Annotated in this window: 46 protein-coding genes and 3 pseudogenes (2 of these 49 cut by a window edge); 26 read left to right on the plus strand and 23 right to left on the minus strand. The window is 68.8% G+C overall.

Annotation, left to right across the window (positions count from 1 at the left end; genetic code table 11):
* The 4 genes from PHLH3_RS29100 to PHLH3_RS29115 form a co-directional block, all read right to left on the minus strand.
* On the minus strand, window positions 1–675 hold the 5' end (the start) of the coding sequence (locus PHLH3_RS29100) for an ABC transporter substrate-binding protein (protein ID WP_213627122.1). 735 nt of this gene lie to the left of the window's left edge; the window shows 675 of its 1,410 coding nt (coding positions 1–675); the start codon lies at window positions 673–675; its stop codon lies beyond the left edge, outside the window.
* Between the two features lie 131 nt (window positions 676–806).
* On the minus strand, window positions 807–1,052 hold the full coding sequence (locus PHLH3_RS29105; RefSeq protein WP_173176824.1) for a ferredoxin family protein: 246 nt from the start codon (window positions 1,050–1,052) through the stop codon (window positions 807–809).
* Between the two features lie 126 nt (window positions 1,053–1,178).
* Window positions 1,179–2,903 carry a fumarate reductase/succinate dehydrogenase flavoprotein subunit gene (locus tag PHLH3_RS29110; protein ID WP_173176826.1) on the minus strand — a complete coding sequence of 575 codons (1,725 nt, stop codon included), beginning with the start codon at window positions 2,901–2,903 and terminating at the stop codon, window positions 1,179–1,181.
* Complete coding sequence (locus PHLH3_RS29115) at window positions 2,900–3,649, minus strand: GntR family transcriptional regulator (RefSeq protein WP_173176828.1); 750 nt, start codon at window positions 3,647–3,649, stop codon at window positions 2,900–2,902. The genes PHLH3_RS29110 and PHLH3_RS29115 overlap by 4 nt, the downstream gene beginning before the upstream one ends.
* A gap of 331 nt (window positions 3,650–3,980) precedes the next feature.
* On the opposite strand from PHLH3_RS29115, the gene PHLH3_RS29120 reads away from it, so the two are divergent.
* Window positions 3,981–6,299, plus strand: a complete 2,319-nt coding sequence (locus tag PHLH3_RS29120; RefSeq protein WP_244863104.1) for a TonB-dependent receptor — start codon at window positions 3,981–3,983, stop codon at window positions 6,297–6,299.
* A 254-nt stretch (window positions 6,300–6,553) separates the two neighbouring features.
* Here PHLH3_RS29120 and PHLH3_RS29125 read toward each other — a convergent pair.
* Window positions 6,554–7,505, minus strand: a pseudogene (locus PHLH3_RS29125) (LysR family transcriptional regulator).
* Between the two features lie 192 nt (window positions 7,506–7,697).
* On the opposite strand from PHLH3_RS29125, the gene PHLH3_RS29130 reads away from it, so the two are divergent.
* The 13 genes and pseudogenes from PHLH3_RS29130 to PHLH3_RS29190 all read left to right on the plus strand — a co-directional run bounded on the left by PHLH3_RS29130 (window position 7,698) and on the right by PHLH3_RS29190 (window position 22,420).
* Entirely contained in the window at window positions 7,698–10,070 is a 2,373-nt protein-coding gene (locus PHLH3_RS29130; RefSeq protein ID WP_244862955.1) for a TonB-dependent receptor, read from the plus strand.
* Window positions 10,071–10,113: 43 nt separating this feature from the next.
* Window positions 10,114–11,448: an aryl-sulfate sulfotransferase gene (locus PHLH3_RS29135; RefSeq protein WP_213627126.1), complete on the plus strand. Its 1,335-nt coding sequence runs from the start codon at window positions 10,114–10,116 to the stop codon at window positions 11,446–11,448.
* 68 nt (window positions 11,449–11,516) lie between these two features.
* Window positions 11,517–13,232 (plus strand): aryl-sulfate sulfotransferase, encoded by a 1,716-nt coding sequence (locus tag PHLH3_RS29140; protein WP_213627129.1) that lies wholly within the window; start codon window positions 11,517–11,519, stop codon window positions 13,230–13,232.
* Window positions 13,233–13,545: 313 nt separating this feature from the next.
* Window positions 13,546–15,209 (plus strand): annotated as a pseudogene (gene mdcA / locus PHLH3_RS29145) (malonate decarboxylase subunit alpha).
* Window positions 15,209–16,057 (plus strand): triphosphoribosyl-dephospho-CoA synthase, encoded by an 849-nt coding sequence (locus PHLH3_RS29150; protein ID WP_213627131.1) that lies wholly within the window; start codon window positions 15,209–15,211, stop codon window positions 16,055–16,057. Before mdcA ends, PHLH3_RS29150 begins: the two are co-directional and overlap by 1 nt.
* A gap of 2 nt (window positions 16,058–16,059) precedes the next feature.
* Window positions 16,060–16,359 (plus strand): malonate decarboxylase subunit delta, encoded by a 300-nt coding sequence (locus PHLH3_RS29155; RefSeq protein ID WP_213627133.1) that lies wholly within the window; start codon window positions 16,060–16,062, stop codon window positions 16,357–16,359.
* The gene (locus PHLH3_RS29160; protein WP_213627135.1) at window positions 16,352–17,206 is read left to right on the plus strand and encodes a biotin-independent malonate decarboxylase subunit beta; all 855 of its coding nucleotides are present in this window, start codon (window positions 16,352–16,354) and stop codon (window positions 17,204–17,206) included. Before PHLH3_RS29155 ends, PHLH3_RS29160 begins: the two co-directional genes overlap by 8 nt.
* Entirely contained in the window at window positions 17,203–17,988 is a 786-nt protein-coding gene (gene mdcE, locus PHLH3_RS29165) for a biotin-independent malonate decarboxylase subunit gamma (protein ID WP_213627137.1), read from the plus strand. Before PHLH3_RS29160 ends, mdcE begins: the two co-directional genes overlap by 4 nt.
* An 81-nt stretch (window positions 17,989–18,069) precedes the next feature.
* The gene (locus tag PHLH3_RS29170) at window positions 18,070–18,687 is read left to right on the plus strand and encodes a malonate decarboxylase holo-ACP synthase (RefSeq protein WP_213627140.1); all 618 of its coding nucleotides are present in this window, start codon (window positions 18,070–18,072) and stop codon (window positions 18,685–18,687) included.
* On the plus strand, window positions 18,684–19,604 hold the full coding sequence (gene mdcH / locus PHLH3_RS29175; RefSeq protein ID WP_213627142.1) for a malonate decarboxylase subunit epsilon: 921 nt from the start codon (window positions 18,684–18,686) through the stop codon (window positions 19,602–19,604). Before PHLH3_RS29170 ends, mdcH begins: the two co-directional genes overlap by 4 nt.
* A 60-nt stretch (window positions 19,605–19,664) precedes the next feature.
* The gene (gene madL, locus PHLH3_RS29180; protein ID WP_213627144.1) at window positions 19,665–20,069 is read left to right on the plus strand and encodes a malonate transporter subunit MadL; all 405 of its coding nucleotides are present in this window, start codon (window positions 19,665–19,667) and stop codon (window positions 20,067–20,069) included.
* 5 nt (window positions 20,070–20,074) lie between these two features.
* On the plus strand, window positions 20,075–20,839 hold the full coding sequence (gene madM, locus PHLH3_RS29185) for a malonate transporter subunit MadM (protein ID WP_213627149.1): 765 nt from the start codon (window positions 20,075–20,077) through the stop codon (window positions 20,837–20,839).
* 177 nt (window positions 20,840–21,016) lie between these two features.
* Window positions 21,017–22,420 carry a sodium:proton antiporter gene (locus PHLH3_RS29190; RefSeq protein WP_213627150.1) on the plus strand — a complete coding sequence of 468 codons (1,404 nt, stop codon included), beginning with the start codon at window positions 21,017–21,019 and terminating at the stop codon, window positions 22,418–22,420.
* 51 nt (window positions 22,421–22,471) lie between these two features.
* On the opposite strand, the gene PHLH3_RS29195 is transcribed toward PHLH3_RS29190, so the two are convergent.
* Entirely contained in the window at window positions 22,472–23,389 is a 918-nt protein-coding gene (locus PHLH3_RS29195) for a LysR substrate-binding domain-containing protein (RefSeq protein WP_213627152.1), read from the minus strand.
* 179 nt (window positions 23,390–23,568) lie between these two features.
* Between PHLH3_RS29195 and PHLH3_RS29200 the strand changes: the two genes are divergently transcribed.
* The gene (locus PHLH3_RS29200) at window positions 23,569–24,150 is read left to right on the plus strand and encodes an alpha/beta hydrolase (RefSeq protein WP_213627154.1); all 582 of its coding nucleotides are present in this window, start codon (window positions 23,569–23,571) and stop codon (window positions 24,148–24,150) included.
* A 202-nt stretch (window positions 24,151–24,352) separates the two neighbouring features.
* Window positions 24,353–25,267: a sigma-54-dependent transcriptional regulator gene (locus PHLH3_RS29205; RefSeq protein WP_213627156.1), complete on the plus strand. Its 915-nt coding sequence runs from the start codon at window positions 24,353–24,355 to the stop codon at window positions 25,265–25,267.
* A gap of 56 nt (window positions 25,268–25,323) precedes the next feature.
* On the opposite strand, the gene PHLH3_RS29210 is transcribed toward PHLH3_RS29205, so the two are convergent.
* From PHLH3_RS29210 to PHLH3_RS29220, 3 genes are all read right to left on the minus strand, one after another.
* Window positions 25,324–25,689 carry a nuclear transport factor 2 family protein gene (locus PHLH3_RS29210; RefSeq protein ID WP_213627158.1) on the minus strand — a complete coding sequence of 122 codons (366 nt, stop codon included), beginning with the start codon at window positions 25,687–25,689 and terminating at the stop codon, window positions 25,324–25,326.
* 245 nt (window positions 25,690–25,934) lie between these two features.
* Complete coding sequence (locus tag PHLH3_RS29215; protein ID WP_213627160.1) at window positions 25,935–27,125, minus strand: MFS transporter; 1,191 nt, start codon at window positions 27,123–27,125, stop codon at window positions 25,935–25,937.
* A gap of 37 nt (window positions 27,126–27,162) precedes the next feature.
* On the minus strand, window positions 27,163–28,197 hold the full coding sequence (locus PHLH3_RS29220) for a LacI family DNA-binding transcriptional regulator (RefSeq protein WP_044407171.1): 1,035 nt from the start codon (window positions 28,195–28,197) through the stop codon (window positions 27,163–27,165).
* 211 nt (window positions 28,198–28,408) lie between these two features.
* On the opposite strand from PHLH3_RS29220, the gene PHLH3_RS29225 reads away from it, so the two are divergent.
* From PHLH3_RS29225 to PHLH3_RS29240, 4 genes are all read left to right on the plus strand, one after another.
* Window positions 28,409–30,670: a TonB-dependent receptor gene (locus PHLH3_RS29225; RefSeq protein WP_213627162.1), complete on the plus strand. Its 2,262-nt coding sequence runs from the start codon at window positions 28,409–28,411 to the stop codon at window positions 30,668–30,670.
* Window positions 30,671–30,749: 79 nt separating this feature from the next.
* Window positions 30,750–32,081 (plus strand): LLM class flavin-dependent oxidoreductase, encoded by a 1,332-nt coding sequence (locus tag PHLH3_RS29230; RefSeq protein ID WP_213627170.1) that lies wholly within the window; start codon window positions 30,750–30,752, stop codon window positions 32,079–32,081.
* Window positions 32,082–32,137: 56 nt separating this feature from the next.
* The gene (gene mgrA, locus PHLH3_RS29235) at window positions 32,138–33,181 is read left to right on the plus strand and encodes an L-glyceraldehyde 3-phosphate reductase (RefSeq protein ID WP_213627172.1); all 1,044 of its coding nucleotides are present in this window, start codon (window positions 32,138–32,140) and stop codon (window positions 33,179–33,181) included.
* Window positions 33,182–33,183: 2 nt separating this feature from the next.
* Entirely contained in the window at window positions 33,184–34,113 is a 930-nt protein-coding gene (locus PHLH3_RS29240) for a sulfonate ABC transporter substrate-binding protein (RefSeq protein WP_213627174.1), read from the plus strand.
* 287 nt (window positions 34,114–34,400) lie between these two features.
* Here PHLH3_RS29240 and tcyN read toward each other — a convergent pair whose 3' ends face one another.
* The 4 genes from tcyN to PHLH3_RS29260 all read right to left on the minus strand — a co-directional run bounded on the left by tcyN (window position 34,401) and on the right by PHLH3_RS29260 (window position 37,728).
* Window positions 34,401–35,147 (minus strand): L-cystine ABC transporter ATP-binding protein TcyN, encoded by a 747-nt coding sequence (tcyN, locus tag PHLH3_RS29245; protein WP_173176879.1) that lies wholly within the window; start codon window positions 35,145–35,147, stop codon window positions 34,401–34,403.
* Window positions 35,147–35,815, minus strand: coding sequence for a cystine ABC transporter permease (gene tcyL, locus PHLH3_RS29250; protein WP_173176881.1), 669 nt, complete (start codon window positions 35,813–35,815; stop codon window positions 35,147–35,149). The genes tcyN and tcyL overlap by 1 nt, the downstream gene beginning before the upstream one ends.
* Window positions 35,812–36,612 carry a cystine ABC transporter substrate-binding protein gene (gene tcyJ / locus PHLH3_RS29255; RefSeq protein ID WP_213627176.1) on the minus strand — a complete coding sequence of 267 codons (801 nt, stop codon included), beginning with the start codon at window positions 36,610–36,612 and terminating at the stop codon, window positions 35,812–35,814. Before tcyJ ends, tcyL begins: the two co-directional genes overlap by 4 nt.
* 108 nt (window positions 36,613–36,720) lie before the next feature.
* Window positions 36,721–37,728: a D-cysteine desulfhydrase gene (locus PHLH3_RS29260; protein WP_213627178.1), complete on the minus strand. Its 1,008-nt coding sequence runs from the start codon at window positions 37,726–37,728 to the stop codon at window positions 36,721–36,723.
* A gap of 275 nt (window positions 37,729–38,003) precedes the next feature.
* Here PHLH3_RS29260 and PHLH3_RS29265 point away from each other — a divergent pair, with 275 nt between their 5' ends.
* Together PHLH3_RS29265 and PHLH3_RS29270 are read left to right on the plus strand one after the other, a co-directional pair.
* On the plus strand, window positions 38,004–38,786 hold the full coding sequence (locus tag PHLH3_RS29265; RefSeq protein WP_173176888.1) for a MetQ/NlpA family ABC transporter substrate-binding protein: 783 nt from the start codon (window positions 38,004–38,006) through the stop codon (window positions 38,784–38,786).
* Window positions 38,787–38,925: 139 nt separating this feature from the next.
* Window positions 38,926–40,116, plus strand: coding sequence for a PLP-dependent aspartate aminotransferase family protein (locus PHLH3_RS29270; RefSeq protein WP_213627180.1), 1,191 nt, complete (start codon window positions 38,926–38,928; stop codon window positions 40,114–40,116).
* Window positions 40,117–40,379: 263 nt separating this feature from the next.
* Here the strand turns inward: PHLH3_RS29270 and PHLH3_RS29275 are convergent, their stop codons facing one another.
* From PHLH3_RS29275 to PHLH3_RS29315, 9 genes and pseudogenes are all read right to left on the minus strand, one after another.
* Window positions 40,380–41,378 (minus strand): FecR family protein, encoded by a 999-nt coding sequence (locus PHLH3_RS29275; protein ID WP_213627182.1) that lies wholly within the window; start codon window positions 41,376–41,378, stop codon window positions 40,380–40,382.
* Complete coding sequence (locus PHLH3_RS29280; RefSeq protein ID WP_213627184.1) at window positions 41,375–41,950, minus strand: RNA polymerase sigma factor; 576 nt, start codon at window positions 41,948–41,950, stop codon at window positions 41,375–41,377. Before PHLH3_RS29280 ends, PHLH3_RS29275 begins: the two co-directional genes overlap by 4 nt.
* A 122-nt stretch (window positions 41,951–42,072) precedes the next feature.
* Window positions 42,073–42,693 carry a glutathione binding-like protein gene (locus PHLH3_RS29285; protein ID WP_213627186.1) on the minus strand — a complete coding sequence of 207 codons (621 nt, stop codon included), beginning with the start codon at window positions 42,691–42,693 and terminating at the stop codon, window positions 42,073–42,075.
* 60 nt (window positions 42,694–42,753) lie between these two features.
* Window positions 42,754–43,155 carry a biopolymer transporter ExbD gene (locus tag PHLH3_RS29290; RefSeq protein ID WP_111264621.1) on the minus strand — a complete coding sequence of 134 codons (402 nt, stop codon included), beginning with the start codon at window positions 43,153–43,155 and terminating at the stop codon, window positions 42,754–42,756.
* Window position 43,156: 1 nt separating this feature from the next.
* Entirely contained in the window at window positions 43,157–43,870 is a 714-nt protein-coding gene (locus PHLH3_RS29295) for a MotA/TolQ/ExbB proton channel family protein (protein ID WP_111264622.1), read from the minus strand.
* Between the two features lie 37 nt (window positions 43,871–43,907).
* Window positions 43,908–44,716, minus strand: a pseudogene (locus PHLH3_RS29300) (energy transducer TonB).
* A 423-nt stretch (window positions 44,717–45,139) separates the two neighbouring features.
* Window positions 45,140–46,045 carry a TauD/TfdA family dioxygenase gene (locus tag PHLH3_RS29305; RefSeq protein ID WP_213627188.1) on the minus strand — a complete coding sequence of 302 codons (906 nt, stop codon included), beginning with the start codon at window positions 46,043–46,045 and terminating at the stop codon, window positions 45,140–45,142.
* Between the two features lie 74 nt (window positions 46,046–46,119).
* The gene (locus tag PHLH3_RS29310; protein ID WP_213627190.1) at window positions 46,120–47,025 is read right to left on the minus strand and encodes a TauD/TfdA family dioxygenase; all 906 of its coding nucleotides are present in this window, start codon (window positions 47,023–47,025) and stop codon (window positions 46,120–46,122) included.
* Between the two features lie 36 nt (window positions 47,026–47,061).
* Window positions 47,062–49,422 carry a TonB-dependent receptor gene (locus PHLH3_RS29315; RefSeq protein ID WP_213627191.1) on the minus strand — a complete coding sequence of 787 codons (2,361 nt, stop codon included), beginning with the start codon at window positions 49,420–49,422 and terminating at the stop codon, window positions 47,062–47,064.
* A 367-nt stretch (window positions 49,423–49,789) separates the two neighbouring features.
* Between PHLH3_RS29315 and PHLH3_RS29320 the strand changes: the two genes are divergently transcribed.
* Window positions 49,790–50,719, plus strand: coding sequence for a LysR family transcriptional regulator (locus tag PHLH3_RS29320; RefSeq protein WP_173176962.1), 930 nt, complete (start codon window positions 49,790–49,792; stop codon window positions 50,717–50,719).
* 339 nt (window positions 50,720–51,058) lie between these two features.
* Here the strand turns inward: PHLH3_RS29320 and PHLH3_RS29325 are convergent, their stop codons facing one another.
* The gene (locus PHLH3_RS29325; protein WP_213627193.1) at window positions 51,059–52,108 is read right to left on the minus strand and encodes an ABC transporter substrate-binding protein; all 1,050 of its coding nucleotides are present in this window, start codon (window positions 52,106–52,108) and stop codon (window positions 51,059–51,061) included.
* Window positions 52,109–52,349: 241 nt separating this feature from the next.
* Between PHLH3_RS29325 and PHLH3_RS29330 the strand changes: the two genes are divergently transcribed.
* The 3 genes in view from PHLH3_RS29330 to PHLH3_RS29340 are tightly spaced (at most 13 nt apart) and all read left to right on the plus strand, a layout consistent with a single transcriptional unit that may run on beyond the window.
* On the plus strand, window positions 52,350–53,996 hold the full coding sequence (locus PHLH3_RS29330; protein WP_244863105.1) for an ABC transporter permease subunit: 1,647 nt from the start codon (window positions 52,350–52,352) through the stop codon (window positions 53,994–53,996).
* Window positions 53,993–54,856 carry an ABC transporter ATP-binding protein gene (locus PHLH3_RS29335; protein ID WP_173176969.1) on the plus strand — a complete coding sequence of 288 codons (864 nt, stop codon included), beginning with the start codon at window positions 53,993–53,995 and terminating at the stop codon, window positions 54,854–54,856. Before PHLH3_RS29330 ends, PHLH3_RS29335 begins: the two co-directional genes overlap by 4 nt.
* Before the next feature lie 13 nt (window positions 54,857–54,869).
* Window positions 54,870–56,193 carry the 5' portion of an arylsulfatase gene (locus tag PHLH3_RS29340; protein ID WP_213627197.1) on the plus strand. Its footprint extends 284 nt past the window's final position, so the window shows 1,324 of its 1,608 coding nt (coding positions 1–1,324); the start codon lies at window positions 54,870–54,872; its stop codon lies beyond the right edge, outside the window.

Consider the following 56,193-nt stretch of genomic DNA (forward strand, 5'->3'; position numbering starts at 1 on the left):
GGTCGGTGCCCCGGCCTGGGAGCCGTCGTAGATCTTCCGTGCGAAGCCACGGTTGGGGAACAGCTCGGCGAAGGGCACGAAATCGGCGTGGGCCTCGATGCGGTTGCTGCGCAGGGCGGAACCGGCGATCTCCGGCGGCTGGGCGATGATGCGCACGTCCTTCTCCGGGTCCCAGCCCTGGGCGGCGATGGCGCGCAGCAGCATGCCGTGGGCGGTGGAGGCGAAGGGCACGGAGATGGTCCTGCCCTTGAGTTCGGCGATGGACTGCACGCTCGAGGCAGCCGGCACCACGATGCCGTTGCCGCTGCCCCGGGTGCTGCCCGAGAGCACGCTGATGAACAGGCTGCGCTTGCCGGCATCGAGGTGGGCGACGCCGTTGAAGGAGCCGGGGAAATCGGCCATGGCGCCGAAATCCAGCTTGCCGGCGACCATCTCGTTGGTCAGCGGCGCGCCGCTGGTGAAGTTCTTCCACTCCACCTCGTAGTGGGCGTCCTGGTACTTGCCGTCATGGGGCAGGTACTTCTCCAGCAGGCCCAGCTCGCGGATCAGCAGGCCGCCGGTGGCGCAGTTGATGGTGGTGTCCTGGGTGCCGATGGCGATGCGGATGGTCTCGGCGGAGGCGGACGCGGTGGTGACGGCCAGCGCGAGGCCGGCGATGGTTGCACGTAGGCTCATGGTTCCCCTCGAATCATTGGTCGGGTCGTCGTCTCCGCCACATCGTCGGTGGTGGGAAACGAGGGGTCTTGCAGGCAAGGCGTCCGGCGGCGGGCCGGATGGCGGTCGTTGTTCTTCGATGGTGGAACCGGTCAACGCAGCAGGTAGGGAATCTCCACCTTCACCGCGCCGGTCGGGCAATCCTTCTCGCAGGGCATGCAGTACCAGCATTCGTCGAAGGCCATGTAGGCCTTCTGGGTCGCCGGGTTGATGGCCAGCAGGTCCATCGGGCAGACCTCGACGCACACGGTGCAGCCCTTGTGGGCGATGCACTTGTCCTCGTCGATCGTCACCGGCGCGCTGCTGCGGAAGAAGATTTCCTGGGGTTGAAAGGCCATGTCACGGGTCCTTGGAGCCTTGGGGCTCTCTGTGTTCTTGGGATGTAGGGTGGGCTTCAGCCCACCGGGAAAGCCCTGCATGGCGCCATTGGTGGGCTGAAGCCCACCCTACGGTTCAGTGCCGGGTCAGGCGGCCTCGGTCTTCACCCGCAGGCGGTCGTAGGCGCTCTGTTCTTCCGCATCCAGGGCGATCAGGTAGGGCTCCACCGGCTTCTTGAAGCTGGTCATGGCGCCGTCATCGCCCTTCTTCAGGTGGCAGTGGCAGAACCACTCGGCGTCGTTGCGCTCGGGGTGGTCGACACGATGGTGGTACAGGCCCCAGCGGCTTTCCTCGCGGAACAGCGAGGCGCGGGCGGCCATCTCGGCGCAGTCGCGGATCACCGCCACTTCCATGGCGCGCATCAGCTCATGGGGGTTGTTGGCCTTCATCTGCCCGAGGTCGCGCTCGATCTCGGCGAAGCGGGTCAGGCCGATCTCCATCTTCCTGGTCACCTTGGGCGGCTGCAGGTAGTCGTTGACCATGCGCCGCAGCTTGTACTCCACCTGGGCCGGCGGCAGCCCGTGCTCGCGGTGCAGCGGCGCGTAGACCCGCTCGCGCTCGCGCTCCACCTGGGCCGGGTCGACGGCGGCGAAGTCACGCCCGGCCACGTAGTCGGCCGCGTTGATGCCGGCGAACCAGCCGTAGGTGAAGGCGCCGAGCATGTAGTTGTGCGGCACGGCGGCCATGTCGCCGGCGGCGTAGAGGCCCTTCACCGAGGTCTCGGCCTTCTCGTTGACCCACACGCCCGAGGCGGAGTGGCCGGAGCAGAAGCCGATCTCGGAGATGTGCATCTCCACCATCTGCTGGCGGTAGTCGGTGCCCCGGCCGGCGTGGAACTGGCCACGGCTGGGGCGCTCGTTGCTGTGGAGGATCTCCTCGATGGTCTGGATGGTTTCCTCGGCCAGGTGGTCCAGCTTGAGGAACACCGGGCCGTTGCCGCCTTCGAGTTCCTGGTGGAACTCCCACATCATCTGCCCGCTCCAGTAGTCGCACTCGATGAAGCGCTCGCCCTTGTTGTTGGCGGTGTAGCCGCCCAGCGGGCCGGTGACGTAGGCACAGGCGGGGCCGTTGTAGTCCTTGATCAGCGGGTTGATCTGGAAGCACTCCAGGTTCGCCAGCTCCGCCCCGGCGTGGTAGGCCATGGCGTAGCCGTCGCCGGCGTTGGTGGGGTTCTCGTAGGTGCCCATCAGGTAGCCCGAGGACGGCAGGCCGAGGCGCCCGGCGGCGCCGCAGGCGAGGATCACCGCCTTGGCGCGGATCACCTGGAAGTCGCCGCTGCGGCAGTCGAAGCCGAGCACGCCGCAGGCGGCGCCCTCCTCGTCGAGCAGCACGCGGGTGGTGACCAGGCGGTTGGTGATGTTCACCCGCGCGCGCTTGAGCTGGCGGTAGAGCACCTTCTTGATGTCGTGGCCCTCGGGCATCGGCAGCACGTAGGCGCCCATGTGGTGGACCTTCTTCACCGCGTAGTCGCCGGTCTCGTCCTTCTCGAACTTCACGCCCCAGCGGTCCAGCTGCTCGATGGTCGCGAAGCTGTGGGTGGCATAGGCGTAGACGGCGGCCTGGTTGACGATGCCGTCGTTGGCCACGGTGATTTCCTTGGTGTACTGCTCGGGCGTCGCGTGGCCGGGGATGATGGCGTTGTTCAGCCCGTCCATGCCCATGCTGATGGCGCCGCTGCGCTTGACGTTGGCCTTGTCCACCAGCAGCACGCGCAGCTCGCGGTTCTTCTCCTTGGCCTTGATCGCGGCCATGGGCCCGGCGGTGCCGCCGCCGATGACGACGATGTCGTATTCCTGCTCCAGGGTGTTCATGCCGGTGCTCCCTTCTGGCGGTCGATGCGCAGGCGGTACTGGAAGGCATCGCCACGGTAGTAGAGGTGCTCGAAGTCCAGCGGCGCGCCGTCGGCGGTGTGGGTCAGGCGCTCGATACGCATGATCGGCGAGCCCTCTTCCACCTCCAGCGCCTGGGTCAGGTCGCTGTCGGCGAGCACGGCGTCGATGGCGAGGTCGGCGTGGCCCAGGGGGATGCCGCAGTCGTTCTCGAGGATGAGGAAGATGTCGCGGGTGACGAGGTCGGCCTTCTCCAGCTTCTCGCCGACCGCCAGGGGCAGCCAGGTGAGTTCCAGGGACACCGGCTCGCGGTTGATCAGGCGCACGCGCTTGATCTCGATCACCGGGCTGCCCTCCTCCACCTGCAGTCGCTCGGCCACCAGTGCGCTGGCCGGCACCTGCTTGAAGCTGCGCAGGCGGTTGAGCACCTCGTAGCCCATCTGCGTCATGGACTCGGCCAGGCCCTGCAGGGTGGAGACGTTCTGGAAGGCCTTGGGCTTGGCGACGAAGGTGCCCTTGCCGTGGATCTTGAAGATCAGCCCTTCCTTCTGCAGGTCGCCCAGCGCCTGGCGCACGGTGATGCGGCTGACGTCGAAGGCCTTGCCCAGCTCCGCCTCCGAGGGCATGCGGCTGTGGGGCGGGTAGGTGCCATCGAGAATGCGCCCGCGCAGCAGCTCCTTGAGCTGGCTGTAGAGGGGCACCGGGGAGAGGGGAAGCAGTTCGGCCATGTCGTCGCTCGCTCGTGATCCTTACTTGTTATAACAAGTTATGGCGCGAGAATAGCGAGCATAACCAGCGCGGCGGAAATACCGATATCGAATAAGGTTAGAAGCCGACCCACACCGTTTTGAAAATATTTTTCATTTCCAGGTGAGGTATCGGTCCACGACGTCCGTGTAGGAGGTGGAATGCGATTTATTCGCAAAGAAATCCATCAGCCAGGGGCAGGTCACACCCATGAAGTACAGGACATTGCGGTTGCAGGGTGGCGCGTTCAAGCGCCTCGGTCTGGTTTCGGCGCTGCTCGACCTCGGCCCTGCCGGCGTGCTGCCTCAGGCCATGGCCGCCGATGCCGAGGCCCCCGCCACCGCGCTGGCCAGCGTGCACGAGTTCGCCATCGCCGCGCAGCCACTGCCCCAGGCCCTGGCCGCCTTCACCCGGGCCACCGGACTGGCGCTGGTCTACACCGAGGACGCCGCCTACCAGGTCCAGGCCCCGGCGGTGAACGGCCGCATGAGTGCCGAGCAGGCCCTGGCACGACTGCTGGCGGGCAGCGGGCTGAGTTATGCACAGGTCAACGCCGGCACCCTGACCCTGGTACCCCGCAGCGATGACGGCGCACTGAACCTCGACGCGGTGAACATCAACTCCCGCCAACTGGCCGACGGCAGCTACCAGCCTCCGCCCACCACGCGCCTGATGCGCTCGGAAACCCCGCTGCTGGACATTCCCCAGGCGGTGGCCGTGGTGCCCCAGCAGGCGCTGCTCGACCAGCAGCCGCAGAACCTCGACGACGCCCTGGCCAACGTCAGCGGCATCACCCAGGCCAACACCCTCGGCAGCACCCTGGACGCGGTGATGAAGCGCGGCTTCGGCGACAACCGCGACGGCTCGATCCTGCGCGACGGCATGCGCACCATCCAGGGCCGCAACCTCACCGCCAGCGCCGAGCGCGTGGAAGTGCTCAAGGGCCCGTCCTCGATGCTCTACGGCATCCTCGACCCGGGCGGGGTGATCAACGTCATCAGCAAGAAGCCGCAACTGCAGGCCTACCGCGCCATCACCGCGCGCGCCTCCACCTACGGCGACGGCAAGGACGGCAGCGGCGGCACCCTCGACGTCACCGGCCCGCTGGGGGATTCCGGCCTGGCCTACCGGGTGATCGCCGACTACGACGACGCCGACTACTGGCGCAACTTCGGCCACAGCCGCGACAAGACCTTCGCCCCTTCCTTCGCCTGGTACGGCGAAGACACCACGGTGAACCTCAGCTTCGAGCACCGCGAGTACAGCACCCCCTTCGACCGCGGCACCCTCTTCCTCAACGGCAAGCCCCTGGCGGTGCCCGCCACCCGCCGCCTGGACGAGCCCTACAACGTCACCGAGGGCCGGTCGGACCTGATGATCCTTGACCTCGAACACCAGCTGAACGAGGCCTGGAAGGCCCACTTCGCCTACAGCTACAACCGCGACACCTACGACGACTACCAGGCGCGGGTGCAGAGCCAGAACCCCAACGGCACACTGCGGCGCCGCCTGGACGGCACCCGGGGCGCGGTGAGCACCGAGCACTTCGCCACCTTCGACCTGGACGGCCAGGTGCAGCTGGGCGGCATGCAGCACGACCTGCTGATGGGCGTGGACCACGAGTACCGCAAGTTCTTCCGCGAGGACCTGATCCGCCAGACCACCACCGTCAGCTTCAACCCCTGGAACCCGGTCTATGGCCAGGTGCCGGTGCCCACCACGGTGGCCGCCAGCGACAGCGACCAGACCGACCGCGTGGTCAGCCAGTCCGCCTTCTTCCAGGACTCGGTGCACCTCAACGAGCAGTGGATCTTCATCGCCGGGGCCCGCTACCAGCTCTACGACCAGCTCGCCGGCCGGGGCCGCCCGTTCAAGAAAAACACCGACATCGACGGCCAGGTATGGGTGCCCCGGGTCGGCCTGGTCTACAAGATGACCGACGAGCTGTCCCTCTACGGCGGCTACACCGAGTCGTTCAAGCCCAACTCCACCATTGCGCCGCTGACCGGCACCGGGTCGGTGAACGAGATGGCGCCGGAGGAAGGCAAAAGCTGGGAGATTGGCGCCAAGCTGGACATGCCCGGCCGCATCACCGGCACCCTGGCGCTGTTCGACATCGTCAAGGAAAACGTCGCCGTGACCGAGCTCGATGGCTCCAATCGCGCGGTTGGCGAAGTCCGGTCACGGGGCATCGAGCTGGATGTGACCGGCCAGGTCACCGACAACCTCAGCCTGATCGGCACCTTCGCGTGGCTGGATGCGGAGCTGACCAAGGACCCGCTCTACAAGGGCAATGAGTTGCAGAACGTCGCCCGGCGTACCGCTTCGCTCTCGGCCGTCTACGACTTCGGCCCGCTGTTCGACGGCGACCGCCTGCGTGCCGGCCTGGGTGGTCGCTATGTGGGCTCCCGCGAGGGTGATGTCGCCAACAGCTTCGAGCTGCCCCACTACACCGTCGCCGACGCCTTCGCCAGCTACGAAACACCACTGGGCGACGACAAGCGCCTCAAGCTCCAGCTCAACGTGAAGAACCTCTTCGACAAGACCTACTACAGCTCCTCGGTGAACCAGTGGAACGTCTCCATCGGCGACCCGCGCCTGGTGCAGCTCTCCAGCACCCTGGAGTTCTGAGTACCGGTCCACTCCGCATGGTGGACCGGTGAAGCGGGGTCCACCCTACATCCGGCATTGCTCCGTGCTCGGGGCATGGCCTGCGTAAGGTGCACGTCGCTCTTCACGTCCACCCGCAGAGCCCCGGTTGGCACCGCGTGGTGGACCGATGGAGCGAGGCCCAACGGATCGGTGCCGATCCCTTCGCGAATGAATTCGCTCCCACGGAAAAGCCGGAGCCGTGCGTAGGGTGGCGGCTTCGGGCGCGACTGCGGTCAGACGCCGAAACGATCGGTCTCCAGGCCCGCGAGCCCGGCGGGCGTGGCCTCGTCCGCCTCGGTGATGTGGCGGACCATGGCCTGGGCCAGGGGCGAGAGGCTGTAGCCGACGCGGCTGACCACGCCGTAGCGGGTGTAGCACTCCTCCAGGTCGGCCGGCAGGTCCACCGGCTGCAACGCCACCAGGGCGCCGTCGCGGAGGAAGGGCGCGAGGTTGCTCTGGCCGGCGATGCCGATGGCGTCGGAGTTGAGCACCACGTTGAGCAGCGCGTAGCCGTGTTCGCATTCGACGTTGGGGTGAAGTCCTGGCGGCCGCTGTAGTCCACCAGCACCTTGCGGATGTTCGGGGGCGGAAGGTGGTGGCCAGCGGGTAGGTGAAGATGTCCGCCGTGCGCACCGCCTCCCGCTGCGCCAGCGGATGGCCGGCGCGGCAGCAGAAGTGCCACTTCTGCGGCTTGAGCTTGTGAACCCGGTAGTCGGGGTCCGCCTCGAAGCGGCGGGTGTCGGCGACGAAGAACTCGATCTCCTCGCTGACCAGGCGCCGGTTCAGCTCCTGCCAGGCGTCTACCTGGAATTGCACCCGCACCTGCGGGAATTCGCCGATGAAGCTTCCCACCGCGCGCGGGATCAGCTGCGCCGCCGGCGCCGGCCCGCTGCCGAAGCGCACCGTCCCCGACTGCAGGCCGTTGAACTGGCCGATCTCGTTGGCCAGGTTGTGCGCGCCATGCACCAGGCGCCGCGCATGCTCCAGCACCAACAGGCCCTGCCGGGTGGGGTGCAGCTCCTTGCTCGCGCGGTCCACCAGGCGGCAGCCGGCACTGTGTTCCAGGGCCTGGATGCTGCGGCTGAAGGCCGACTGCGAAAGGTTCACCGCCGCCGCCGCGGCGACGAAGCTGCGGTGTTCGGCGAGGGCCACGAAGTGGCGGAGCTGGCGCAGGTCGATATGCATTTTCTACATGAAAAGATTCGGTGGATTGCAATTGCCGCAGGCAGCTCCTGCTCCTTATAAAGGCAATCTCTTATTCCTCAAAAAACGAAATAAAACTATTGATATGCAATTGATGAATAAGTGATTCGCCACCGCGATTCGGTTCCGCCATACGGAAGTGCTCGCTCGGCTGACCCCCACAGGAGCATGTGCATGAATCGCGTCATCCCGCGCCGCCTCGCCATCGCGAGCGGCCCTTCACCGTCCTTCAAACCGCTGGCGCTCGCCGTGCTGCTGGCCGCCGCTGGCCTGGCCCAGGCCGAAACCGCCGGCAACGACGCCCCTGCGGCGACCGGCGCGCAGAAGCCTGCCGCCAGCGAGGAAAAGCGCCTCGGCACCGTCACCGTCAATGCCCGCCGCCGCGAGGAAAGCGCCCAGAGCGTGCCCACGCCCATCAGCGTGCTCGGCGCCGAGACCCTGGAGACCCAGCGCATCTACCGCGTGCAGGACCTGCAGCAACTGGTGCCCAGCACCAACGTCGCCTACGTCCACGCTCGCCAGTCGAGCATCTCCATCCGTGGCCTGGGCAACAACCCGGCCAGCGATGGCCTGGAAGGCAGCGTCGGCGTCTACCTGGACAACGTCTACCTGGGCCGCCCGGGGATGGCGGTGTTCGACCTGCTGGACGTGGAGCAGCTGGAGGTCCTGCGCGGTCCCCAGGGCACCCTGTTCGGCAAGAACACCACCGCCGGCGTGCTCAACATCACCTCGCGCAAACCCACCTTCACCACCGAGCGCAGCCTCCAGAGCTCGGTGGGCGAGGACGGCTACTGGCAGACCCAGGGCAGCGTCTCCGGCGGCCTCACCGAGACCCTCGCCGGGCGCCTGTCGGCCTACCGCACCGAAGACGACGGCTACGTGAAGAACCTCTACAACGGCGACGACCTCAACGGCGGCAAGCGCCAGGGCTTCCGTGGCCAGTTGCTGTTCGAGCCGAGCGAAACCTTCAACCTGCGCTGGATCGGCGAATACAACGAGGAGGATTCCAACAACGGCATCCTCAGCCTGTACAGCACCGGCCCCACCATCAACGGCGTCAACCGCTACGAGCAGCGCGCCGCCGCAGCCGGCGCCACACTCGTCTCGGGCAAGGACCGCAAGGTCAACTTCGACTCCGACCAGCAGGTGACGGTGTTCCAGGGCGGCACCTCGGTGGAGGCCAACTGGACCCTGCCCAACGACTTCACCCTCACCTCCATCAGCGCCTACCGCTGGTGGGACTTCACCCCGCGCAACGACGACGGCCTCAACGTCTCGGCAGCGATCAACGCCGGCGTCTCGGTGCGCGACAAGCAGTACTCCCAGGAAATCCGCCTGGCCTCGCCCAAGGGCGACGCCTTCGACTACGTGCTGGGCGCCTACTACTTCAAGCAGGACCTGGATAACCACGCCTTCACCTACTACGGGCCCCAGGCCGACATCTGGAACGGCACGCCCGCCGGCGCCCTGGCCAATGTCACCACCCTGGGCGACGGCCACATCGACACCGACAGCTACGCGCTGTTCGCCCAGGCCACCTGGCACCTCACCGAGCGCCTGGACTTCACCGCCGGCATCCGGGGCACCTACGAGGAGAAGGACGCCTGGGTCGAGCGCTTCGCCCCCACCGGCGGCGCGGCGGTCAGCGGTGCGGCGGCTACCGCGCGCCGGGGCCGGGTCGGGGCCTACGACTCGGGCGATCTCAGCCAGCACAGCTTCAGCCCCTCCGGCCTGCTCGCCCTGAGCTACCAGATCAACCCCGACCTGCTCGGCTATGCCTCGCTGTCCCACGGCGAGAAATCCGGCGGCATCAACCTCACCGTGGCCAGCGCCCCCACTGCCGGCGCCGACTCCCTGCTGGTGGGCACCGAGCGCGCCAACAACGCCGAGATCGGCTTCAAGAGCACGCTGCTGGACCGCACCCTGCTGCTCAACGCCAACCTGTTCTGGACCGAGGTCCACGGCTACCAGGCCAACGCCTACGACGAAGGCACGCGCACCTCCTACCTGACCAACGCCGGCTCGGTGCGCTCGCGCGGCCTGGAAGTGGAGACCACCTGGCAACCGGTGCGCGGCCTGACGCTCAACGCCAACGGCTCGTGGAATGACGTGCGCTACCTCGCCTACAAGGACGCGCCCTGCGCGCCGGAAGTGGGCTTCGCCCCAGGCGCGCCGGCCTCCTGCGACCTCTCCGGGCACCAGGTGGTGGGCGCCTCCAAGTACATCGCCAACCTCAACGGCGAGTACCGCTGGCAGCTGCAGGACCGCATCGAGCCCTACGTCACCGCCAGCTACGCCTTCCGCTCGAAAGCCGTCGGCACCATCGACGACTCCGAGTACGGCCAGATCCCCAGCTACGCGGTGGTCAACCTCTCCGGGGGCGTGCGCCTGGACCAGGGCGACAGCGTGCTCGACCTCTCCCTGTGGCTGAAGAACGCCGGTGACAAGACCTACTTCACCAGCCTGTGGAACTCCGCCAACGGCGGTTATGCCGGTGTCCTCGGAACGCCACGGACCCTCGGTGCCACCGCCCGCTACGACTTCTGAGTCAGCGGGGCTACGCGAGCCCCTTACCCACAAGGAAAGAAACATGAAATTCAACGCACTTGGCCTCGCCGCCGCCCTGGTCGCCGGCCAGGCCGCCGCGGCCCCCAGCGTCTACCCCACCGGGGTGACGATCTACGACCCGGCGCGGGCCTGGAACGGCTACGTGATCTTCAGCGCGCCGGACAAGCAGACCCGCCTCATCGACATGAACGGCAACGAGGTGCGGCGCTGGGAAAACGCCGGCTTCCCCGCCGCGCTGATCGACCCGGCGCTCAACGGCGGCAAGCGCGGCCACCTGTTCGTGCAGCTCGAAGAGGTGAAGGAGCCGAGCAAGCTGGCCTCCGCTGGCAACGGCCTGCGCAACAAGGTGGTGGGCGAGCTGGACTGGGACGGCAAGGTGGTCTGGCAATGGGGCGACAAGGCTCCGGGCGGCGCCGCCCAGCAGCACCATGACCAGCGCCGGCTGGCCAACGGCAACACCCTGGTGCTGGCCAACCGGCTGCACCCGGTGAAGGGCTTCGAGGTGCCCCAGGTGATCGACGACGTGATCTACGAGGTCACCCCCGCCGGCCAGGTGGCCTGGAGCTGGACCGCCTCCGAGCACCTGGAGGAGTTCGGCTTCACCGCCGAGCAGCTCAAGCTGGTGCGCGCCAGCAAGAACCCCGACGTGCTGCACATCAACAACCTCGGCCCGGTGGGCCCGAACAAATGGTTCGACGCCGGCGACCAGCGCTTCCACCCGGACAACCTGCTGCTCGACTCCCGCGAGGCCAACTTCATCGCCATCATCGACCGCCAGACCGGCAAGGTGGCCTGGCGCCTCGGGCCCAACCTGCCCAGGCTCAACCCCTACGCGCCGGCCCAGGTGCCGCGCCCGGTGGACCAGTTCTCCGGCCAGCACGATGCCCACATCATCCCCGCCGGCCTGCCCGGCGCCGGCAACCTGCTGGTGTTCGACAACCAGGGCGAGGCCGGCTACCCGCGCGTGCCGCTGAGCCTGCTGGGCGGCTCGCGGGTGCTGGAGATCGACCCGGTGAAGGGCGAGATCGTCTGGCAGTACAGCGCCGCCGACAGCGGCCAGCCGGGCTGGGCCTTCTTCAGCGCCTTCATCAGCAGCGCGCGGCGCCTGCCAAACGGCAACACCCTGATCGACGAGGGCAAGTTCGGCCGGGTGTTCCAGGTCACCGCCAAGGGCGAGATCGTCTGGGAATACGTCAGCCCCTACTTCGGCAAGGCGCCCCTGGGCAACGCCCGCAGCAACTGGCTCTACCGCGCGCTGCCGGTGCCCTACGACTGGGTCCCGGAAGGCACGCCGCGCTCCGAGCAGGCGGTCACCCCGCCGGCCCTTGAACAGTTCCGCGTCTCCACCCACCCCTGATCACCCCCGCCCCGTGGGAGCGAATCCGTTCGCGATCCGCTCCCGGGGCTTCTCGAAGGACACAGGCCATGAATGCCAAGACCGATACCCCCGAACTGCCCGAAGGCGCCTGCATCACCGCCCGCGTACCCACCCCCGACACCCGCCTGCTGGGCGACGTGGTGGTCAACCCCTACCAGTTGGCGCCGCTGACCGCCGTGATCCGCGATGGCGGGCGCGCCATCAGCACCGCCCATGTCCGCGTGCTGGGCCGTGGCGAACGCGGCGTGACCCTGGCCTACGAGGTCTCCGACAGCGCGCTCTGGACCCACGGCGGCATCCCGGTGTTCGGCCTCTACCCCGACCACGTCAACCAGGTGGAGGTGACCTACAAGCTCGATGGCGAGCACATCGTCGAGCATTACCAGGTGTATGCCCCGGCGGTGCGCCTGCCGGTGGTGGCCAGCCAGACCGCCGCGCTGCCGGAGGTGGAGCCGGTGAGGGTCGCGCCCGGCTTCGAGCAGCGCCTGTACCTGTTCAACCACCTGCTGGGCGAGATCCCCGGCGGCCGTGCCTTCAAGTGGAACGCCCTGGGCGGTGCCGCCGAATGGGACCAGGTGGGCAACAACTGGATCGCCGACAGCAATGGCGACGTGCGCTGGTACCTGGACATCGAACGCATCCACGACTCCAACCGCCGCGACGGCCTGGGCGGCACCATGGGCTTCCAGCAGACCCGCGACGGCAAGCTGATCTGGGGCCAGGGCCAGACCTACTCCAAGTACGACCTGCTGGGCCGGCGCATCTGGCAACGCAACCTGCCGGACAAGTTCGCCGACTTCTCCCACGAGATCCGCGAGACGCCCCACGGCACCTACCTGCTGCGGGTCGGCACCAGCGACTACCGCCGCCCCGACGGCAAGCGCGTGCGCTCCATCCGCGACCACATCATCGAGGTCAGCGAGGCCGGCGACGTGCTGGAGTTCTGGGACCTCAACCAGATCCTCGACCCCTATCGCGGCGAACTGCTGGAGACCCTCGGCAAGGCCGCCCTCCAGCTGCCCGCCGGCGTGGAGAAGCAGGATGACACCGCCGCCAACGAACTGCTCGAAGGCGACCTGCCCTTCGGCGACACCCCCGGCGTCGGCACCGGGCGCAACTGGGCCCACGTCAACGCCATCGACTACGACCCCAGCGACGACAGCCTCATCATCTCGGCCCGCCACCAGGGCGTGGTGAAGATCGGCCGCGACAAGCAGGTGAAGTGGATCCTCGCCTCGCCCAAGGGCTGGCCCGAGCGCCTGCGCGCCAAGGTGCTGACCCCGGTGGACGCCCAGGGCCAGGCGCTGGCGGAGCAGGACGGCGTCTACGCCGAGGACTTCGACTGGTCCTGGACCCAGCACACCGCCTGGCTCAGCGGGCGCGGCACGCTGACCGTGTTCGACAACGGCTGGGGCCGCCACTTCGCCCCCACCCGGCTCGCCGGCAACTACAGCCGCGCGGTGGAGTACCGCATCGACGAAGCCCGGGGCACCGTCGAGCAGGTGTGGGAATACGGCAAGGAACGCGGGGATGCGTGGTACAGCCCCATCACCTCGGTGGTGGAATACCGCGCCGACCGAGACACCCAGTTCATCTACTCCGCCTCGGTGGGCTACCTGACCCCGGAGAAGCTCACCACCAGCGTGCTCAACGAAGTGAAATACGGCACCCAGGAGGTGCAGGTGGAGCTCAAGGTCCACAGCCGCCAGCCCGGCAGCGTCGGCTACCGCGCCCTGGTGATCGACCTGGAAAGGGCGTTCTGACTGCCGGCCCAACACGGCGATCTCGAAGGCCTGCGTAGGGTGGACGTCGCTTTTCACGTCCACCAGCGGAGTCATGCCCAACTCCGCATGGTGGACCGGTGGAGCGGGGTCCACCCTACATCCGGCCCCCCACCGCAACAGCGGTGCCGGCCGCTTTCGCGAATGAATTCGCTCCCACGGGCGGAGCCCCGGACGGCACAGCCATGAGGGATCGTTAACTTGGCCGTAACGATCCGCCGCCGGGCTTGATTGATGACCCACCGGTCGCGCTCCTAAGGTTCGCTCCACGACAGCGGAACCCGTGGAGCCTCCAATGACAACGACAATCTCCCCACCGCCGCAATGGTCGCGTCGGCGCGCGGAAAAGCAGCGTCGCCTCGACCAGGTGCGATCCCTCGCCGACGGCGTGGTGCTGCCCAGCGAGCGCATCGTCGCCGCGCTGGAGGCCCTGATCGCCCCCGGCGACCGGGTGGTGCTCGAAGGCAACAACCAGAAGCAGGCGGACTTCCTCTCCCGCTCCCTGGCCAAGGCCGACCCCGGGCGCCTGCACGACCTGCACATGATCATGCCCAGCGTCAGCCGCGCCGAGCACCTGGACCTGTTCGAGCGCGGCATCGCCCGCAAGCTCGACTTCTCCTTCGCCGGCCCGCAGAGCCTGCGCATCAGCCAGCTGCTGGAAGACGGCCTGCTGGAAGTCGGTGCCATCCACACCTACATCGAGCTGTATTCGCGCCTGCTGGTGGACCTGATCCCCAACGTCGCGCTGGTGGCCGGCTTCATGGCCGACCGCCACGGCAACATCTACACCGGCCCCAGCACCGAAGACACCCCGGCCCTGGTGGAACCCACGGCCTTCTCCGACGGCATCGTCATCGTCCAGGTCAACGAGCTGGTGGACGACGTCGGCGACCTGCCGCGCGTGGACATCCCCGCCTCCTGGGTGGACTTCGTGGTCGTAGCCGACAAGCCCTTCTACATCGAGCCGCTGTTCACCCGTGACCCGCGCCACATCAAGCCGGTGCACGTGCTGATGGCGATGATGGCGATCCGCGGCATCTACGAGAAACACAATGTCCAGTCCCTCAACCACGGCATCGGCTTCAACACCGCCGCCATCGAGCTGATCCTGCCCACCTACGGCGAGTCCCTGGGGCTGAAGGGCAAGATCTGCCGCAACTGGACGCTCAACCCGCACCCGACGCTGATCCCCGCCATCGAGACCGGCTGGGTGGAAAGCGTGCACTGCTTCGGCACCGAGCTGGGCATGGAGGGCTACATCGCCCAGCGCCCGGACGTGTTCTTCACCGGCCGCGACGGCTCGATGCGCTCCAACCGCATGATGTGCCAGCTGGCCGGGCAGTACGCGGTGGACCTGTTCATCGGCGCCACCCTGCAGGTGGACGGCGACGGCCATTCCTCCACCGTCACCCGGGGCCGCCTGGCCGGTTTCGGCGGCGCGCCGAACATGGGCCACGACCCGCGCGGCCGCCGCCACTCCACCCCCGCCTGGCTGGACATGCGCGCCGAACCCGAGGCCCTGCTGGCGCGTGGCAAGAAGCTGGTGGTGCAGATGGTCGAGACCTTCCAGGAAGGCGGCAAACCCACCTTCGTCGAGACCCTCGACGCCGTCGACGTGGCCCGCAAGAGCGGCATGCCCCTGGCGCCGATCATGATCTACGGCGACGACGTCACCCACCTGCTCACCGAGGAAGGCATCGCCTACCTGTACAAGGCGCGTTCCGAAGAGGAACGCCGCGCCATGATCGCCGCCGTCGCCGGGGTCACCGCCATCGGCCTGCGCCACGACCCCAGGGACACCGAGCGCATGCGCCGCGAAGGGCTGATCGCCCTGCCCGAGGACCTCGGCATCCGCCGCACCGACGCGACCCGCGAACTGCTCGCCGCCAAGAGCATCGCCGAGCTGGTGGAGTGGTCCGGCGGCCTCTACAACCCCCGGCCAAGTTCAGGAGCTGGTGATGAACGCACTGATCGCACCCAGCACCAGGCTGCCCCTGGCCGAGTGGCTGGCGGACCAGGCCGTCGACGCGCTGATCGACGAGGCCGATCTCTCGCCCAAGCCGGCCCTGGTGGACCGGCGCGGCAGCGGCGCCCACACCGACCTGCACCTGGGCCTGATGCACGCCTCGGCGCTGGCGCTGTGGCCGGCCTTCAAGGCCATGGCCGAAGCCGCCATCGAACTCGGCACAGTCGGCCAGCCGCTGCGCGAGGCACTGGGCCGCATCGGCCGTGAAGGCGAGGCCGCCATGCTCGCCGTCACCGGTGGGGTGAACACTCATCGCGGCGCCATCTGGGCCCTCGGCCTGCTGGTGGCCGCCGCCGCACTGGAGCCGGGCAAGGCCGCGGCCGCCGCCCTCGCCACCCGCGCCGCACGCATCGCCCTGATCGACGACCGCGCCGCGCCCCGGCAGGACAGCCACGGCAGCCATGTCGCCCAGCGCTATGGCGCCCGGGGCGCGCGTGAAGAAGCCCAGCTGGGCTTCCCCGGCGTGCTGCTCCACGGCCTGCCGCAGTTGCAGCGCAGCCGCGCCCAGGGCAGCGGCGAGCAGAACGCCCGCCTCGATGCGCTGCTGGCGATCATGGCCGAGCTGGAGGACACCTGCGTGCTCTGGCGCGCCGGCCCCGAGGGGCTCGACGCCATGCAGCAAGGCGCCCGCGCGGTGCTCGCTGCCGGGGGCTGCGCCAGCCTCGCCGGACGGCGCCGGCTGCGCGAACTGGAAACCCGTTTGCTGGGGCTCAATGCCTCGCCGGGCGGCGCGGCCGATCTGCTCGCCGCCTGTTTGTTCATCGACCGAGTCGGGAGCTGACCATGGAAACCCTGTCTTTCGAATTCCCCGCCGGGCAACCCGCCCGGGGTCGCGCGCTGGTGGGCTGCGTCGGCTCCGGCGACCTGGAGGTGCTGCTGGAGCCTGGCCTCGCCGGCCGCCTGTCGATCCAGGTGGTGACCTCGGTGAACGGCAGCGAGCCGCGCTGGCGGCACCTGTTCGAGCGCATGTTCGCCGGCCAGTCGCTGCCAGCGCTCTGCATCGACATCCACGATTTCGGCGCCACCCCCGGCGTGGTGCGCCTGCGCCTGGAACAGGCCCTGGAAGAGGTGACCCATGACTGACCCCGCACGCCTGCTGGCCACCCGCAGCTTCGTCGAACTGGGCGCCCGCCAGCGCGCCCGCGAATTGCTCGACCCCGGCACCTTCCGCGAGCTGGTCGGCCCCTTCGACCGCGTCGTCTCCCCCTGGCTGCCGCGCCAGGGCATCGTTCCCCAGGCCGACGACGGCGTGGTGGTGGCCAAGGGCAGCATCGACGGCCAGCCGGCACTGATCGCCGCCATCGAAGGCGCCTTCCAGGGCGGCAGCATGGGCGAGGTCGGCGGCGCCAAGATCGCCGGCGCGCTGGAGCTGGCCGCCGAGGACAACCGCCAGGGCATTCCCACCTGCGCCGTGCTGCTGCTGGAAACCGGCGGCGTGCGCCTGCAGGAAGCCAACCTGGGCCTGGCCGCCATCGCCGAGATCCAGGCCGCCATCGTCGAACTGCGCCAGTACCAGCCGGTTGTCGGCCTGGTGGCCGGGCCGGTGGGCTGCTTCGGCGGCATGTCCATCGCCGCCGGGCTGTGCAGCCACCTGCTGGTCACCCGCGAGGCGCGCCTGGGCCTCAACGGCCCGCAGGTGATCGAACAGGAAGCCGGCATCGAGGAATACGACTCCCGCGACCGGCCCTTCATCTGGAGCCTCACCGGGGGTGAACAGCGCATGGCCAGCCACCTGGTGGATGGGTATGTCGCCGACGACATCGACGCCATCCGCGAGGCCGTGCGCGCGCTGCTCGCCGGCCCTGAACAGGCGCAGTCCCGCAGCCGCCGCCACGCCTGGTTCCTCGAACGCCTGGCACGCCTGGGCGATGACTGCGCACACCTGGACGCCGCCGCCGTGCGCGCCCTCTACGCCGGAGAACAGCCATGAGCCGTGGAATGAACTGGTTGCACGCCCTCGCCGGCACGGATGAGCGGGCCGGCTATCCGGCTTCGGTGAAGGTCATCGACGGCGAGGTGGGCAGCCGCGCCGCGCGCTTCATCGCCGTGGTGCCCGACCCGCGCAACCCCTTCCCCCGCGCCCGCAACGGCGAGGTGGGCCTGCTGGAAGGCTGGGGCCTGGCCAAGGCCGTGGATGACGCCATCCAGGCCGATGCCGGGCGTGCCGACAAGCGCGTGCTGGTGGCCGTGGTGGACGTGCCCAGCCAGGCCTACGGCCGCCGCGAAGAAGCCTTGGGGATCCACCAGGCCCTGGCCGGCGCGGTGGACGCCTACGCCCGTGCCCGCCTCGCCGGGCACCCGGTGATCGGCCTGCTGGTGGGCAAGGCCATGTCCGGCGCCTTCCTCGCCCACGGCTACCAGGCCCAGCGGCTGATCGCCCTGGACGATACCGGGGTGATGGTCCACGCCATGGGCAAGGCCGCCGCCGCACGCATCACCCTGCGCAGCGTCGACGAGCTGGAAGCCCTCGCCGCGACCATCCCGCCCATGGCCTACGACCTGGGCAGCTACGCCTCCCTCGGCCTGCTCTGGGAGCGCCTGGCTGTGGATAACGTCGAGCAGCCCGGCGCCGCTGACCTGGAGCGGGTGCGGGACTGCCTGGTGCGCGCGGTGGCGGACATCGGCACCGGCACCGACCTGCGTGGCCGCCTGGGGGCGGAGAACCGCGCGGCGTCTTCGCGGGTGCGCGAGATGCTGCGGGCGCAATGGTGAGGCCGGGTGGTGAAAACCGAGCCGTGGATCGTTGGGCCGCGCGGCGCGTGGCGCCAACCTACCTGTGATCTGGAGGTGCTGATGGACAACCCACCACGCCCGCACGACCTGCTCTGGGGCCTCGCCCCGGAACAGCTCCCCGCCGATGCCCCGAGCTGGGCGCGCCAGGCGCTCGCCGCCGGCCAGCCGGTGGTGGTGCGGCGCGCCCTCTGCGAGCCGGGCCTGGTTGCCGTGGGCATCCGCGGCGCCCGCCGCGAGCAGCGCCTCGCCACGCTGATGCCGCTTGCCGCCATCCAGCGCAGCATCAGCCCGCACCAGTTGCGTCCGCGCACCGCCGGGCATTGGCCGGCGCTGCGCGCGCTGGTCGAGGTCGCGCCGCTGCTGGAGGCCACGGGCCTGCCCTGGGGCCCCACCGGGAGCGTCGGTTTCGAATTGGCCACAGGCGTGCCGGTGCTGCATGCCGGGAGCGATCTCGACCTGCTGCTGCGCACCTCCGGGCCCTTCGAGCGCCCCCGTGCCCGCGAGCTGCTGGCGCTGCTCGAACGCACCCGCTGCCGCATCGACCTGCAACTGGAAACCCCCTCCGGCGCCATCGCCCTGCGCGAGTGGGCCGGCGATTCCCGCCGCGTGCTGCTCAAGTGCGCCGAAGGTGCGCGCCTTGTGGATAACCCCTGGCAGGCCCTGGAGCACGCGGCGTGAGCAGCCTGTTCGCCTTCCCCGGCCAGGGTGCGCAGCAGGTGGGCATGCTCCACCAGTTGCCGCCCGAGGCACGCGCGAGCCTGGACGAGGCCAGCGCGGCGCTGGGCGAGGACGTGCTGGCGCTGGACTCGGGCGAGGCGCTGCAAGGCACCCGCGCCGTGCAGCTGTGCCTGCTGATCACCGGGGTCGCCTGCGCACGCCTGCTGTTGCAGGAGAGCCCGGCGCCGGAGCATGTGGCCGGCCTGTCCATCGGCGCCTACGGGGCGGCGGTGGTCGCCGGCGCCCTGGATTTCGCCGATGCGCTGCGCCTGGTGGCCCTGCGTGGCGAGCTGATGCAGCGGGCTTATCCACAGGGCTACGGCATGACCGCCATCGGCGGGCTCGACCTCGGCACCCTGGAAGCGCTGCTCGCGGAGGCCGAAGGCCCGGTGTTCCTGGCCAACATCAACGCCGACAACCAGCAGGTGATCGCCGGCAGCGATGCGGCCATGGCCACCGTCGCCGAGCGTGCCCGCGCCCTGGGGGCCGGCCTGGCGAAACGCCTGGCGGTCAGCGTGCCGTCTCATTGCCCGCTGCTGGAGGCGCCGGCCCGCGAGCTGGCCAGCGCTTTCGCCGACGTACGGATGCACCGCCCGGTGATCGGCTACCTCAGCGGCACCACGGCGCGGCCGATCCACGACCCCGAGCGCCTGCGCGACGACCTCGCCTTCAACATGTGCCGCGTCGTCGACTGGCACGGCACCCTGCGCAACGCCTATGAGCGTGGCGTGCGCCTGCACATCGAACTGCCCCCCGGTGCCGTGCTCAGCGGCCTGGCGCGGCGCATCTTCGACCCAGGCACGGTGATCGCCTTCCAGGGCACCCGCCGCGATACGCTGGACGCCCTGTTGCGTCGGGAGGTGAGCCGGACCCGATAACCGCCGTGCGCTTCGAAGGACAACAACAAGCAACTTCGACCCAATGCGAGGACAACAACAATGATCATCTACGGTGTGGCCTTCCTGGCCCTGTGCACCCTTGTCGGCCTGTTCATCGGCGAACTCCTGGGCAAGCTCCTGGGCATACCCGCCAACGTCGGTGGCGTGGGCATCGCCATGCTGCTGCTCATCTTCATCGGCAGCACCCTGCACAAGCGCGGCCTGATGGGCGCCAAGAGCGAGCAGGGCGTGGAATTCTGGAGCGCCATCTACATCCCCATCGTGGTCGCCATGGCCGCCCAGCAGAACGTGCTCGGCGCGCTGTCCGGCGGCCCCATGGCGATCCTCGCCGGCATCGCGGCGGTGGCCCTCGGCTTCGCCATGGTCCCGGTGCTGGACCGCCTCGGCCAAAAGAAGCCCGACGCGGCGACCGCCGCTGACGCCCTGAAGCCTGTGCAACGGTGACCGCCATGTACGAATCCATGATGAAAGTGATCGGCGGCTACGGCCTGATCAGCGGCTTCGCCGTCATCGGCGTCACCATGTGGCTGTCCTACTGGCTCTCCGACAGGCTCACCCGGGGCCGCCTGCACGGCTCGGCCATCGCCATCTTCCTCGGCCTGGTGCTGTCCTACGTGGGCGGCGTGATGACCGGCGGGCAGAAGGGCCTGGTGGACATCCCGCTGCTGTCCGGCATCGGCCTGCTCGGCGGCGCCATGCTGCGCGACTTCGCCATCGTCGCCACCGCCTTCGGGGTGAACATCGAGGAGCTCAAGCGCGCCGGCGTGTCCGGGGTGGTGGCGCTGTTCCTCGGCATCGGCACCTCCTTCGTCGCCGGTGTCGGCGTGGCGCTGGCCTTCGGCTACACCGATGCGGTGAGCCTGACCACCATCGGCGCGGGGGCGGTGACCTACATCGTCGGCCCGGTGACCGGCGCGGCCATCGGCGCCAGCTCCGAGGTGATGGCGCTGTCCATCGCCGCCGGCCTGGTGAAGGCCATCCTGGTGATGGTGGCGACGCCCTTCGTCGCGCCCTTCATCGGCCTCAACAACCCGCGCACGGCGGTGATCTTCGGCGGCCTGATGGGCACCTCCAGCGGCGTGGCCGGGGGCCTGGCGGCCACCGATCCGAAGCTGGTGCCCTACGGTTGCCTGACCGCCGCCTTCTACACCGCCCTGGGCTGCCTGCTGGGCCCGTCGCTGCTGTTCTTCGTCATGCGCGCCCTGATGGGCTGACGGGGCCGGCAGGCCGCCGGCCGAGGGCGCCTCCAACGCCGCAGCGCAACGCACCCGGCTTTTCGACAGCCTGCTAGGTCGGGGCCGAGCTTTGGTTTAGCATCCCCGCTCTCGTCGGGGCGCGGCGGCCCGCCGGGGCGCCGCGCCGTCTTCGTCCCACCCAGCCTGGTCGTCCCGATGCCCGTACTGCGAGCCCGCCTGCTCATCCCGCTACTGCTCCTGCCCGGCCTGGCCCAGGCCGCCGAGATCGACGGCGCCAGCCTTAGCCTGCTCTGGGCGCTGCCGTTCGCCGGCATCCTGCTGAGCATCGCGCTGCTGCCGATCATCGCCGGTGACTTCTGGCACCACCATTTCGGCAAGATCACCGCCGGCTGGACGTTGCTGTTCCTGGCGCCCTTCATCGCCAGCTTCGGCCCCCATGCGACCCTGGCCATGGGCATGCACGTGCTGTTCGCCGAATACCTGCCCTTCATCGTGCTGCTGCTGGCGCTGTTCACCATCTCCGGCGGCATCCTGGTGCAGGGCAACCTGCACGGTTCGGCCTGGCTCAACACCCGGCTGCTCGCCCTGGGCACGCTGCTGGCCTCGGTGATGGGCACCACGGGCGCGGCCATGCTGCTGATCCGCCCGCTGCTGCGCGCCAACGACAACCGCCGGCACAACGCCCACGTGGTGGTGTTCTTCATCTTCCTGGTGGCCAACGTCGGTGGCGGGCTCACGCCGCTGGGCGACCCGCCGCTGTTCCTCGGTTTCCTCAAGGGCGTGGACTTCTTCTGGACCCTGAAGCACATGGCCTTGCCGGTGCTGGCGATGGCGCTGCCGTTGCTGGCGATCTTCTACCTGATCGATCGCTACCTCTTCAGCCGCGAGGACGAACTGGCTCCCGCCGACCCCACCCCCGATACGCCGTTGTACGTGCACGGGCAATTCAACTTCCTGCTGCTGGCCGGCGTGGTCGGTGCGGTGCTGCTGTCGGGGGTGTGGAAGCCGGGCGTCGGCTTCGAGCTGCCCGGCATCCGCGTGGAGCTGCAGAACCTGGTTCGCGACGGCCTGCTGCTGGCCCTGGCGGGGTTGTCGCTGTGGCTGACCCCCGGCTGGGCGCGCAAGGGCAACGAATTCAACTGGGGGCCGATCGTCGAGGTGGCCAAGCTGTTCGCCGGGATCTTCATCACCCTCACCCCGCTGATCGCCATCCTCCGTGCCGGCCACGACGGGCACCTGGCGGCGGTGGTCGCCGCCGTCACCGGGGCCGATGGCCAACCGCTGGACACCATGTATTTCTGGATGACCGGGGTGCTCTCCAGCTTCCTCGACAACGCGCCCACCTACCTGGTGTTCTTCAACCTCGCCTCCGGCGATGCGCGGGTGATGATGGAGCGGTTGCCGCAGACCCTGCTGGCGATCTCCATGAGCTCGGTGTTCATGGGCGCCATGACCTACGTCGGCAACGCGCCGAACTTCATGGTCAAGGCCATCGCCGAGCAGCGCGGCGTGAAGATGCCGAGCTTCTTCGGCTACCTGCTCTGGTCCTGCGCCGTACTGCTGCCTCTGCTGGCGGTGCTGCAGTGGGTGATGCTGTAAGGAAGCCGCGGGTTTTCCCGGGCTGAAGCCCGGGCCACGTCTCTGCTGCCCTCACCCCCCGCGCGCCAGGCTGTACATCCGGCACTCGGCCAGCAGCGCCAGCAGGTTCGGGTCGCGCTCCTTGGCCTTGAGGAAAACCACGCCTATGTGCTGCTGCAGGCGGTAGCGCGCCTGCAGCGGGATGAGCTTCACGCGGTTCTCGTACACCGCGGCGATGCGCCCGGGCAGCAGGGCGTAGCCGACCCCGGAGCTGACCATGCTGAGCAGGGTGAAGATGTCGTTCACCTGCATGGCCACCTTCGGCTCGAAGCCCGCCTGCTCGAACACCCGGCCGCCATCGCGGTGGGTGGCGAAGCCCTGGGTCAGGGTGATGAAGGTGGAGTCGGCCAGGTCCGCCAGGTCCACCTCGGGCTGGCCGGCGAAGGGCGAGTCGGTGGGCACGGCGAGGAAGATGTCGTCGGAGAACAGCGGCAGCTGCTCGCAATCGGCATCGCTCACGCCCTCGTCGAGGGACACCAGGATGGCGTCCAGCTCCATGTTCTTCAGCTTGTAGAAAAGATCGACGTTGGAGCCGAGGATCAGGTCGATGTTCAGCTCGCTGCGCCGCAGCTTCAGCCCCATGATCAGCTGCGGCACCGTCTTCACCGTCAGCGAATAGAGCGAGCCGAGCTTGAAGCGCTCGGCCGAGAAGCCTGCCGCTTCACGGGTCAGGCGCACCGTCTCGAGCACGTCCTGCACCAGCTTCTGCGCGCGCTCCTCCAGCACGAAGGCGCTCTCCAGCGGCGTCAGGTTGCGCCCCTCGTGCTTGAACAACGGGCAGCGCAGGGCGCTCTCCAGGGAGTGGATGGCGCGGTGCACGCTGACGTTGCTGGTGTTCAGCTCCACCGCCGCGCGGGAGAGGTTGCCGCTGCGCATGAAGGCGAGGAAGGTCTGCAACTTCTTCAGGGTGAGTTCGTCGTCGATCTGCATGGCACCGCGTCCGGGTGGCTGGAGCGAAGAGGCCATCCTACAAGCTCGCGCCCGCGAACCCGATGGGACCTTTAGTGAATAAGCTAATAATGCATAAGCAAATAAATTCTTATTCCTTAACAGATATATGAGCAGCCCCTAGACTCCCCTTCGTCGAAACATTGCACGGAGGGCTCGCCATGCGCAGCCAGGCCATTCGCTACCTGATCCTGCCGGGATGGCAGGGCTCGCCAGACGAGCATTGGCAGAGCCATTGGCAACGCACACTGCCCAACGCCAGCCGCGTCGAGCAGGCCGACTGGGACCTGCCCGAGCGCAAGGACTGGGTCACGGCGCTGGAGCGCGCCATCGACGCCGAGCGCACGCCGGTGATCCTCATCGCCCACAGCCTGGGCTGCGTCACCGTCGCCCACTGGGCCAGGCAGGCCGACCCGGATGTACTGCGCCGGGTGCGTGGCGCGCTGCTGGTGGCGCCGGCCGACGTCGAGCGCCCCGGCTGCCCCGAGCCGCTGCGCGGTTTCGCCCCCATTCCCCAGGCATCGCTGCCCTTCCCCACGCTGCTGGTGGGCTCGGACAACGACCACGCCGCCAGCACGCCGCGCGCGCTGGAACTGGCCCGCCACTGGGGCGCCGAGCCGGCCATCCTCGCGGGCGCCGGGCACATCAACGTGAAGTCCGGCCACCACCTCTGGGAGCAGGGTTTCGCCTACCTCTACCGCCTGCAGGGGCGCATCGAGCAACTGGCCCGCAAGCGCGCCTGAGAACCTGCCCGGGATCGGCTGCGCGTCGGAACAACTGCGTTGAAAACGGCTTCGGGCTCGCTCATTTGCAGCTCGTGGACTCCACCCCCCGGCTGTTTTCGCCTTGTTCATCCCCAGCGCGCTCGACCCTGAACAGGCTCATTCTTCAATGTGACGCCAGGGCCCGCTGCTTCGCAGCCAGGCCCGGCGGGAGATTTCGTCCATGACCCAGGAAAAACCCGGCCAACCGCTGCTGAGCTTCGCCGACGCCGACCGCAGCCCCCTGAGCATCCGCGCCCGCGCGCTGGTGTTCGTCGATGCCCGCTCGCGGCGCCTGCGCGAGGAGGTCGAACAGTTGGCTCCGGCCACCGTGCCGGTGCTTATCCAGGGCGAGACCGGCACCGGCAAGGAGCTGCTGGCGCGACAGATCCACAAGGGCAGCGAGCGCCCGGGGCTGTTCGTGGCGGTCAGCTGCAGCGCCATCAGCAAGGTCTACGCCGAGGCCGAGCTGTTCGGCCACGCGCCCGGTGCCCACGCGGGCTCGGCCAGCAGCCGCGCCGGCTGGTTCGGCTCGGCCAACGGCGGCACCCTCTACCTGGACGAGATTGGCGACCTGCCGCTGCCCTTGCAGGCCAAGCTGCTGGCGGCCCTGGAGAGCCGCGAGGTGATCCGCGTCGGCGCCGCCCAGCCCACGCCCGTGGACGTGCGCCTGGTGGCCGCCACCAGCATCGACCTGGCCAAGGCGGTGGCCGCCGGCAAGTTCAACGAGCGCCTGTACCAGTACCTGGACGAAGGCCGGGTCGAGCTGCCGCCACTGCGCGAACGCCCGGACGACATCCTGCCGCTGGCCGAGTACTTCCTCGGCATCTACGCCCAGCGCCTGGACCTGCCGCTGCCGCTGATCAGCACCGCCGCCCAGGCGGCGCTGGAGAGCTACCCCTGGCCGGGCAATACCCGCGAGCTGGAGAACAGCGTGCACTTCGCGCTGCTGGTCAGCGATGGCGACGAAGTGCTGCCGCAGCACCTCAACCTGCCGCCCGCGCCGAGTTATGCACAGCTCGCCCTGCAACTGCGCCAGTTGGCCGCCAACGATGTGGATAACCTGCGGCAGCTGTTCGCCGAGGTGCTGGCGGGGTAGGGCGTCGAGAGGGCAAGGGGTGGGTCGACGAGATGTGACCCACCCGGAGACAGGCCTTAGCCGTGCAGGTGGAACAGCTTGTGCACGATGCGCCAGCGGCCGTCGATCTTCAGCAGCGAGAGGTAATCGGTGAAGTCCAGGCCGGCGTAGACGTCGGTGACCTTGGCCAGGGCGGTGTCGCCGGTGAGGTCCAGGGACTCCAGCCGCCACACCGGCGCTTCGCCCTCGGCCACCACCGGGCCCCTGGCCTGCAGGTCGGCGATGAAGGCCTCCGGCGAGAGCCACTGCAGGTCCGGGCCGAAGTGCCCGACGATGCGGCTGTCGGGGTGGAAGGCGCTGCGCAACAGCGTCGCGTCCGCCCGCACCATGCCTTCCACGTAATCCCGTACCACCGCCTCGATGGCCTGGCGTTCCGCTTCCATGTCCGTGCTCCAGTTGCGTGGGAAAGGCCAGAGCCTAGCCCGCCCGGGCCGATCCCGCAGCTCCCGGGGTTCCGTACCGCGAACCCTCCCAACCGTCATCACGCAGGTGCGGCTCATACCGCCCGCAGGATGGGCTGAGCTATGCGAAGCCCATCGCGCCGATGCACGGCGCGCGGCTCGGAGCTGGACGGTGGATCGGAGAAGCGCGATCCACCCCACGGATGCTTCATCTCGCGGGGCCTGGATCAATGAATCCGCCCTGCCTCCTTCAGCCGCTCGCGGGTGGCGCGCAGGCGCGGCAGGGGCAGGCACACCAGCAGGGTGGCGACCAGCACGGCCACGCCCATCAGCGGCAGGTTGGCCAGGCCCATTCCGGTGCTCAGCCACAGGCCGCCGACGAAGGCGCCGCTGGCGTTGCCCAGGTTGAAGGCCGCGTGGCTGAGGGTAGCGGCGAGGCTGGCGGATTCGCCGGCCTGTTCCACCAGCAGCAACTGCAGCGGTGAGGAGATGGCGAAGCTCGCCACGCCCCAGAGGAACAGGCAGGCCAGCGCCAGCACCGGCACCTGGGCGAAGACGAACAGCCCCACCAGGCACAGCGCACTCACCGCGAAGGCCCCGGGCAGGGCGAAGCGGAAGCCCTTGTCCGCCAGGCGCCCGCCCAGCAGGTTGCCGAGGGTCAGGCCGATGCCGAACAGCAGCAGGGCGAAATTGGCGTGCTCCGGGCTGAAGCCGGAGACATCGCGCAGCAGCGGGCTGATGTAGGTGAACACGCCGAACAGCGCCACCGACGACAGGCTGCACACCCCCAGCGCATGCAGCACCGGGCGCCGGAAGATGCCGTCCCAGGCACCGGCGGCATTGGGCTGCGGCCTGGCAGTGGCCGGCAGCCAGAGGAACTGCGCCAGCAGCGTCAGCAGGCCCAGGCCCGCCACCACCATGAAGGTCACCCGCCAGCTGGTGGCCTGGCCCAGCCAGGCGCCGGCCGGCACCCCGAGCACGTTGGCGATGGTCAGCCCGCTGAGCACCAGCGCCATGGCCGAAGCACGGCGATGGGGCGGCGCCAGCTCGGCGGCCAGCAGGGTGGCGCAGCCGAAGAAGCCGGCATGGCTGAAAGCGGTGAACATGCGCGCCGCCAGCAGCCATTCGTAGCTGGGGGCCAGGGCGCAGGCGAGGTTGCCCAGGGCGTAGGCGCCCATCAGCCAGAGCAGCGCCTGGCGCCGCGGCAGGCGCCCCAGCAGCGGGCCCAGCAGCGGCGCGCCGATGACCACGCCCATGGCGTAGGCGCTGACCAGCAGGCCGGCGTCGGAGAGGCTCACGGAGAGGTCCCGGGCCACCTCGGGCAGCAGGCCCATGATGATGAATTCGCTGCTGCCGACGACGAAGCCGCCAAGGGCCAGGGCGAGCAGGGGGAGGGAGAGAAGTGTCGAGGGATTCATGGCAAGAGGCAGGGCTTGTTGCGAGGGGGCGCGGATTCTACGCGCTTTCCCGGGCGATGACCTGGCAGTCGAGCAGATTCAGGCGCTCCACCTCGCCCTCCACCGGCAGCACGCCCAGCGCCTCCAGCACCCGGGTGGCGGCGCGCTCGCCGATCTCCAGCGCCGGCGGTCGGATGGTGGTGAGGCTGGGCAGCAGCATCTCGGCGAACGGGTAGTCGCCAAAACCCATCACCGCGCAGTCGCCCGGCAGGTCCAGGCCCGCACGCTGGCCGGCGAGCAGGCCGCCGGCGGCGAGGTTGTCGTTGGCGAAGATGATCGCGTCCGGCCGTGGCGAGCGCTTCATCAGCGCCTCCATGGCCTGCTTGCCGGCCTCGAAGGGTGCCAGCCCGCTGCTGGGCACGAAGACCCAGGGCTCATGGCCGGCGGCGCGCAGGGTGTCGGCATAACCGTCGCGGCGGTCCAGGGCGCTGAAGTCGCCGGCGGCGCTGTTCTGCACGAAGGCGATGCGCGTGTGCCCCTTGTCCAGCAGGTAGCGGGCGGCGGCGACGCCCACGTCGCGGTGGAGGAACCCCACCTGCATGGGCGCGCGTTCGGGCTGGTAGTCCCAGACCTCGACGACCGGAATGTCCGCCTCGGCGAGCATCTTCTCGGTGCCGGGGCTGTGGAAATGACTGGTGACCACCAGGGCCGCCGGCGACCAGCCGAGGAAGGCGCGCACGGCACTCTCTTCCTGTTCCTCGGAGAAGTAGCTGGAGGCCAGCAGCAGCTGGTAGCCGTGACGCGCCAGGGTGTCGCTGAAGCCCTGGATCGTGTTGGCGAAGATCGGCCCGGAGATGTTGGGGATGACCATGCCGACGATGCGCCCGCGCGCCGAGGCGAGGCCGCCGGCCACCAGGTTGGGCACGTAGCCCAGCTCGGCCACCGCCGTTTCGATGCGCCCGCGCAGTTCCTCGGAGACCTGCTCCGGCTGGTTGAAGTAGCGCGACACGGTGATGGCGGAAACGCCGACGCGCTCGGCCACGGCGCTGAGGGTGACGCGTCCCGCGCCTCGGCGCTTGCGGGGGCTGCTCATGGATTGACCATCCTTGTAGGCATATAAAAGTAATTTTTAATTATTTGACGATCTATTGGCGTCGCTCGGATACTGGCGATGTTAGCGCTAACAAACAACGGCTGTCTGCCTTTTTGCTGCCACTCGCACGAGCGAGACCAGACCGCGACAGCCCACAAGGAGCCTGCCAAGCAGCAGGCACGTCTGGTCTCCGCAGGGCAGTGAAACGAGCATGAGCATCCACAGCAATCCGGCCGCACCGCGCGGCCTTCGCACCTCCCACGGCGGGCGCCGCAGCCCGCTGGCCATCGGCATCCTCCTGGCGGCGCTGGGGAGCGCCGCCGGGGCCGCCGAGCGCACCCCCGACAGCACCGCCGACGGCCAGAAGGCCGCGCCCACGCTGAAGACGGTGACCGTCACCGCCACCCGCCGCGAAGCCAGCCTGCAGGACGTGCCGGTGGCCGTCTCCGTGGTGCAGGGCGAGCAGCTGGAGCGCGACAACCGCAACAACGTCGGCGCCATCGTCCAGCAGGTGCCGACCCTCAACTACCGCACCGGTGCCTCCAACAAGGACACCTCGCTGTTCATCCGCGGCGTCGGCACCATCTCCACCTCGCCGGGGGTCGAGCCCACGGTGGCCACGGTGGTGGACGGCGTGGTGTTCGGCCGCCCCGGGCAATCCACCCTGGACCTGCTGGACCTGGAGCGCATCGAAGTGCTGCGCGGCCCCCAGGGCACCCTGTTCGGCAAGAACGCCTCGGCCGGTGTGCTCAACATCGTCAGCCAGGACCCGCCCGAGCAGGGCCACGGCTACGTGGACTACTCGCACTTCGGCGGCGGCAACGAGAACCGCCTGCGCTTCGGCATCGGCGGACGCCTGAGCGACACCCTGAAAGGCTCCCTGAGCACCCTGCTGGGGCGCTACGACGGCAACGTCGAGAACCTCGCCAACGGCCATGACGTCAACGGCTACGACCGCAAGGGCGTGCGCGGCAAGCTGGTGTTCGAGCCGGACGACGCGCTCAAGGTGACCCTGATCGCCGACCGCATGGAGGGCGAGGACACCCTGCCCAGCGGCGTGATCACCTCCACCAGCAGCGCGGCCTTCGCCAGCGCCCTGCGCCCGGTGGTGCCGAGCGACCACAACCGCGACATCCGCAGCGACTACAAGACCTACGTCGAGGACACCAACAGCGGCCTGTCCGGGCAGGTGGACTGGAAGCTGGGCGACTTCACCCTCACCTCCATCACCGCCTGGCGCGGCTGGGACAACACCCAGTACCAGGACGGCGACCGCTCGGCGCAGCTGCCGCTGACCGCCTCCCACGACAAGGGCGAGGTGGACTACGACCAGTACTCCCAGGAGTTCCGCCTGGCCTCGCCCAAGGGCGGCTTCAACGAATACGTGGTCGGCGCCTACTACTTCCATGGCCGCTCCGAGGAGACCTACCGGCGCCTGTCGGTCAACGGCGGCACCCCCAACAGCGGCCGCGCCGACTACAGCGTGACCAACGACAGCCTCGCGCTGTTCGGCGAGAACACCTTCAACCTCACCGACGACTTCCGCGCGCTGTTCGGCCTGCGCTGGACCCACGACGACCTGGAGTACGACCACCGCCGCACGTCCACCTCCGCCACCGCCGTCACCGGCATCCAGCCCTCCACCGCCAGCTCGGGCTCGGTGGACGAGGACGGCTGGTCCGGCCGCACCGGCCTGCAGTACGACTTCAGCGACGACCTGATGGGCTACGCCACCTACTCGCGCGGCTACAAGGGCCCGGCCTACAACGTGTTCTTCAACATGCAGCCGCGCGACACCGGGGCGCTCAAGCCGGAGACCTCCGACTCCTACGAACTGGGCCTCAAGGCCACCGCCCTGGACAAGCGCCTGAGCGCCAACCTGGCGGTGTTCCACACCGACTACGACGACTACCAGGCGAATTTCTTCGACACCGTGGCCAACCAGGTGGTGACCCGCCTGATCAACGCCGGCAGCGTGAAGACCCAGGGCGTGGAGCTGGACACCAGCTTCCAGGCCACCCGCCAGCTCAAACTGTCCGCCGCCCTGGCCTACACCAAGGCGCGGGTGGACCACTTCAACTGCCCGCCCGGCGCCGCCGCCACCTGCGACATCGACGGCGGCCGCTTGCCCTTCACCCCGGACTGGAAGGCCTACGTGCGCGCCGACTACAGCATCCCGCTGGACAACGGCCTGGATGTGGAACTGTCCACCGACTACAGCTGGCAGGACGAGGTGCAGTTCAGCCTCGACCAGAACCCGGACACCGTGCAGGACACCTACGGCATCTGGAACGCCAGCATCGCCCTGGCCGACTACAACGCCGGCTGGCGCGTGGCGCTGCTGGGCAAGAACCTCGCCGACACCTCCTACGCCCAGTCCCTGGCCAGCGGCGGCAGCTACATCTACCGCGCCGTGCCGCGGGACGACGAGCGCTACTTCGGCGTCCAGCTGCGCAAGGATTTCGACTTCTGACCCGCGCCTGCGTGCAGGAACCGCCCGAGCCGCCGCAGAGCGGCCGGGCGGCACCCCCACCGACCCCGGTAACGACACCATGACCCGATCCCGACAGCTCTCCCTCGGCGCCTTCCTGATGGCCACCGGTCACCACGTGGCCGCCTGGCGCCACCCGGACGTTCCCGCCGACACCCTCGACTTCGCCCAGTACAGACACCTGGCACGCATCGCCGAAGCGGCGAAGTTCGACGCCCTGTTCGTCGCCGACAGCGTCGCCGCGCCCACCGGCGACATCGCCAGCCACATGGCCCGCTCCACCTACTTCGAACCGCTGACCCTGCTCAGCGCCCTGGCCGCCGTCACCGAGCGCATCGGCCTGGTGAGCACCGTCACCACCAGCTACAACGAGCCGTACCACGTAGCGCGCAAGTTCGCCTCGCTGGACCACATCTCCGGCGGCCGCTCGGGCTGGAACCTGGTGACCTCCGACGCCGCCGCCGAGGCGCTCAACTTCAACCGCGAGGCCCACCTGGGCCATGCCGAGCGGTACGCCCGCGCCCGGGAGTTCCACCAGGTGGTCACCGGCCTGTGGGACAGCTGGGAGGACGACGCCTTCCTCCGCGACAAGGCCAGCGGCCAGTACTACGACCCGGGCAAACTCCACGTGCTCGCCCATCAGGGCGAGCACTTCCGCGTGCAGGGCCCGCTCAACGTCGCCCGCTCGCCCCAGGGCCGGCCGGTGGTGGTGCAGGCCGGCTCCTCGGAGACCGGCCGCGAGCTGGCCGCCGAGACCGCCGACGTGGTGTTCACCGCGCAGACTTCACTGGCCAAGGCCCAGGCCTTCTATGCCGACCTCAAGGGGCGCCTGGCCAGGTTCGGCCGCCGCGAGGACGAGCTGAAGATCATGCCCGGCGCCTTCGTCGTCGTCGGCGCCAGCGAGGCCGAGGCGAAGGAGAAGTTCGAGCAGTTCCAGGCGCTGGTGGAGCCCCGCGTCGGCGTCGCCCTGCTGGGGCGCATGCTCGGCAACTTCGACCTCTCCGAATACCCGCTGGATGGCCCGCTGCCCGAGCTGCCGCTGACCCAGGACGGCCAGCAGAGCCGGCAGAAGCTGCTCACCGAGCTGGCCGGCCAGGAGAACCTGACCCTGGCCCAGCTCGGCCGGCGCATCGCCGGCGGGCGCGGCCACCACAGCCTGATCGGCACCCCGGCACAGATCGCCGACGAGCTGCAGGCCTGGTTCGAAGGCCGCGCCGCCGACGGCTTCAACGTGCTGGTGCCGCACCTGCCGGCCGGCCTGGAGGACTTCGCCACCCAGGTGGTGCCGGAGTTGCAGCGCCGCGGCCTGTTCCGCACCGAGTACCAGGGCCGCACCCTGCGCGAACACCTGGGCCTGGCGCGGCCGGCGAACCGGTTCGCACGCCCTGCCTGACATTCACCGGGGCCCCGCGCCAGCGCGGCCCCGACAACCTGAAGCGAGACCCTTCCATGACCTACATCGCCGCCCCCGACCGCTACGAGCGCATCCCCTATCGCCGCGTCGGCCGCAGCGGGCTGGTGCTGCCGGCCCTGTCCCTGGGGCTGTGGCACAACTTCGGCGACGCCACGCCCCTCGACACCCAGCGTGCCCTGCTGCGCACCGCCTTCGACCTGGGCATCAACCACTTCGACCTGGCCAACAACTACGGCCCGCCCTACGGCAGCGCCGAGATCAACTTCGGCCGCCTGCTCAAGGAAGACTTCCGCGCCTACCGCGACGAGCTGGTGATCTCCACCAAGGCCGGCTGGGACATGTGGCCCGGTCCCTACGGCCAGGGCGGCAGCTCGCGCAAGTACCTGCTCGCCAGCCTCGACCAGAGCCTGGCGCGCCTGGGGCTGGACTATGTGGACATCTTCTATTCCCACCGCTTCGACCCCGACACGCCGCTGGAGGAAACCGCCGGCGCCCTGGCCAGCGCGGTGCAGCAGGGCAAGGCGCTGTACGTGGGCATCTCGTCCTATTCGGCGGGCAAGACCCGCGAGCTCGCCGCGCTGCTGGGGGAGTGGAAGGTGCCGCTGCTGATCCACCAGCCGGCCTACAACCTGTTCAACCGCTGGGTGGAGAAGGACCTGCTGGCCACCGCCGAGGAACTGGGCACCGGCGTCATCGCCTTCACCCCGCTGGCCCAGGGCCTGCTCACCGACAAGTACCTCACCGGCGTGCCGGCGGATGCGCGGGTCAACCGCCCCGGCGGCGCCTCGCTGCGCCCGGAGCACCTGGCCGAGGCCAACATCGCCCGTGCCCGCGCCCTTGCGGAGATCGCCCGGCGCCGGGGCCAGAGCCTGGCCCAGCTGGCGCTGGCCTGGACCCTGCGCGATGCGCGGGTGACCTCGGCGCTGATCGGCGCCAGCCGCCCGGAGCAGATCGTCGAGAACGTCGCCGCCCTGGACAACCTCGCCTTCAGTGCCGAGGAGCTGACGGAGATCGACCGCCACGCCGTGGAAGGCGGCATCAACCTCTGGGAAAAACCCTCCACCGACTGGCAGGCCTGAGCATGCAACGACTTCGACTGGGCGCCGCGCTGCTGGCGCTGCTGGCCCTGGCCCAAGGCGCCCTGGCCGACCCTGCGACCCTGCGCATCGGCTACCAGAAGGGCTCCGCCAGCCTGGTGCTGGCCAAGGAACACGGCCTGCTGGAGCAGCGCTTCCCCGCCACCCGGGTGCAGTGGATCGAGTTCCCCGCCGGCCCGCAGATGCTCGAGGCGCTCAACGTCGGCAGCCTGGATCTGGGCTCCACCGGCGACATCCCGCCGATCTTCGCCCAGGCCGCCGGGGCCGACCTGCTCTACGTCGGCGCCGAACCGCCCAAGCCCCAGGCCGAGGTGATCCTGGTGCCGGAGGGCAGCCCGATCCGCTCGGTGGCCGAGCTCAAGGGGCACAAGGTGGCCTTCCAGAAGGGCTCCAGCGCCCACAACCTGCTGCTGCGCGCGCTCAAGGCGGCGGGGCTGTCCATGGCCGACATCCAGCCGCTGTTCCTCACCCCGGCGGATGCCCGCGCTGCCTTCGAGCAGGGCAGCGTGGACGCCTGGGCGATCTGGGATCCCTACTACTCGGCCATGGAGCTGGAGGGGCATGCACGGCTGCTTGCCAATGGCGAGGGGCTGGGGCTGAGCGGGCCCTTCTACCTGGCCGCGCGGGGTTACGCCGAGGCCGACCCGGCGTTCGTGCAGCAGGTGCTGGGGGTGATCTCGGAGGCCGAGGCCCTGACCCGCAGCGACCGCGACGGCAGCATCGCCCTGCTGGCGAAGTTCATGGGCCTGCCCCCGGCAGTGATCGAGCGCAGCTTCCAGCACCGCCCGGCCTCGCCCATCGGCCCGGTCACCGACGACATCGCCGCCGCCCAGCAGCGCACGGCGGACCTGTTCCTGGAGAACCGGCTGCTGCCGAAGCGGGTGGATGTCGGGAGTGCGGTGTGGCGGCCTTAGGACCCCATGCATGGGCTTTGGTCGTGTAGGGGCGAATTCATTCGCCCGAGGACCGCGCAGCGGGCCCATGGATTCCGCAGGGCGGGCCTGCGGCCCGCTTGGCGACTGAAGTAGCCCCTACAGAGGTTCGTCGGAACGATCGGTCTGAGGGCGCGAATGAGCTACGGCTGTAGGGGCGAATTCATTCGCCCAAGGACCGCGCAGCGGTCCCATGGATTCCGCAGGGCGGGCTTGTGGCCCGCTTGGCGACTGAAGTCGCCCCTACAGGAGGTCGTCGGGGCGACCGCTCAACCCACTAGGAACTTGGCGAGGAATTGCCGGGTACGTTCTTCCTTCGGGGCGCTGAACAGGGTCTTGGCGTCGCCCTGTTCGACGATCACGCCCTTGTCGATGAAGATCGCGCGGTTGGCCACATCCCGGGCGAAGCTCATCTCGTGGGTGACGATGACCATGGTGCGCTTCTCCTCGGCCAGGCCGCGGATGGTGGTCAGCACCTCGCCCACCAGCTCGGGGTCGAGGGCGGAGGTGGGTTCGTCGAAGAGGATCACGTCCGGTTCCATCGCCAGGGCGCGGGCGATGGCCACCCGCTGTTGCTGGCCGCCGGAAAGGCGCTTGGGGTAGGCGTCTTCCTTGCCCGCCAGGCCGACCTTGGCCAGCAGCTTGCGAGCACGGTCGATGGCGCGCTCGCGGGGTTCCTTCTTCACCACCACCGGGCCTTCGATGACGTTCTCCAGCGCGGTGCGGTGGGGGAAGAGGTTGAAGTTCTGGAACACGAAGCCGACGTGCTGGCGCAGTTGGCGGATCAGCCATTGCTGCTGCTTCAGCGGCTGGTTGGCGTCGATCTCGATCCGCCCCACCTGGATGGTGCCGCCGTCGGGCTCTTCCAGCAGGTTGAGGCAGCGCAGCAGGGTGGTCTTGCCCGAGCCGCTGGGGCCGATGATGGCGACCACTTCGCCCGGCTCGATGGTCAGGTCGATGCCCTTGAGCACCGCCTGGTCCTTGAAGGACTTGGTCAGGTTACGGACGGTGATCATCAGCTGTCCTGTTCATGGCGGTTGACCCGCGCTTCGAGCCGGGCCTGGAAGTGCGACAGCACGGTGGCGAGCACCCAGTAGATCAGCGCGGCGGCCAGGTACATGGTGAAGATCTCGAAGGTGCGCGCGGTGATCAGCTGTGCCTGGCGGAACAGCTCCGGCACCTGGATGGTGGCGGCCAGCGCGGTGTCCTTGACCAGCGAGATGAAGCTGTTGCCCAGCGGTGGCAGGGCGGTGCGCGCAGCCTGCGGGAGGATGGCGCGGACCAGTGCCTGGCTGCGGCTCATGCCGATGCTGGCGGCGGCTTCCCATTGCCCCTTGTCGATGGAGGCGATGGCGGCGCGGAGGATCTCCGAGGTGTAGGCGGCCATGTTCAGCGAGAAGCCGATCAGCGCCGCCAGCAGTGGGCTCAGCTCCAGGCCGAGCTGGGGCAGGCCGTAGTAGATGATGAACAGCTGCACCAGCAGCGGGGTGCCACGGAAGAACGAGACGTAGACCCGCGCCAGGCCGCGCACCGGGGCGATGGCATAGAGGCGCGCCAGGGCCAGGGCGAAGCCCAGCAGCAGTCCGAAGAACATGCCGCCGAGGCTCAGTACCACCGTGTAGAGCGCACCCTTGAGCAGGAAGGGTGCGGAGTCCAGCGCCAGTTGCAGGCTGGTTTCGATCATTGGGTCACGTCAGCCTTGAACCATTTCTCGGAGATCGCCTTGAGGGTGCCGTCGGCCTTCAGCTTGGCGATGGCCTTGTCGAGGGCGGCGAGCAGTTCCGGGTCACCCTTGCGCAGGGCGATGCCGGCCTCCTGGCGGGAGAAGGGCTCGCCGGCAACCGCCAGGCGGCCACCGGTCTTCTCGACCATTTCGAAGGCGGCCAGGCGGTCCACCAGGATGGCGTCGATGCGGCCGACGTTGAGGTCCTGGAACTTGGTGGGGTCATCGTCGTAGGTGCGGATATCGGCCTTCGGCGCGTTTTCCTTCAGCCACTGTTCGTAGTTGGTGCCCAGGCCCACGCCGACCTTCTTGCCGGCCAGGTCGGCGGCGCTCTTGATGCTGTCCTCGCTGCCCTTGCGCACCAGGGCCTGGATGCCGGAAACGGTGTAGGGGGTGGAGAAGTCGTACTTCTTCTTGCGCTCCTCGGAGATGGTCACCTGGTTGATCACCAGGTCCAGGCGCTTGGACTCCAGCGCGGCGAGGATGCCGTCCCACTTGCTCGGCTGGAACTCGACCTTCACGCCCAGCTCCTTGGCCAGGGCTTCGGCGAACTCGACTTCGAAGCCGGTGAGCTTGCCGTTCTCATCCTGGTAGTTGAAGGGCGGGTAGGTGCCTTCCAGGCCGACCTTGACCGAGCCCTTGTCCTTGATCTGCTGCAGCAGCTCGCCGGCCACGGCGCTGTTGCCGACGAAACTGGCGCCCAGGGCGAGGCCCAGGGTGCCGATGAGGAATTGACGACGCAGGGTTGCGAATTTCATGGGTGAGCCTCACGGGACAGGTGGCGAAAGTGTGGCAATTCTGGGGATGTCGCTTTATTCAATAAAATAATAATAAGTTTGGATTGTCGCCATTAAGGGAATAAGCACTCAAGCCTGCGCATCTCCGGCGCTGTGGTAGGCGAAGAGCGCGGGCGAGCCGCCGGTGTGCAGGAAGATCACCGGGCCGTTCCCCTCGAAGGCCCCACGTTCAAGGCCATCGAGCAGGCCGGCGAACGCCTTGCCAGTGTAGACGGGATCGAGCAGCAGCCCTTCGCTGGACGCGACCTGGCGGATGGCGCCGAAGGTGCCCGCATTGGGCTCGCCGTAGCGCGGGGCGAAGTACTGGTCCCACAACTCCACGCGCAGCCCCGTGGGCACCGGGACGCCCAAAAGTTCGGCGGTGCGCTGCAGCAGGCCTTCCACCTTGGGGCGCTGGGTGGCGTCGGGGCGCGACACCGTGACACCCACCACGCGGATGCCGGGCAGGGTGTGTTCCAGGGCCAGGGCGAGCCCGGCGTGGGTGCCGGCGCTGCCGGAGGCCAGCACCACGGCGGATGGACGCACGCCGCCGGCCTTGATCTGCTCGGCCAGCTCCAGTCCGGCACGCACGTAGCCCAGTGCACCGAGGGCGTTGGAACCGCCGATGGGCACCACGTAGGGGGTGCGGCCTTCGGCGCGCAGGCGCTCGGCGGCCTCGGCCAGCAGCTGGTCGGCGGTGTCGAGGTTGGGCACCAACTGCACCTCGGTGCCGAACAAATCCAGCAGCAGGCGGTTGCCGTTTTCCAGGTAGTTGCGGTCGGCGGTGCCGATGGGGTTTTCCAGCAGCGCCAGGCAACCCAGGCCCAGGCGCGCGGCGAGGGCGGCGGTCTGGCGCACGTGGTTGGACTGGATGGCACCGGCGGTGACCAGCACATCCGCGCCCTGGGCCAGGGCGTCCTGGGCCAGGTATTCGAGCTTGCGCACCTTGTTGCCGCCGAGGGCGAAGGGGGTGATGTCGTCGCGCTTGACCCGGATGTCACGGCCGAGCTGGCGCGAAAGGTGCGCAAGCGGCTCCAGGGGAGTCGGCGAGGTGACCAGTTCGAGGCGGGGGACGCGAGCGAGGGCGGCGGCGATCATGGCGGGGCTTCGTGTTGCGGGAGATGGGGCATCACTCTAGTGAGCGACGGCGTTGGGAGCAATTCGCAGAAGCGACATCGATGCACGCTGGAGCCACTTCCGTGCCCCGCCTGATCAAGGCACTAATGGAATATAAAAATAATAAAACGATATTTGTTGGTTATAAAAAATCGCCGTAGTGTCGCATCCAACCCGGCAACACCCAGACCGGGAACCCCGACACCCCGCTCGCGGCTGATGATCCAGCCGGAGCTTGCCGAACACCAAGGACCCTCATGAAGAAGACCCTGCTCCTCACCGCCCTGGCCGCCGCCCTTTCCGCCTCCCTGGCCAGCGCCGCCGAGAAACTCACCGTCGCCGCCACCCCGGTTCCCCATGCCGAGATCCTCGAGCTGATCAAGCCGCAGCTGGCGAAGGAAGGCGTGGATCTGGAAGTGAAGGTCTTCACCGACTACGTCCAACCGAACCTGCAGGTCGACCAGAAGCACCTGGACGCCAACTACTTCCAGACCAAGCCCTACCTGGACAACTTCAACAGCGGCAAGGGCACCCACCTGGTGATCGTCAAGGGCGTGCACGTCGAGCCCTTCGGTGGCTACTCCAGCAAGTACAAATCCCTGAAGGAGCTGCCGGACGGCGCCACCATCGCCATCCCCAACGAAGGCAGCAACAGCGGTCGCGCCCTGCTCCTGCTGCAGAAATCCGGCCTGCTGAAGCTCAAGGACCCGAGCAACGCCCTGGCCACCCCGAAGGACATCGCCGAGAACCCGCACAACTTCAAGTTCAAGGAACTGGAAGCGGCCCTGCTGCCGCGCGTGCTGGACCAGGTCGACCTGGCCCTGATCAACACCAACTACGCGCTGGAAGCCAAGCTCAACCCGTCCAAGGACGCCCTGGTGCTGGAAGACCGCACCTCGCCCTACGTGAACTACCTGGTCGCCCGCCCGGACAACAAGGACAGCGACGCCATCAAGAAACTCTCCGCCGCGCTGACCAGCCCGGAAGTGAAGGCCTTCATCGAGAAGAAGTACTCCGGCGCGGTAGTCCCGGCCTTCTGATCGCCCCCCCCGAGCCACGATGGTGTGGGCACCGCCTGTGCCCACGCCTCTCCTCACGCCGACGAGTCTCGACTATCGTCGGCGTTCTTTTTTGGGTGGTGGCATTGCCCCCATTCCGCACGATTTCTCGGAGGACTCCATGCCTGAATCCAGACCCGGCCTTTCCACCCGCGCGGTGCACAGCGGCAACGATGTCGACCACAAGATGGTCACCCGCCCGAAGACGCTGCCCATCTACGAGTCCTCGGTGTTCGTCTACGACAACCTGGAACAGGTGGACGACTTCCTCGCCGGCAACCCGGACAACTACATGTACACCCGCATCGCCAACCCCAACCAGGCGGCGCTGGAGCAGCTGGTGCGGGACCTGGAAGGTGGCGAGGCGGCGCTGTTCTCCGCCTCCGGCATGGCCTCGGTGAGCGCGGCGCTGCTGGGCCGGCTGAATGCCGGCGACCACCTCATTGCCAGCCGAGAGCTGTACGGCACCACCCAGAGCCTGATCGAGAAGGAACTGGCGCGCTTCGGCATCACCGCCACCCTGGTGGAGATCAACGACCTGGCGGCGGTGGAGGCGGCCATCACCCCGGCCACGCGGCTGATCTACACCGAGACGGCCTCCAACCCGCTGGTGCGCATCAGCGACATCCCCGCCCTGGCCAAGCTGGCCAGGGCCCACGGGCTGAAGCTGCTGGTGGACAACACCTTCCTCTCCCCGGCGCTCTACAACCCGCTGGCCGCTGGCGCCGACCTGGTGCTGCACAGCACCACCAAGTACCTCAACGGCCACAGCGACGCCACCGGCGGCATCCTCGTCGGCGACGCCGAATGGATCGCCCAGGCGCGGCGCTTCCAGATCAATGCCGGCGGCAGCGCCAGCCCCTTCGAAGCCTGGCTGACCTTCCGTGGCGCCAAGACCCTGGCCCTGCGCATGAAGGCCCACTCGGCCAACGCCCAGGCCCTGGCCGAGGCGCTGGAGGCCCATCCAAAGGTGGCGAAGGTGTTCTACCCGGGGCTGCCCTCGCACCCGGACTTCGCGCTGGCCCAGCGGCTGTTCCCCAAGGGCGCCTCGGGCATGCTGAGCTTCACCCTCAAGGGTGGCCTGGCGGAGGTGGACGGCCTGATCCGCGGCCTGCAGCGCACCGCGTTCGCGCCCTCGCTGGCCGGCGTGGCGAGCAGCATCACCCACCCGGGCAAGACCAGCCACCGCGCCCTTTCCAGCGAGGCCCTGGCGGAGCTCGACATCCACGACGGCACCATCCGAGTCTCGGTGGGCATCGAAGACGCCGACGACATCGTCGCGGACTTCGTGCAGGCGCTGGATGGCCTCTGACGGGTAGCCCGGGCTTCGGCCCGGCAGCGCTCTCGGGGCGCAGTGGCTCCCGTAGGGTGGCGTAGCGCGAAGCGAAACCCGCGCGGTGGACGTGAGGGCGCCATGAATGCTCGAAGAGCACCGGGCTTGAGGCTTCGCATCAGGTTCACAACCGCTCATGCAGGCAGCGCCACTCGCCCCTGCGGGGCCGATGTTCCGCAGATGGGCGGGCGGCGTTCCACGGGACACGAATCCATCGATCCGTGCCCCTGAGTCACGCCGGCTCAGCGCAGGACGATCAGCCGCCCCAGCACCTCGTGCTGGCGGAAGCCGACCACGGCTCGCAGGGAGTCGAGGATGGCGTGGGGGTCGTTGCTGGGGAAGCTGCCGCTGATGCGGCGCGCGGCCAGTTCGTCATCCAGCAGGACGATACGGCCGGGGTAGTAGCGCGCGAGGTCGGCCAGCACATCGGCCAGGGGCGTCTTGTAGAAGGTCAGGCGACCTTCGCGCCAGGACAGCTGGGCCGGGGCGTCCACGGTCCAGGCCTCGGCGGCCCTGCCATCGCTGTAGGCGAGCTGCTGGTTGGCACCGAGCACGGCCTGCGGTTGCCCGGGCGCAGCGGTGACGCCCACCCTGCCCTGCTCCACCGTGACCCGCGCGCCGCCATGGCGCAGGCGCACGCCGAAGCGTGTGCCGAGCACCCGCGCCTCGCCGCCGGCGGCTTCCACCACGAAAGGCACCTCGCCGTGGCTGACCTCGAAGAAGGCCGCACCCCGGCGCAGCTCGACATGACGCTCGTCGGCGCGCAGGTCGACGCTCACGGCGCTGTCGGCGTCCAGGGTGACGACCGAGCCATCGGCGAGCGTCAGCGTGCGTATCTCGCCCGGCGCGGAGACGTAGTCGGCGCCCAGGTCCTGCAGCCAGTCGACGGGCTTCCAGCCCCCGCCCCAGACCACCAGGGCCAGGCTCGCCGCCATCGCCAGCACGGCGCCCCAGCGCCGTCCGGCCGCCGGGCGCTCGGCCATGCGCACCAGGTACTGGCGCAGGCGTGCATCCTCCTCGGCGGCCAGCGCGGAGGCCGCGGGCCAGGTGCGCTTCCACAGTTCCTGGGCCTGGGCGTAGGCCTCGATGTGGGTGACATCCGCGTAGAGCCAGCGCTCGAAGGCCTCGCGCTGGGCCGCCGAGGGCCGCCCCTGCATGCGCCCGATCCACAGCCACGCCGCCTGTTCGGCCGCCTGCTGGCTGGTGCTGGCGGCGCTGGGCCGCTGCTGATCGAGACTCATGGTTTCGCGCTCCCCGGCGAGATGACGGCCGGCCTGTCCAGCAGGCTGGCCTTGCAGGCTTCCAAGGCACGCATCATATGTTTTTCCACCGCCGACAGGGACAGCCCCATCGCGCGGGCGATGTCGCCATAAGTGCTGCCGTGGATGCGGTTGAGCAGGAAGATGTGGCGCGTGCGCTCGGGCAACGAGCGCAACGCCGCGTCGACATGCCGCAGGTCGTGCCCGGCCTCCAGCGCCACCTCCGGGGGCGGCGCCTCGTCCTGCTCGAGCGCCAGGCCGGCCTCGTTACGGGTCCGCGCACCCTCGCTGCGCATGTGGTCGATGGCGAGGTTGTGGGCGCTGCGCAGCAGGTAGGTGGCGAGGTCTTCCACCGGTGCCGCGGGGCGCCGCCAGAAGCGCAGAAACAGGTCCTGCACCAGGTCCGCCGCCGTGGCGCGACAGCCGACGCGCCGGCTGACCAGCGCCTCCATCCGCTCCCGCTGGGCGAGGAACACGCGCAGCAGGTCCTCGCGCGCCAATGGCTCGTCGGAGGTCTGCGGCCGGGGCTCGGCCGGGGCGTCGGAATCGGACATCGGATCACTGCTGAGGCGCGCTCCGGATAAGACCGGGGCTTCGAAAGGCAGCGAATGATAATTCTTATCAAGAATCCTGCATAGAAAACCGCCGCTCCGATCATCTATCGGTGCGGCTTCTTTCAGGCCAGCCCCTCGACCCCCAGCGCCTCACGCACCGCAGCCCGGCCAAGGAAGGCCTGGCGCAGGCGCGCCACGGCGGTGAGCTGCTCGAACTCGCCGCCGATGCGACCGAGCCACAGGCTGAACACGCCCAGGTAGGCGTCGGCGAGGGTGAAGCGCTCACCTACCAGCCAGGTGCGGTTCTCGAGGTGGCGCTCGATATGTTCGAAGGCGCGATAAAGCTGCACCCGTGCCTGCACCCGGATGCCGTCGTGGGCGCCGGTATCGGCGGAGTAGCGTTCGGGGCGGTTCAGCGGGCGGAAGGAGGCGGCGTGCACCTCCGCCGCCAGGTAGCCGAGCCAGCCCTGGATCTGCGCGCGCTCGACGCTGCCGGCCGGAGCGAACAGCGGCGTGCCCGGCACCAGGTCGGCGAGGTACGGGAGGATCGCGCTGTTCTCGGTGAGCACGGTGCCGTCGTCCAGTTGCAGGGCCGGCACGCGGCCCAGCGGGTTGATGGCGTGGATGGGCGAATCAGCGGTGCGCAAGGCCACGCGCTCGACCTGGATCGGCAGCGCCAGCTCGCGCACCGCGACATGGCAGGCCAGCGAGCAGGCGCCCGGGGAGATGAACAGGGTGGTCATTGCGCGTCCTCGAATAAAAAAGGCCACCCTCCCCCTGCCTGAAGGCGGGTGGCCAAATGCTCAGCGGGCGGTGATCACCGCCAGCTTGGTGATCCCGGCGCGCTCGATGGAGGCCATGGCCTTGGCCACCGCGCCGTAGTCGACCTTGTCGTCCGCCTGCAGCTGCACACGCAGCTCCGGGTCCTTGGCCTTGGCGGCCTCCAGGTTGCCCTGCAGCAGGTCCGGCTGGATCTCGTCCTTGTTGATGAACAGCTTGCCTTCGCCGTCGATGCTCACCACCAGCGGGTCCTTCTGGTCCGGCGGTGCGACCGCTTCGGTCTTCGGCAGGTTGATCGGGATGGCGTTGGTGAGCAGCGGCGCGGTGACGATGAACACCACCAGCAGCACCAGCATCACGTCCACCAGCGGGGTGACGTTGATCTCGGAGAGAACTTCGTCGCTGTCTTGTGTGGAGAAGGCCATGTCAGGACGCCTCCTTCACTTTCTGAGCGGCGCCCTGCTTGCCGGCGGCAGGGTTGACGATGACCTTGAAGGCGCTCTTCTGGGCCAGGCTGTAGAAGTCGTGGGCGAAGTCGTCGAGGTCGGCGGCGGTCAGCTTGAGGCTGCGCAGGAAATAGTTGTAGACCAGTACCGCGGGCACCGCGACGGCGATGCCGACGCCGGTGGCGATCAGCGCCGCGCCGATGGGGCCGGCGACGGTTTCCAGGCTGGCGGAACCGGCCAGGCTGATGCCCTTGAGCGCTTCCATGATCCCCCACACGGTGCCGAACAGGCCGATGAAGGGCGAGGTGGAGCCGATGGAGGCGACCACCGCTAGGCCCGATTCCAGGGAGCGGCGCTCACGCTGGATCTGCTGGCGCAGGGCGCGCTCGAGGCGGTCCTGGTGGTTGATCGCCTGGCTCAGGTCGCCGGGCTGGCCGCCCTGCACCTGGATCGCGGCGAAACCGGCCTGGGCCACGTGGGCGACGGCACCGGCGTGGTCCTGCACCAGGTCGGCGGCGCTGTCCAGGCTGGTGGCGCTCCAGAACAGCTTCTGGAACTTGCGGTCCTGGTGCTTGAGACGGGCGAACTGGATGCCCTTGACCAGGGCCAGGCCCCAGGTGACGACCGAGAAGCCGATCAGCAGCCAGATGACGAGGTGCTCGACCGAGCCGAAGGGGTTGTTGAGTAGGTCCATGTTGCGATCCTCCAAGTGCGCCGGGGCGCGAATCTGTTCAGTTCAATTTGAAGTCGATGGGCACGCTGACCCAGCCATCCTGGGCCACGTCGCCGCGCTTGGCGGGTACGAAGGTCCAGCGTTTGACGGCCTTGATCGCCGCCTCGTCGAGCAGGTCGCGACCACTGCTCTTCTGTATCTGCACCTCGCTGGGCGAGCCGCTGGCCAGTACGTGCACCCGCAGCAGCACCGTGCCTTCCCAGCCGCGACGCTGGGCGAAGGAGGGGTACTCCGGCGCCGGGTTGCGCAGGTAGCCGGCGTTGGCCGAGGGCGGCGTGACCGGTGCCGGCGCGGGTGGAGCCGGGGTGCCGGGGGCGCGGGCGGCGCTTCCACCTTGGGCGGCGGGGGCGGTGCCTCCACCGGCTTGGGTGCCGGCTTGGGCACGGGTTTCGGCTTCGGCTTGGGCACCGGCTTGGGCGGCGGCGGCTTGACCGCGAGCTCCTCCACCACGGGGGGCGGCGGCTCGACGACCGGAGGCGGTGGCGGCTCGGGCGGCGGCGGTTCCACCACGGGCGGTGCCGGCGTGGTGAATTCGATGGTCATGGGCGGAATCTCGGGCGGCACCTCGGGCAGCGCCGGAGTGGGCTTGTTGCTCACCCAGTAGAGAACGCCGGCATGCAGCACCAGGGCGAAGGCGCTCAGCAACAGCGCTTCGCGACGACCGAGCACACGACCGTCGCGGCCCTTGAAGCGCGACGCGCCGAGGGCATGGCGCAGCGGCACGCCGAGGTCACGCACTTCGCCAGGGCTGCGCGCTTCACGCCACAGCAGGTCGCTCGCGCTGTCGGCTTTGAGGACATTGCCCATCGGCAAGACTCCCGGTTGGAAAAAATCCGGCCTGTGCACCGGAAAGTGATCGGAGGGCAGCTGAGGAGCTGCATGAGGGCCATTCCAGAGCGGTCGGCCACGGGGAAATGATTGGTTTTGCGGCTTATCCCATAAAGTAATTTTTAATGATTCATTAATTACCTAATGGAATATAAATTTATAAACTCATGAAAAATAAGGATTTTTAATTTCGAATGCTTTGTAGGCATCGAAAATATGCCGGGAAGGCATTGAAAGCGGTGGGGGACGGCGATGCGGCGCACCGCTTGGCGACCGGAGCCGCCCTACAGGTTCATTCCGGCATCGCACGGATCGATCCTGCACCAGGCCCCACGCATTGGCGTCGGGCCCTTTCGCGAACGGATTGGCTTCCACAGGGTGGAGGCTGGCGGGGCGGAGGGATCAGAACGGGCGGCTGCCGCTCAGGCTGATGCGCTTCATGCGGCGTTTTTCGGTGGCGGGGAAGCCGTTGCGGGCGTGGAGGACGGCCTGGTTGTCCCACCAGACGATATCGCCGGCGCGCCAGGCATGGGCGTAGTGGAAGCGCGGGTTTTCCAGGTGCTCGCGCAGGCGGCCGATCAGCGCCTTGCCGTATTCGGGGTCGGCGCCGGGGATTTCCACTTCCGTGTGCACGCCGAGGAACAGCAGGCGCTTGCCGCTTTCCGGGTGGGTGCGCACCAGCGGGTGCTCGGTGCCCTGGATGGCGGGGATATCCGGCGTGCGGTAGGTGACGAAGCCGCCGTTGTAGCCACCGCTCTTGAGGCGGATGAAGGGGTTGTAGGTGATCAGCCGCAGCGGGTCGATCTCGCGGCGGGTGGCCTCGTCCAGCGCGCTATAGGCCAGGGCCAGGTTGGTGAAGCGGGTCTCGCCGCCCTTGGAGGGCACTTCCAGCGCGTAGAGGAAGGAGCCGGAGGACGGCGTCGGCGTCCAGTGGTGGTCGGCGTGGGCGGGGATGGCGGTGTTGCCCAGTTCGCCGTCCTCGGTGTTGGCCACCTTGACGATCTCCGGCGCCTTGCCGTCGACACCGGAGGACAGCACCGGGATGTCCGCCGGCGGCTGGAACACCGCGCCGAAGTGGGTGGCGAAGGCCAGGTACTGGGCGTCGTCCAGGTGCTGGTCGCGGAACAGCAGGATGTGGTGTTCGCGCTGGGCCTGCTTGAGGGCCAGCACCTGGGCGGGGGTGATGCGGGTGGCGTCGAGGCCGCTGACCACCGCCCCCAGGGGCGCGGCCAGGGGCGTGATGGCGAAGGGGGCGTCGTGGTGCAACGGTGCGGCGGGTTCTGCCTGGGTGTGGGTGGCCAGGGTCATGGTCGGTCTCCTGTCATGGGGTGGGATGGCTCGGCGGGCCCGCGCATCCGCGAAGGCCCGCCGCACGCCTCGCGTCAGCCCTTGCGGGTGGTGCGGCTGCGCTGGCCGTCGATGCCCACCGGCACGTCGCCGGCCAGGGTCACGCGGCGCACGATGCGCGGCTGCGTGTCGTAGTCGTCGACGGCGTAGTGCTGGGTGGAGCGGTTGTCCCAGATGGCCACGTCACCGGGCTGCCAGCGCCAGCGCACGGTGTTCTCCAGGCGCGTCACGTAGCCCTGGAGGACGGCGAAGATGTGCGCCGAGTCGGACTGGGACAGGCCCTTGAGGCGTTTGACGAAATGCCCCAGCAGCAGGCTGTGTTCGCCGCTGACGGGGTGCACGCGCACCACCGGGTGCTCGGTCTCGTAGACGGTGGAGGTGAACACCTTGCGGTACTCCTCCAGCTTTTCCACCGGGGCGTTGGGGCGCACGCCGGCGTAGTCGTATTCGTTGCTGTGGATGGCCCAGAGCTTGTCGGCCAGCTCGCGCAGTTCGCCCGGCAGGTCGGCGTAGGCGGTGGCGGTGTTGGCCCAGACGGTGTCGCCGCCGGCGGCCGGGGCCACCACGTTGCGCAGGATGGAGGCCTTGGGGTAGGCGTCGACGAAGGTCACGTCGGTGTGCCAGGAGTTGGCCCGCTGGCCTTCGGCGCCGTCGAGCTGCAGCAGGTAGCGGGTGCCTTCGCGCACCGGCACGGTGGGGTGGGCGACGGGGTCGCCGAGCAGCTTGGCGAAGGCCTCCTGGCCCTGGTCGTCGAGGTGCGTCTGCCCACGGAAGAAGATCACCTTGTGACGGACCAGGGCGGCCTGGATGGCGTCCACGGTGGCGGCGTCCAGCTCGGCGGAGAGGCTGATGCCACGGATCTCGGCGCCGATGCGCCCGGCGATGGGGTGGATGTCCAGCTGGATATCGGGCTGCTGGCTGGCCAGTGCTGCGTTGCTCATGGTGCGGTCCTCGCGTTGGGTGGGTGCTGCTGGGGGTCAGAAGTCGTAGCGCAGGGAGACGCCGGCGGTGCGCGGGGCGCCCACCGAGGCCGTGTAGGCGCCGTTCAGGTAGGCGAAGGCGCTCAGGTAGTAGTCGGTGTCGGTGGCGTTGCGCACCCAGATGGAGGCGTCCACCTGGCCGTCGCCCAGGTCGCGGCGCACGCCGGCCGAGAGGTTGACCAGGCCGTAGCCGTCGATCTTGGAAAGGTCGGAGTTGTCCAGGGTGCCTTCGGCCTCGGAACGGTACGAATAGCTGGCGGTGAGGTAGGGCTCGATGCGGTTCTCCAGCTGCCACTTGTATTCGCCGCTGAGGTTGGCGATCCATTTCGAGGCGCCGACCACGCGTTCGCCGGTAAGGTCGCAGGTGGCCGGCGCGCCGGGGGCGGTGCTCACCTCGCCGGGGCACGGGGCGTCCTTGAAGCTGAGGTAGGTGACGTCGTTGTAGGAGCCGTTGAAGTTCAGGGTCAGGCCGCGCACGGGCAGCGCGGTGGCTTCGAACTCCAGGCCGCGCGAGCGCACGCTGCCGGCGTTGGCCAGCACCTGCACGACGTTGGGGGAGCCCGGCGCCTGGTACAGGGTGGTGGCCTGGTAGCCGTGGATGCCGGTCCAGAACAGGTTCGCGTTGAGCAGCAGGCGGCGGTCGAGCAGCGTGCTCTTGAAGCCCAGCTCGGCATCGTTGGCGCGCTCGGGGCCGACCAGCAGCGAGTCGGCGCCGGCCACCGGGGCCGAGCCCACGGCCAGGTTCACCCCGCCGGATTTCTCGCCATGGGCCAGGGAGGCGTAGCCCAGCAGGTCGTCGTCGAATTTGTAGGCCAGGTTCAGCAAAAAGGAGGGCGCGGCGTTGTGCAGGCCGAGGTCGCCCGAGTCATAGGCCCCCAGTTGCGCCGCGCGGATGGCGGCGGCCTGGCCGGTCACCGCCGCACCACCGACCGGTGCGAAGCGCTGCACGTTGGCGTCCTTTTCCTCGTAGGTGCCGCGCAGGCCGGCGGTGAAGTCGAGGCGGTCGGTGAGGTGCCAGGTGCCCTGGGCGAACAGCGCGTAGCTGTCGGTCTCGATCTTGCCGTTGGCCTTGGTGCTGACGTTGTTGATGGCGCCCAGGTTGGCGCCGAGCAGGAACAGGTCGGCCCGGGAGCCGTAGTCGGTGAAGGTCTTGTTGCCCAGGTTCTGGTTGAACACGTAGGCACCGACCACGTAGTCGAAGGCGCCGCCGGTGGGCGAGGCCAGGCGGATCTCCTGGGAAAACTGGCGGTCGTGCACTTCCACGCCGGTGTTGAGCAGCGCCGGCACGTTGAGGCTCTCGTCGTTGGCCGGGGTGAAGTGCCAGTAGCGGTAGGCGCTGATGGAGGTCAGCTTGTAGCCGCCGGCGAGGCTCCAGTTAGCCTCCACCGAGCTGCCGCCCTGGTGCACGCTGACGTTCTGGCGGCCGTCGATGTTGACCTTCCTGTCGTCCGGGTCGCGCACCGGCGAGGCACCCGCCAGGGCCGCGCGCTGCCAGTAACGGGCCGGCGCGCCGTAGACGACCATGGTGCCGGTGCTCGAATCCTCCTCGTTGTAGTCGTTGATCCAGCGCAGGCTGAAGTCCTCGTTGGGCTCGAAGAGGAACTGCCCGCGCACGCCCTGGCGTGCACCGCCGTTGAGGTCTTTGCCGTCGTGGATGTTCTTGATGAAGCCGTCGTCACGGGTGCGGTAGGCCGACAGGCGCGCGGCGAGGGTTTCGGTGAGGGCGCCGTTGACCGTGCCCTTGGCCTGGAAGTAGCCGTCCTGGCCGCCGGAAACCTCCACCGTGCGCTCGGGGCTGAAGGTGGGTGCGCGGGTGCTGATATTGAGCACGCCGGCGGTGGTGTTCTTGCCGAACAGCGTGCCCTGGGGGCCACGCAGCAGTTCCAGCTGCTCGATGTCCAGCAGGTCGAACACCGCCATGCCCGGGCGACCGAGATAGACGTTGTCGAGGTAGACCCCGGCGCTGCCTTCGAGGCCGTCGCTCGCCGGGTTGTTGCCGATGCCGCGCACCGCGACGCTGGACTGGCGGGCATGGATGAAGGCGACGTTGACGCTGGGCAGCACCTGCTGCAGGTCCTGCACCTTGTAGATGCGCTGGGTCTCCAGGGCGCTGCCGCTGAGGGTGGTGATGGGCGTGGGCACGTCCTGCACGTCTTCCTCGCGGCGGCGGGCGGTGACGGTGACCTTCTGCAGGGCGACATCCTTGTCCACTTGCTGCTCGGTGTTGCCCTCGGCGGCCCAGGCGCTACCGGCGCCAAGGGCCAGCAGCAGGGTCAGTGCATAGTCCACGGCGGCCAGGCGCTGCAGCGCCAGCGGTCGGGCGAGGGGCGAGGGGAAGGCGGTACGGCGTTGGCACATGGGGCGATCCTTGTTCGGGGCCCGGCTTTTTCCGGGCGGAGCGGGCCCGCATCGCACGCAGGGCGACGGTCGGGGCGGCGTGTGTTCGGGGGAGCGTCAGGCGGCTTGGATGGCCGCCGGGCTCAGGGTCCGGCTGTCAGCGACAGGCGCACATGAGCGGCGCGAGGAGCCGGGTCATGGCGAGGGCGGGAAATCGTGCTGGCGTGGTCATCGGGTATCCCCCTTCGGGCTGGGCCATATACTTATTCCTTTTTAATCTTATTTATCTAAACAAGCTTCGTTGACGGAATAAGAGCCTGCATTTAAAACCAGCACCCAGATGGGGGCAAATGCCTTCGACCTATATTTTCGATGCCGGTAAAGCATGATGGACCTGCGCCAACTCCGTTACTTCATCGCCCTCGTGGAACACCGCAGCTTCGTCCGCGCGGCCGATGCCATGGGCATCACCCAGCCGGCCTTCAGCCGCAGCATCCAGGGCCTGGAGCAGGCCTTCGGCTGCCAGTTGGTCGACCGGGGCAACAAGGACCTGCGCCCCACGCCGGAAGGCCAGGTGGTGCTGCAGCACGCCCTGCGCCTGGTGCAGGGGGCGAGCAACCTGGCTCGGGAGATCGACCAGATGACCAAGCTGGATGCCGGCGAGCTGCACTTCGGTTGCGGCCCGGCGCCGGCGGCCAAGCTGGTGCCCGACGCCCTGGCCGAGTTCATCGCCCGCCATCCGCGCATCAACACCCGTTTCGAAGTGAACAACTGGGAAACCCTGGGCCGCCTGCTGGCCCGCGACGAGATCGAGTTCTTCATCGCCGACATACGCCAGTTCGAGATCGACCCCAACTTCCAGACCCGCGAACTGACTCCGCGCAACGGGCGTTTCTTCTGCCGTCGGGGGCACCCGTTGCTGGCCAAGGAAAGCCTCTCCACCAACGACATGTTCGACTACCCGCTGGCCGCCACGCGGCTGCCGGCGGGCATCCGCAAGCTGCTGGCAGGCTTCAGCGGCAAGGCCGACTTCACCCTCAACCTGGAATGCGAGCATGTGCCCGCGCTGATGCAGGTGGTGCGCCGCACCGACGCCATTGGCGTGGGCATGCTGGAGACCCTGGCACCGCTGCTGGAGAGCGGCGAGCTGGAGCTGCTGCGCTTTCGCAACCTGCCGGAGAACCTGGAAAGCCTCTCCGCCCGCTGCGGCATCGTCACCCGCACCGGCTACCGCCTCTCCCCGGCGGCGCGCGCGCTGATCGAAATCGTCGTCGAACTGGACGGCGCCGAGGCCGCAGAGGCCCGGCGCATCGCCTGACAGCCCCTCGGCGAGGCACGGTGCACATCGGTCCACCCTCGAGGCCACCCGCGACTCCGCCGGCTCTTCTGTAGGGGCGAATTCATTCACCCAGGTCGCACGCAGCGGGCCGGACAGCATGGGTTTCGCTGCGCTCTACCCATCCTACGGGCTGGCTCTTCTGTGGGAGCGACTTCATTCGCGAAGAGGCACGAGGTATCCCGGAATGTAGGGTGCACCACGCTTCATCGGTCCACCATCGGGGCCACTCGCAACTCCGCTGGTGGACGTGAAGAGCGACGTCCAACCTACGCACGGTTCAAGCTTCTCTGTAGGGGCGACTTCAGTCGCCCGGACGGCTCAGCGCGATGCCTGCACCGGCTCCTTCAGCGCCGCATCGAGGAAGCGCGGCTCGACCCAGTCGCTCACCTGGAAGGGTTTGCGGATCAGCCGCTGTTCGGCGGCGAAGTCCACGCCATTCTGCAGGCGGGCGAGGAAGGCGGGGTCCAGCTGCGGGTCGAAGATGTCCTTGAAGCTGTCGTCCTTGAGGTCGGTGCCGAGGATCACCGGCGGGTAGCTGGCCAGGCGCGAGACCAGCTCGACGTAGGCCTGCTTGTGGTCTTCGTCGCGCAGCCAGGTCACCGCCTGCTGCTGGGCCTTGACCAGGCGCGCGGTGACCTCGGGGTAGTCGCGGACGAAGGCGCCCGTGCCTACCAGCACCGCCTGTGTGCTGCCGGCGCCGCCCAGGTCGCGGGTGCTGAGCGGCAGTTCGGCGAGGCCCTTCTCACGCAGGGCGATGAGCCCGGCCAGGCCCCAGGAGGCATCCACCTGCTTGGCCGCGAGGGCGGCGTTGGCGGCGTTGAAGTCGAGGTTGATCACCTTGTAGTCGCGTTCGGACAGGCCGCGGCTGGCCAGCGCGTTGGCGAAGGACAGCTGGTTGGCGGTGCCGCGGAACACCGCGACGCGCTTGCCCTTGAGGTCTTCCAGGGTCTTGATCCCCGAGCCGGGCACCACCCCCAGGTAGCTCTTCACGTCGCGGGCGGTGGCACTGAGCAGGCGGGTGTCGAGGCCGCTGGCCTTGCCGATGATGGCGGCCAGGTCGCCGAGGTAGGCGAAGTCCACCTGGCCGTTGGCCAGGGCTTCGTTGATCACGGGACCTGCGCCCTTGAAGAAGCGCCACTGGATCTCGATGCCGTCCTTGGCGAATTCCTGTTCGAGGATCTGCCGGCTGCGCAGCACGTCCACCACGCCACCGCCGCTGTGTTCGCTGCCGGCGCTGAGGTCGGGCACGGCGATGCGGATTTCCTTGGGTGCCTCGGCCGCCTGGGCGAGCAGCGGAGCCGCGCCGAGCACGCCCGCCAGCAGAGTGGGGGCGAAGAGCCCGAGGACACTGTTGATCAGGGTTTTCATGGATGGGCGCTCCTGCGCGAGGGTTCGGTGAGAGCGCCAGATAGGCACAGGAGGAAATCGAAATTAAATACTAAAAATTCATTTTTTAATGACTGAAACGCATAAATCAGGACCACAGCGGCTTCCAGCGCGCTATGCAGGAAATGCATAAAAAATATTCGGCAAAGGCATTTGCCGCTCTCCGGCCCCTTCCCTATCTAATGACGCCTCTTATCCATAAATAAATGGATTTTCAGATTTTATATTTCACACGGAAATAACGTTAGAGCCCTGGCGCCGGGAGACACCGATGAGCAAGATCCAGACGCTGCCGAGCCTGCGGCCTCCCGCCCGGCTCCATCTGCCGGCCATCGGCGCCGGCATCCTCGACCGGGCCCTGCCCTGGCTGCTGCCCATCGGGCTGTTCCTGCTCTGGTGGCTGGCCGCCAGGCACCACTGGATGTCCGAGCAGATCCTCCCCGCCCCCGCCCTGGTGTGGCAGAGCGCATTGGAATTCGGTTCCGGCGAACTCTGGGCGCACCTGTGGATAAGCCTGCAGCGCCTCGGCATCGGCCTGCTCGCCGGTGTCGCCGGCGGGGTGCTGCTCGGTGCCTGGCTGGGCCTGTCGCGCCGGGCCGAGGCGCTGGTCTACCCGAGTTTCGTGGCCCTGGCGCAGATTCCGACCCTGGCCTGGATTCCACTGTTCATGCTGTTCTTCGGCATCGGCGAAACCCTCAAGCTGGTGGTGCTGGTGAAGGCCGTGGTGGTGCCGGTGACCCTGCATACCCTGGTTGGCGTGCGTGACGCCCAGCCGCGCCTGCGCGAGGCGGCGGCGGTGCTGCGCCTGCCGCCGCACCTTCTGGCCTGGCGCCTGGTGCTTCCGGCCGCCCTGCCCGCCTTCATGGCCGGGTTGCGCCTGGCCCTGGCCACCGGCTGGACCTCGCTGCTGGCGGTGGAGCTGCTGGCCTCCAGCGAGGGCATCGGCTACCTGATGGTCTGGGGCCGCCAGCTGTTCATGCTCGACCTGGTGTTCGTCTGCATCCTGGTGATCGGCCTGGTGGGCGCACTGATGGATCGCGGCATCAACCGCCTCGATTCGCTGCTGTTGTTCTGGCCCCACCCGGCCACCGCCGAGCGCCCGCGCGGTCCGCGCCTGCATGGCTGGCAACGGCTGCAGGCGGCCCTGCTGCCCCTGGCGCTGCTGGCCCTGTGGCAGGCCAGCAGCGCCCTGGCCTGGGTCGACGCCAATATCCTCGCCTCCCCGCTCGATGTGTTGCGCGCCCTGCACCAGGGGCTGCTGGATGGCAGCCTGCCGAAGGCCATGGGCGCCAGCCTCGAGCGCACCGTGGCAGGCCTGGCGCTGGGCGGCGGCGCGGGGTTGGCGCTGGGCCTGCTGCTGGGGCTCTCGAACCGCGCCGAGCGCATCGCCGGGCCCAGCCTCTCGGCCCTGCGCCAGGTGGCGATCTTCGCCTGGGTGCCGCTGCTCACCGCCTGGTTCGGCCTCGGCGAGGCGGCCAAGCTGGCCTTCGTCGCCCTGGCCGCCTTCTTCCCCCTGTTCATCGCCACCCAGCGCGGCGTCGCCGGCCTCTCGCCGCAGCTCGGCGAGGCGGCGCGGGTGATGCGCCTCGGCCTGGGCCAGCGCCTGCGCCTGCTGGTGCTGCCGGGCGCCGCACCGGCCATCTTCGCCGGCCTGCGCCTGGCGCTGATCTACGCCTGGCTGGGCACCATCGGTGCCGAGTACTTCATGCCTTCGGACGGCGGCATCGCCAGCTACATGCTCGGCGCGCAGCAGCTGTTCCGCATGGACCAGGTGATGGCTGCCATGGTCCTGGTGGGCCTGGTCGGCGCCCTGCTGGGCAACCTCGGACAACGCATCGAAGCGCGCGCGACGCGCTGGAGAACCGCATGAACGCCTTCAACCGCAACGCCGTGGAGGCGGCCAACCAGCCCCTGTCGCCCCCGCCCACCGTGAGCTTCGCCGGGGTCGGCAAGGTCTTCGAGGTGGATGGCCAGGATTTCCAGGCCATCCAGGACTTCAGCCTGGATATCGAGGAGGGCGAGTTCATCGCCATCGTCGGCTCCAGCGGCTGCGGCAAATCCACCCTGCTGCGCCTGCTGGTGGGCCTGGACACCGCCTTCGACGGCCGCATCGAGGTGGACGGCCAGCCGGTGCGCGGCATCGGTGGCGAACGCGGCATCGTGTTCCAGGAGCACCGCCTGTTCCCCTGGCTGACGGTGGCGCAGAACATCGGCCTGGGCCTGGTCAACGAGAAACTGGAACAGGGCGAGCGCGCCCGGCGCATCCACCAGTTCGTGCAGCTGGTGGGGCTGGGCGGCTTCGAGGGGGCCTACCCGCACCAGCTCTCCGGCGGCATGGCCCAGCGCGTGGCCATCGCCCGGGGGCTGGTGGCGAGCCCGCGCATCCTGCTGCTGGACGAGCCCTTCGGCGCCCTCGATGCGCTGACCCGCCAGCAGATGCAGGACGAGCTGCTGGCCATCCGCGCGCGCCAGCGCATCACCACCCTGCTGGTCACCCACGACGCCGAGGAGGCCATCTACCTGGCCGACCGCGTGGTGGTGATGGCGCCCCGCCCCGGGCGCATCAAGCAGGTGGTGCCGATCGACCTGCCGCGCCCGCGCCAGCGCACCGGCCATGACTTCCACCAGGTGCGCGAGGCGCTGCTGCACCAGCTCACCGGCGATGGCGACTACCGCCCGCCGCAGCCGCCCCGGCTGGCCGACCTGCCGTTCGAATCCATCGCCCTCTGACCCTGGAGCCTCCATGAGCAAACGCCCGAACTTCCTGATCATCGTCGCCGACGACCTGGGCTTCTCCGACCTGGGCGCCTTCGGCAGCGAGATCGCCACGCCGAACCTGGACCGCCTGGCCTTCGACGGCCTGCGCCTGACCGACTTCCACACCGCGCCCACCTGCTCGCCGACGCGCTCGATGCTGCTCACCGGCACCGACCACCACATCGCCGGCATCGGCACCATGGCCGAGGCGCTGACGCCGGAGCTGATCGGCAAGCCGGGCTACGAGGGCTACCTCAACGACCGTGTGGTGGCACTGCCGGAGCTGCTGCGCGAGGCGGGCTACCAGACGCTGATGTCCGGCAAGTGGCACCTGGGCCTGACCGCCGAGCGGGCGCCCCATGCGCGGGGCTTCGAGCGCTCCTTCTCGCTGCTGCCGGGGGCGGCCAACCACTATGGCTACGAGCCACCCTACGACGAGACCACGCCGGGCATCCTCAAGGCGACGCCAGCGCTGTATGTGGAAGACGACCGCTTCATCGAGCAGCTGCCGGAGGGGTTCTATTCCTCCGACGCCTTCGCCGACCGGCTGATCCAGTACCTGAAGGAGCGCGACCAGAGCCGCCCGTTCTTCGCCTACCTGCCCTTCTCGGCGCCGCACTGGCCGCTGCAGGCGCCGGCCGAGGTTGTGGATAACTACCGGGGCCGCTACGACGCCGGGCCCGAGGCGCTGCGCCTGGAACGCCTGGAGAAGCTCAAGGCGCTGGGCCTGGTGGCGGCGGATGTGGAAGCGCACCCGGTGCGGGCGATCAGCGCCGAATGGGACGCGCTGAGCGAGGCGGAACGCCAGGTGTCGGCGCGGACCATGGAGGTCTATGCGGCGATGGTGGAGCGCATGGACTGGAACATCGGCCGGGTACTGGACTACCTGCGCCAGCAGGGCCTGGAGGACGATACCTTCATCCTCTTCATGTCCGACAACGTCGCCGAGGGCGCGCTGCTGGAGGCCTTCCCCAAGTTCGGCCCGAACCTGAAGAGCTTCCTCGACCAGCACTACGACAACAGCCTGGAGAACATCGGCCGCGCCAACTCCTACGTGTGGTACGGGCCCCGCTGGGCCCAGGCGGCCACGGCGCCGTCGCGCCTGTACAAGGCCTTCACCACCGAGGGCGGCATCCGCGTGCCGGCGCTGGTGCGTTATCCACAGCTGCGGCGGCAGAAGCAGGTGAGCCACGCCTTCGCCACGGTGATGGACATCACCCCGACGGTGCTGGACCTGGCCGGCGTGCGCCACCCGGGCACCCGCTGGCGCGGTCGCGAGGTGGCGCCGGTGCGCGGGCGCTCCTGGCTGG

Source organism: Pseudomonas sp. Pc102, from assembly GCF_018408275.1.
Taxonomy (GTDB): Bacteria; Pseudomonadota; Gammaproteobacteria; order Pseudomonadales; family Pseudomonadaceae; genus Metapseudomonas; species Metapseudomonas tohonis.

What these genes read in the sequence shown, in the direction of transcription:
- PHLH3_RS29105 (WP_173176824.1), bottom strand. Translation starts at nt 1,052, where the DNA reads ATGGCCTTTCAACCCCAGGAAATCTTCTTCCGCAGCAGCGCGCCGGTG.
- PHLH3_RS29110 (WP_173176826.1), bottom strand. Translation starts at nt 2,903, where the DNA reads ATGAACACCCTGGAGCAGGAATACGACATCGTCGTCATCGGCGGCGGC.
- PHLH3_RS29115 (WP_173176828.1), bottom strand. Translation starts at nt 3,649, where the DNA reads ATGGCCGAACTGCTTCCCCTCTCCCCGGTGCCCCTCTACAGCCAGCTC.
- PHLH3_RS29120 (WP_244863104.1), top strand. Translation starts at nt 3,981, where the DNA reads ATGGCCGCCGATGCCGAGGCCCCCGCCACCGCGCTGGCCAGCGTGCAC.
- PHLH3_RS29130 (WP_244862955.1), top strand. Translation starts at nt 7,698, where the DNA reads ATGAATCGCGTCATCCCGCGCCGCCTCGCCATCGCGAGCGGCCCTTCA.
- PHLH3_RS29135 (WP_213627126.1), top strand. Translation starts at nt 10,114, where the DNA reads ATGAAATTCAACGCACTTGGCCTCGCCGCCGCCCTGGTCGCCGGCCAG.
- PHLH3_RS29140 (WP_213627129.1), top strand. Translation starts at nt 11,517, where the DNA reads ATGAATGCCAAGACCGATACCCCCGAACTGCCCGAAGGCGCCTGCATC.
- PHLH3_RS29150 (WP_213627131.1), top strand. Translation starts at nt 15,209, where the DNA reads ATGAACGCACTGATCGCACCCAGCACCAGGCTGCCCCTGGCCGAGTGG.
- PHLH3_RS29155 (WP_213627133.1), top strand. Translation starts at nt 16,060, where the DNA reads ATGGAAACCCTGTCTTTCGAATTCCCCGCCGGGCAACCCGCCCGGGGT.
- PHLH3_RS29160 (WP_213627135.1), top strand. Translation starts at nt 16,352, where the DNA reads ATGACTGACCCCGCACGCCTGCTGGCCACCCGCAGCTTCGTCGAACTG.
- mdcE (WP_213627137.1), top strand. Translation starts at nt 17,203, where the DNA reads ATGAGCCGTGGAATGAACTGGTTGCACGCCCTCGCCGGCACGGATGAG.
- PHLH3_RS29170 (WP_213627140.1), top strand. Translation starts at nt 18,070, where the DNA reads ATGGACAACCCACCACGCCCGCACGACCTGCTCTGGGGCCTCGCCCCG.
- madL (WP_213627144.1), top strand. Translation starts at nt 19,665, where the DNA reads ATGATCATCTACGGTGTGGCCTTCCTGGCCCTGTGCACCCTTGTCGGC.
- madM (WP_213627149.1), top strand. Translation starts at nt 20,075, where the DNA reads ATGTACGAATCCATGATGAAAGTGATCGGCGGCTACGGCCTGATCAGC.
- PHLH3_RS29190 (WP_213627150.1), top strand. Translation starts at nt 21,017, where the DNA reads ATGCCCGTACTGCGAGCCCGCCTGCTCATCCCGCTACTGCTCCTGCCC.
- PHLH3_RS29195 (WP_213627152.1), bottom strand. Translation starts at nt 23,389, where the DNA reads ATGCAGATCGACGACGAACTCACCCTGAAGAAGTTGCAGACCTTCCTC.
- PHLH3_RS29200 (WP_213627154.1), top strand. Translation starts at nt 23,569, where the DNA reads ATGCGCAGCCAGGCCATTCGCTACCTGATCCTGCCGGGATGGCAGGGC.
- PHLH3_RS29205 (WP_213627156.1), top strand. Translation starts at nt 24,353, where the DNA reads ATGACCCAGGAAAAACCCGGCCAACCGCTGCTGAGCTTCGCCGACGCC.
- PHLH3_RS29210 (WP_213627158.1), bottom strand. Translation starts at nt 25,689, where the DNA reads ATGGAAGCGGAACGCCAGGCCATCGAGGCGGTGGTACGGGATTACGTG.
- PHLH3_RS29215 (WP_213627160.1), bottom strand. Translation starts at nt 27,125, where the DNA reads ATGAATCCCTCGACACTTCTCTCCCTCCCCCTGCTCGCCCTGGCCCTT.
- PHLH3_RS29220 (WP_044407171.1), bottom strand. Translation starts at nt 28,197, where the DNA reads ATGAGCAGCCCCCGCAAGCGCCGAGGCGCGGGACGCGTCACCCTCAGC.
- PHLH3_RS29225 (WP_213627162.1), top strand. Translation starts at nt 28,409, where the DNA reads ATGAGCATCCACAGCAATCCGGCCGCACCGCGCGGCCTTCGCACCTCC.
- PHLH3_RS29230 (WP_213627170.1), top strand. Translation starts at nt 30,750, where the DNA reads ATGACCCGATCCCGACAGCTCTCCCTCGGCGCCTTCCTGATGGCCACC.
- mgrA (WP_213627172.1), top strand. Translation starts at nt 32,138, where the DNA reads ATGACCTACATCGCCGCCCCCGACCGCTACGAGCGCATCCCCTATCGC.
- PHLH3_RS29240 (WP_213627174.1), top strand. Translation starts at nt 33,184, where the DNA reads ATGCAACGACTTCGACTGGGCGCCGCGCTGCTGGCGCTGCTGGCCCTG.
- tcyN (WP_173176879.1), bottom strand. Translation starts at nt 35,147, where the DNA reads ATGATCACCGTCCGTAACCTGACCAAGTCCTTCAAGGACCAGGCGGTG.
- tcyL (WP_173176881.1), bottom strand. Translation starts at nt 35,815, where the DNA reads ATGATCGAAACCAGCCTGCAACTGGCGCTGGACTCCGCACCCTTCCTG.
- tcyJ (WP_213627176.1), bottom strand. Translation starts at nt 36,612, where the DNA reads ATGAAATTCGCAACCCTGCGTCGTCAATTCCTCATCGGCACCCTGGGC.
- PHLH3_RS29260 (WP_213627178.1), bottom strand. Translation starts at nt 37,728, where the DNA reads ATGATCGCCGCCGCCCTCGCTCGCGTCCCCCGCCTCGAACTGGTCACC.
- PHLH3_RS29265 (WP_173176888.1), top strand. Translation starts at nt 38,004, where the DNA reads ATGAAGAAGACCCTGCTCCTCACCGCCCTGGCCGCCGCCCTTTCCGCC.
- PHLH3_RS29270 (WP_213627180.1), top strand. Translation starts at nt 38,926, where the DNA reads ATGCCTGAATCCAGACCCGGCCTTTCCACCCGCGCGGTGCACAGCGGC.
- PHLH3_RS29275 (WP_213627182.1), bottom strand. Translation starts at nt 41,378, where the DNA reads ATGAGTCTCGATCAGCAGCGGCCCAGCGCCGCCAGCACCAGCCAGCAG.
- PHLH3_RS29280 (WP_213627184.1), bottom strand. Translation starts at nt 41,950, where the DNA reads ATGTCCGATTCCGACGCCCCGGCCGAGCCCCGGCCGCAGACCTCCGAC.
- PHLH3_RS29285 (WP_213627186.1), bottom strand. Translation starts at nt 42,693, where the DNA reads ATGACCACCCTGTTCATCTCCCCGGGCGCCTGCTCGCTGGCCTGCCAT.
- PHLH3_RS29290 (WP_111264621.1), bottom strand. Translation starts at nt 43,155, where the DNA reads ATGGCCTTCTCCACACAAGACAGCGACGAAGTTCTCTCCGAGATCAAC.
- PHLH3_RS29295 (WP_111264622.1), bottom strand. Translation starts at nt 43,870, where the DNA reads ATGGACCTACTCAACAACCCCTTCGGCTCGGTCGAGCACCTCGTCATC.
- PHLH3_RS29305 (WP_213627188.1), bottom strand. Translation starts at nt 46,045, where the DNA reads ATGACCCTGGCCACCCACACCCAGGCAGAACCCGCCGCACCGTTGCAC.
- PHLH3_RS29310 (WP_213627190.1), bottom strand. Translation starts at nt 47,025, where the DNA reads ATGAGCAACGCAGCACTGGCCAGCCAGCAGCCCGATATCCAGCTGGAC.
- PHLH3_RS29315 (WP_213627191.1), bottom strand. Translation starts at nt 49,422, where the DNA reads ATGTGCCAACGCCGTACCGCCTTCCCCTCGCCCCTCGCCCGACCGCTG.
- PHLH3_RS29320 (WP_173176962.1), top strand. Translation starts at nt 49,790, where the DNA reads ATGGACCTGCGCCAACTCCGTTACTTCATCGCCCTCGTGGAACACCGC.
- PHLH3_RS29325 (WP_213627193.1), bottom strand. Translation starts at nt 52,108, where the DNA reads ATGAAAACCCTGATCAACAGTGTCCTCGGGCTCTTCGCCCCCACTCTG.
- PHLH3_RS29335 (WP_173176969.1), top strand. Translation starts at nt 53,993, where the DNA reads ATGAACGCCTTCAACCGCAACGCCGTGGAGGCGGCCAACCAGCCCCTG.